This is a genomic window from uncultured Stenotrophomonas sp., from assembly GCF_913778665.1.
Classification (GTDB): domain Bacteria; phylum Pseudomonadota; class Gammaproteobacteria; order Xanthomonadales; family Xanthomonadaceae; genus Stenotrophomonas.
Window position 1 is genome coordinate 162,283 of sequence record NZ_CAJYVQ010000009.1, and the last position, 56,224, is coordinate 218,506.

Here is a 56,224-nt window from a genome sequence, read left to right on the forward strand (position 1 = left end):
TAGCCGGCACTACGTGAAGATGAAGGCACCGCCGGGCACAACTCGCGTCTGGATGTTCCTCATCACCCGTTGGACCTCGCCGGTTGCTACGTTCACCCGTTGGGTGCGTCCGATGTTGGCAGAGGCCACTGAGTCGCAGGGAGCGCCGGGCCCGTGGTCCGCTGGCGGTATGGAGAGCATGGCGTCCTGGTCCATCAACGTCCGCACGGACGGCAAGGTGGGCGGCCTGAGGCTCGCCAGTACAAACGGGGTGTCCGCATTCGACGTGCTGGCTGACGTGTTCCGCGTGTCATCACCGAGCAGCGGGATGCGCACTGAGTACAGCGACGGGAACTGGCGTGTTTACGACCAGAACGGGCGTCTGCGTATGCGATGGGGCGTAGTGCCGTGACAGACCGAGGAGGGGGCTGGAAAACCAGCCCTCCTGAAACAACAGGAGACGGCATGCAGATCGTGATGGAAGTGAACGATGAGAACGGCAATCGATTGTGGGACCTCGCCAGTCGGTTGGGCCTGCTTTGCGGCGTGGCGTGGTCTGACGCAACCCCGGGCAATGGCTTCGCTGCCACCCTGCCACCAGGAGAGTTCTTCTACATTCCCATCATTCCCTCCGACTCGCTGGGCTACGTCCCTGTGATCGGCTACGCGAATGGTCGGGTGTACTGGGCACTGAACAAGAATGGCAGCGGTCAGTTCGTCGGGACAATCAAGCCGGTCAAGTTCTACTACGGGATACGATGATGGCAAAGGCAGCAGTAGAGATTCTGAGCGATGCTGGGACCACACTGATTAGCGAGGACACTCCATCGCTGGTGCTCAAGCAGAAAGTACGCATCGACGTATCGCCGGTGATCTACCCGGGCAACAACCCGGGAGGCAACTGGAAGTATGCGGAGATGATGATTAACGCCGAGGCTCCGATGGTGGCATTCATCGGTGACCCCTATCCGTTCTTCCCGCAGCTTCAGGAGATCGGTGCGAACCAGTTCAGGCTGACTTTGTGGACGAACACGCCCGGGCGCCTGCAAGGCTGGGCCTATGTATTCGATCGTCCGACCAACGAGGATGCGCAGTACCTCGCGCTGTGGGATGCGAACGGTCGGCTGACCTATGCGTTAGGTGCGAAGCCCATGCGGATCATCGGCGTGGGCGGCATCTTCCCCAACGGCGGTATGGAGGAGGACAGGTTCCCCGACTTCACTGGCAAGACGGTCGCCGGGGTGATCTGCGCGCCGGCGACCAGCACGTTCCAGAACAGCTTCACCGTGATGGGGATCGGCAACGGGCAGGGCATCAACGGGAAGCACGGGCTGTTCGGCAACGCCATCACCATTCCGAAGATAGGAACCGGCGGCTCGCCAAACCAAGCCGTGGTTGGCATCGTTATGGCGGTGGACGTGACCAACTACTGATCGGCTGGGTCTGATCGAGGTTCCGTTGGAGTTCGGTTGAGAGGCGTCTATGCGACCTGCTGCAGCAGGTCCTCGCGGTTGTTACGCGGCGTGTTCACCGCGCGGCTGACCCGGTATGCCTCCATCGCCGGCGTCTCGCTGGCCAGCAGCATCGCCATGGCGTCGTCGGGGCCCGCCGCCATCCACTCATCGATCTGGCCGGCCTGCAGCCACACCGGCATACGGTCGTGGATGTCGGCCGATACGCCGCTGCTGTCGCCGGTGATGATGGTGAAGGTGCCAAGGTTGCCGTCGGGCAGCAGGGGGCTGGTGTCCTCCCACAGGCCGGCGGCCAGCAGCGGCCCAGTGGCGTGGATGAACCAGGGGTCTTTCTTCCCGTCCTCCGGGCTGACCGACCACTCGTAGTAACCGGCCATGGGGATGACGCATCGGCGCTTTTTGAACGCCGACCGGAAGGCGGGCTTGGTGGCCACCGTCTCGATGCGGGCGTTGATGGTCGAGCCCTGTAGACCCTTGGCCTTTGCCCAGAAGGGCAGCAGGCCCCAAGCCAAGCGCGTGACCTGCCGCCCTTCGCCCCGGTCCAGGATCACCGATGCGCGCTGCGTCGGCGCGAGGTTGTAGCTGGGCTGGATCTCGGCCAGGCCGGGGGCAAGGTCAGCCAGCCCCGGCTGGCCGAAGTCGATCACGGGGAGCTGGACGAATCGGCCGCACATGGCCGGAGGGTAGCCCTGCCGGCCGTGGCCGGGGCGTGTAGGCCGAGGCCAAGATCAGGTGGGACCTAGATCATCAGGCGTCAACCCAGCTAGCGCCAAGATCCTATCCTTTCTCATTTGCTCGCCCCAGAGGACCCATGCTTGGTCGACGGTCAAGGTCCCCGTCGCATTGCAGGCCGGGCAAGTTAGCTGCACGCCACCTTGGATATCTGAGAGGCCACAGCCGCGGGACATACGCGATTCGTCCCCGCATGCGCCGCACTTCACTTGGAGATTGTCGACTCGCTCGATCGTGCCATTCAGGCGCAGCAAAGGGCGGATCCTAAGGACCCGGAAAGCAGTGGAGGGTGTCATGTGCCGTGCCTGTAAGGGGCTAGACACGGAGGCGAAGGATTTCGCGCCAGAGAGGAGCCAGATGCGTTGACCATACAGCATGACCTGTTAAGAACTTCGCGCTAGACAAATTCTCTATGGAGGAAGCGCTGCGGGCAAGTAGCCCAACTCGGGGCGCGTGAGCAGCGCCGCGCCGGCACCGCAGAGTGACGATCAGGCGTGAGCGTCGCCGATTTGCTCAGTCAGAACCGTCAGTGATTGCTCGAAGGCCGCGGCGAAGAGATCGCTGCTGTCCAGCCTGTGTTTGGCCGCAATGCTTGGCAGAAGCCGATGCCAAGCGTTGGAGAGGTCGTTGGGTGCCGGGTGTGTCAGTACGCAGACTCGCAATGCGTACTCCATCGCTTTGAGGTAGCCGCGGTGCATCTCAAGTCCGGCCTCGCAGGTCTGGAGGCGATCAAGGATTTCCGTGATTTCGGTCGTCATGGCAGTCTCGACAGGTGCGGCGGGGAAGGCGATAGTCTGCGGACCTCCAGACGAGCCCGCTATGAGCATCCTCAACGTTCTGCTGACCCCTGACCACCTGGTCGTCGCGGTGGATACCTTGGCAGAGGATGCCCAAACAGGAGCGCATTCTGCCGGCGCGAAGCTGCTGCTGATCCCTCAGCACAACCTAGTGCTGGCCACTCGCGGTTCCACTCAGTTCTTCCTTCGTATCTACGAATTGGCCCTGCAGGCCAGCTTCCGCGCAGATTTCACGATGGAGCAGCTGTTCGCTGAGCTGGGCTTGGTGGTGGATCAGCTATGGCCTAACTACGAGAAGGCCGCGGCCGACGCCGGCCTGCCGCTCGAACAGCTCGGGACCGAGCTGGTGCTGGGTGGTTGGTCGCCGAAGAACGGAAGGATGATGGCCACGGCGTATGCCAAGAGCGACAGTCAGCGCCCGACCAGGGTTCAACCGATCGGGGGCCAGCTCGCCTCGCCAGGCGAACCGTTACAGGCGGTGACGCCGAGCATGGCTCAGGCTGATCTCATGGCCCACGCGCGTCTGCAGGCCAGCTACCTCAATGAGCAGATGCGCCGGCAGGTCGCCGGTGGCAATCTGCTGGCTGGCTTCCTACAGAAGGCGCAGGCCGTCGTGAAGAACCTCGGGCCGATCTGAGGAAGATCTTGATCATGAGCAGCCGGGCGAATCGGCCGCACATGGCCGGAGGATAGCGCTGCCGGCCGTGGCCGGGGTGTGTAGGCGGAGCCGGGCATGTGCTTTGGTCCGCCTTCAACACTAGATGTTTAGCTAAACCACTGATTTTTGGTCGCCGAGGTGCTTGACCTTTGAGCCGAACCCCAATATCTTGTGTTCACGGCTTCGGAACAGCCGGTGGGCGGCGGGGTATCCCCGCCTTCATTTTGGAAAGGAATTCAACCTCGAGGTTGACATTGTTCATGGAGTGTGTTGAAATGATATCGCTGGATTGTCCAGCGAAGTGGAAGGGTTCCCATGTACATGTTCGAGGCACGTATCGGTTCGCAGGGAGGGGAAAGCCATGTTGACTGAATTCGGCAAGGCGCTCCGGAAGCTGCGGATAGATTTCAGCCTCACGCTTGGTGGGCTCGGGGAGCTGCTCGGGGTGAGTGCTGCGTACCTGTCCGCTGTGGAAACGGGCCGCAAGCCAGTCCCGTCGGCGCTTCTACCGAAGCTGCAGAGTCATCTGCGTCTCGGCGAAGCGGCCATGCGGGATTTGGAAGTCGCGGCAGCTAAGCAGATGAATGAGGTGGTTGTGGGGCTAGGCAACCATCGGAGTGATAGAGCGAAGGAGCTTGCTGTGGCCTTTGCGCGGAGATTCGACACCATGGACGCGGAGGAGGTGGAAAAGATGTTGGCCCAATTGGAAAAGCTCAAATGAAAGGATGAACGCGCATGAGTGGCTATTGCTTCCAAGTGCCGCCGTTGAGTACGGAAAAGATCACTGCCAGGGCAGATTTTCTCCGCAAAACTCTGGCGGTTGAGACTGATCGGTTTCCCTTGATTGAAGTGGTTGAGTACTGGTTCCCAGCTCTGTGGGAAGCCTTTTCGCTTCAGGTACGCGAGAAGTCAGAGATGGGTAGCGCGCATGGCCTCACGTTCCCAGAGACTGCTGAAATCTGGTTGCGTGAGGACGTGTACGAGGGCTTCCTCGCCGATCAGCCCCGGGATCGATTTACCGTCGCCCACGAGGTAGGACACCTGTTGTTGCACAACGGTGTCGGTTTGGCGAGGAGCATGAGGAAGCCGAGTGAACTCAAGGCCTATGAGAACTCGGAGTGGCAGGCCAACACCTTTGCGGGTGCGCTTCTGATCCCGACGGCGACTGCGCAGCGCCTGAGGAATGAATTGGAACTGGCTGACGCATGTAACGTCAGCGTGGATGCCGCGAGGGTTCGACTCGCATCTCTCCGCCAACGGGGGATGCTGAAGTAAAAAAAACGCGAACCAAAGGATGGTCCGCGTGTGTGTTCGGTGGGCTTGGAGCCGCCACCAATTTCTTGCTTGACTCGACTAACCGGGGATTCTAACTACATCCGGGCCGTCTGGCAAGAATCAAATCTGGCTCCAGAAGGAGGTGTGACATGCCCGATGGAAATTCATCCGGCCCCCAAGGGGTTCCGATGGGTCTACTGCCGCTATCGCCGAGTGCGTAACTCGGAGCGCGTGCTGGACGCCCACGACTACGGCTATGAAGCCTGGCGCTTCCTGGTCCGTTGCTAAGGAACCTGAGTAGTTAGGACCCTGGGAGGGGAGGCGGTGTACCGCCTCCCCGATAGCTGCCTGGGTCAGTTGAATTAAGCGTTAATCAACCTGTCGCAGCGCCTGCGACGGCCGGTCGTATGCTTCCGGCCATGCTTCTCTCGCACGGCTACCAAGGTTTCCGCACCGCCCCGATCCCCGCTGGCTGGGTCCAGACCGGTGAGCGCTGGGCGCTCTGGTACAACGGGCGCGAGACGGCCGGCGTCGAACCCGATGGCGGCTTTGGCGTGCGCCTCTGGATGGAGGGTCAGAAGTTCTGGAAAGTGAAGGAAGTGCGCGCCGCCAACGTCCGGCAGGCGAAGCGCTATGCCGAGCGCTGGTGCGCGGCTAGGCTGTATCCAGAGCTGCCGCTGCGTGAGGCCGTTGCTCGGCTGACCGACAGCACGACGATCCAGTTGCCCCCGCCACTGCCCGGTCTGCCGCCGACCCGCGAGCAGCAGCAACAGGCCCGGCGCCTGGCCGAGGCCGGAGCGAAGGAGGTCGAGCGGATCAAGGCGGCGCTGGAGCCGCGTAAGCCGCCGGCAGAGACCAAGCCCCGAGCAAGAGACCTCCGAAGCAAGGCACGGGTGAGTGCAGGGCTGCAACAGATGCGGCGTGGCGTCTGAAAGGCCTGACCGCGCTCCGAAGTGGCTGCGGATACAGCGTTTCGGGGCGCTTGCGGATCCCCGGTCGCCCGTAATCTGGCACAGCATTGGCACAGATCGCGCTTAGAGCATTGGCGGATATAGCTGGATCGCCCCCCTCCTAAGGGGAAGGTCGCCCGTTCGAATCGGGCCGGGGTCACCATGTTTGCGGCGCCACGTCCGCGCGCTGCCCGGGAGGCCACTCGGATAGGCTGGCGCCTCGCTCCGCGATCCGGTCGCCATGGACCCCCGCCTGCAGCCCGTGCAACCCCAGGACTACGCGAGCATCGCCGCGTGGCTGGGGTCGGCCGCAGCCACGCGGCAATGGGCCGGGCCGGGCGTGCCCTATCCACTGCCACCCGATCGGTTCGAGCACGTATTGCGGCTACGCGGACGCCCGGGGTGGCTGCTGCTGGACGCAAGCGGCCAGCGCGTGGGTTTCGGTCAGGCCTGGTCCACGCAGCCGGGCACTGTCCATCTGGGTCGCCTGCTGGTTGCGCCGCAGGCGCGGGGCCGCGGTCTCGGGCGTGGGTTGGTACAGGCGCTGATCGCGCAGGCGTTCCAGGCTGATGCCGTTGAACGGCTGACCTTGCGGGTCTATCGGGACAATGCCGCCGCGGTTGCGTTGTACAGCTCCCTCGGCTTCGAGCCCGTGGAGGCTGCATCCACGCCGGCGCTGCTGTTCATGCAGCGGCCCGGGTGCTGAGCATGGCCACGCAGGCCACTACGCCTTCAGTCCTGCTTGAGCAGTTCAACCAGCTGGCGCAGGCGATAGGGCTTAGGCAGGAACTCCACCTGCTCCGGAAGCGGCGGCAGCTGCGAACGCGCGTAGCCGGAGGACAGGATCATGCGTGCCTGCGGCTGGTCGCGGGCGACGTGCTCGCTGAGTTCGATGCCTGACATGCCATTGGGCATGCTGATATCGCTGAACACCACGTCGAAGCGTGCGTCGCCCTTCAGCAGCGCGGCCGCTTGATGCCCATCGGCAGTGGTGGATACCTCGATGCCGAAATCGCGCAGGGCCAGGCCGATCATTTCACGTAGATCGTTCTGGTCCTCCACCATCAACACGCGGATCGGTTCATCGGTCATGGGCGGGGTCCTCAATTGCGGGTAGCAGCAGGCTGACCATGGTGCCGACACCGGGCGTGGTGGACACATCGACGAAGCCGCCGCTCTGGGTGGTAAATCCGAACACCTGGCTAAGGCCCAGGCCGCTGCCCTTGCCGATGTCCTTGGTGGTGAAGAAGGGTTCGGTCGCGCGCTCGGCGATGTCGGCGGCCATGCCGTGGCCTTCGTCGCAGACACTGAGCGTGACATAGCCGCGTTGCAGGGCCGTGTCCGCATCCGGGTCGAGGCGATGCTGGAGGCTCGTGCCGATCAGGATGCGGCCGCCCTCCAGCGTGGCCTCGGCCGCATTGGCGACCAGGTTGGCCAGCGCGGTCTGCAGCTGCATCGCGTCAGTGCTGACCCGCGGCAGCCCGGGCGCCAGCTCGGCTTCCAGCGTCACATGCGCCGGGCAGGTTCGTTGCAGGTCCGGCAGCCAGCGCTGCAGCAGAGTGTTGATGTCCACCGGTTCGCGGATCAGGGTCTGGCCGGTGCTGAATGCCAGCAACTGCCGGGTGAGCAGCGCGCCGCGGTCGGTGGCGGCCTGCGCGGCATCCAGCAGCTCGGACGTGCGCGCATCATCGCCGCTCACGCGAAGTGAAAGCAGGTCCAGCGCATTGCCGATGGTGGTCAGCAGGTTGTTGAACTCGTGCGACAGGCCGCGGCTGAGGCGGCCGACGGTCTCGAACTGCTGGGTGTTGCGCAGCGCGCGCTGGGCGTCGCGCAGCAGTCGATGTGCCTGCCACTGCTCGGTGATGTCGCGGGTGATCTTGACGAAGCCGAGGAGTTCGCCGGCTTCCATGACCGGCTCGATAACCACACTGGCGCGGAACGACGAACCGTCCCGGCGTACCCGCCAGCCTTCGCTGGCCACATGGCCATGCTGCGCCGCGAGGCGGAGCAGGCGCAGTGGTTCGCCCGCCTCACGGTCGGCAGGCAGGTAGAAACGGCCAAAGTGCGTGCCGATCACTTCATCGGCGGAATAGCCCTTGATGCGCTCGGCGCCGGGATTCCAGCTGCAGACAATGCCTTCTGGATCAAGCAGGTACAGTGCATGGTCGCGCACGCTGTCGATCAGCAACCGCAGTTGTCGGGAAGGATCCGTCAGCACGGACGTCGTAGAGGCAGCTGCGTCCACGTGAAAATAAGTGTTACCCCTGTGAGGCACGTGAAGCTAGGCATTCAAGTGTGAAGGATGCGTGCACACCTGGCACGTGCCATTTGTCCTGTGCGGCTGAATGCGACACGGAGTACCATCACCAACCCTTTGTCTTCTGGAACCGACCTGCATGCGTCCTGGTGCGACTACGCGTGACCGCTGGATCTGGATGGCCTCCGGCGTGCTGCTGGCCGCGACCATCGCCTTGGAAGTCGTGGTTCCGCTTGGCTATGCCGTGTGGCTGGCCTATTTCCTGGCCGTGGGCGTCACGGTGTTCCAGCGCAGTGCACGTGCCCCTTTCATCGTGGCTGTAGTCGCCTGCGTCCTGCTGGTCATCGGATTCAACATCGCGCCGGCCAGTTCCAATTCGGCGTTCTCTTTCGTCAACCGCAGCATCGGCGGCTGTGCGTTCCTGATGATCGCGCTGATCGTCTCGCGGGCCATCCAGGCGCGACGGGACGCGATGCGGGCATTGTGGCTGCAGGAGGCCGAGAACGCGGTGGCGATGAGCCTGCGCGGCGACCTCGGTCCCGAGCAGATCGCCGAGGCGGCAGCGACCTGCCTGGGCGCGCAGCTGGAGGCCGATGTCGGTGCCGTCTACCGGCTGGACGGAGGGCGGTTGCAGCTGACCGGGGGTATGGCCCTGCCGTCCGGCATGCCGGCGTCGCTTGCGTTGCAAGAGGGCGTGGCCGGACAGGTGGCGCGGGACGAGCGCATCCGTCACCTCCCGGGTGGCGACGACGCTGTACTTGAACTGCAGACCAGCCTGGGGCGGTTGCCGGTGCGCGAGCGCATCCTGGCGCCGATCAGCAGCGACGGCAGCGTGGTTGGCATCATCGAGCTGGGACGCGCGCGGATGGGCGGGCAGCAGGATCTGGATCGCGAGCTGCTTGAGCGCTGTGGCGAGACAATCGGCATGGCGCTGCGGGCCTCGCTGCTGCGCGCGCAGCTGGTCGTGCTGCTGGAAGAGTCGCAGCGCCAGGGCGAGGAACTGCAGGCCCAGCAGGAAGAACTGCGGGTGGCCAATGAAGAGCTGGAAGAGCAGAGCCGCAGCCTGCAGCAGTCGCAGAGCCACCTGGAAGAGCAGCAGGCCGAGCTGGAACAGAGCAACGTGCAGCTGGAAGAGCGTACCCACGAGCTGGAAGCGCAGAAGCAGGCGCTGCTGGTCGCGCAGGGCCAGCTGGTGCGCAACAGCAACGAACTGGCGGCGACCTCGCGCTACAAGTCCGAGTTCCTGGCCAACATGTCGCACGAACTGCGCACGCCGCTGAACAGTTCGCTGATCCTGGCCAAGCTGCTGGCTGACAACAAGGACGGCACGCTGACCGAGGAGCAGGTGAAGTACGCGCGTGCGATCCTGGCCTCCAACAACGACCTGCTGGCGCTGATCAACGACATCCTCGACCTGTCACGCATCGAGGCCGGCCACGTCGAGCTGGCCGATGAAGTGGTGGTGGTGGACAGCGTCATGCAGCGGTTGCGCGAGACGTTCGAGCCGATGGCGCGGCAGAAGGGCCTGGCGCTGCACATCGAGGCCGATGCGCTGGCGCCCAGCCAACTGGTGGTCGACAGCCAGCGCCTGCAGCAGATCCTGAAGAACCTGCTGGCCAATGCGCTGAAATTCACCGAACACGGCAAGGTCGGCCTGCAGGTGCGCGCCGGCGGCAACGGACGTATCCGTTTCGAGGTCAGTGACAGCGGCATCGGCATCGCCCGTGAGCAGCTGAAAGTCATCTTCGAGGCGTTCCGCCAAGCCGACGGCAGCACCCGCCGCCGCTACGGTGGCACCGGCCTGGGCCTGTCGATCTCGCGCGACCTGGCCGAGCGCATGGGCGGCAGCATCCAGGTCGACAGTGAACCGGGCCGCGGCAGCTGCTTCATCCTGGACCTGCCGGTGCAGGGCGCACCGGCTGCGATGGAGCCTGCCGCTGCCGCTGCTGCCGCTGCTGCCGCTGCTGACGTTGCACCGGCAGCTGCAACCTGGTCCGCGCCGGCCGCCACCGACCCGCTGCCCGAGCCGGCGCTGGTGACCACGCCCAGCGTGAGCGATGACCGCGGCCGCCGGCAACGCGCCGGCCGGCTGATCCTGGCGGTGGAGGACGACGCAACCTTCGCCGAGGCGCTGGTGGCGCTGGCCCATGAACTGGACTTCGACTGCGTGGTGGCCGGGACAGCGGAAGAAGCCCTGACTCTGGCCAGCGAACTGCGCCCGAACGGCATCCTGCTCGACATCGGCCTGCCCGATGTGTCCGGGCTGAGCGTGCTGGAGCGGCTGAAGCGCAACCCGGATACCCGCCACATTCCGGTGCACGTGGTGTCGGCGACCGATCGCAGCCAGGTCGCGCGCGAGCTCGGCGCGATCGGTTTTGCGATCAAGCCGACCACGCGCGAGCGGCTGGTATCGGCCATCGAGCAGCTGGAGCAGACCAGCCAGCGCGACGTGCGGCGCCTGCTGATCGTCGAGGACGACAGCGAGCTGCGCCACAACCTGGAGCTGCTGCTGGGCCGCGAGCAGTTGCAGATCGTTGCGGTCGGCACCCTGGCCGGTGCACTCGAACAGCTGAGCACCGTCACCTTCGACTGCATGGTGATGGACCTGTCGCTGCCCGACGGCAGTGGCTATGACCTGCTGGACCGCATGGCCGGCAACGACGAAGTCGGCTTCCCGCCGGTGATTGTCTATACAGGCCGCGCGCTGAGCCGCGAGGAAGAGCAGCGCCTGCGCCGCTATTCGAAGAGCATCATCATCAAGGGCGCACGGTCGCCGGAACGGCTGCTGGACGAAGTGACCCTGTTCCTGCACAGCGTCGAGGCCAGCCTGCCGACCGACCAGCAGCGCCTGCTGCGCGAGGCTCGCCGTCGCGACACCGTGCTCGATGGCCGCACCGTGCTGTTGGCCGAGGACGACGTGCGCAACATCTTCGCGTTGTCCAGCGTGCTGGAACCGCTGGGCGTGACTCTGGAAATCGCCCGCAATGGCCAGGAAGCGGTGGATCGCCTGGCCGCGCGCGAGGTCGATCTGGTGCTGATGGACATCATGATGCCGGAGAAGGATGGCCTGACCGCGATGCGCGAGATCCGCGCGCAGCGCCACCTGCGGGACCTGCCGATCATCGCGTTGACGGCCAAGGCTATGCCGGACGACCGCGAGCGCTGCCTGCAGGCCGGTGCCAATGACTACATCGCCAAGCCGATCGATGTCGACAAGCTGGTGTCGCTGTGCCGGGTCTGGTGCTCGCGGCAATGAACGAGCAGGCGCTGTTCGACCTGGAGCTGAAGGTCCTGCTGGAGGCGCTGTACCAGCGCTACCACTACGACTTCCGAAGCTATGCGGTGTCGTCGCTGCGCCGGCGCATGCGCCAGGCCATGCAGCGCTATGAATGCGAACGCTTGGCTGACCTGCAGCATCGCCTGCTGCACGAACCGGAGCTGTTCGCCCAAGCCATGCAGTTCTTCACCGTGCAGGTCTCGGAGATGTTCCGTGACCCCGCCTATTTCCGCGAGCTGCGTGAACAGGTGGTGCCGGTGCTGCGCACCTATCCGTCGGTGAAGCTGTGGGTGGCCGGCTGCAGTACCGGCGAGGAAGTGTGGTCGCTGGCGATCCTGCTGCACGAGGAAGGCCTGCTGGAGCGCAGCATCGTCTACGCCACCGACATCAACCCGGCAGCACTGGCCACGGCCGAGGCCGGTGCCTATGGCATCGACCGCATGGCCCAGTTCAGCCGCAACTACCTGGCCGCGGGTGGCACGGCGTCGCTGTCCGATTACTACGCTGCAGCCTACGACGGTGCGGTGTTCGACCGCCAGCTTCGCCGCAACGTGGTGTTCGCCGACCACAGCCTGGCCACCGATACCGTGTTCTCCGAAGTGCACCTGGTGTCGTGCCGCAATGTGCTGATCTATTTCAACCGCGATCTGCAGGATCGCGCGGTTGGCCTGTTCCGCGAGGCGCTGGTGCATCGCGGCTTCCTCGGCCTGGGCAGCAAGGAGTCGCTGCAGTTCGGGCGCCACCATGACGCCTTCGAGGTCTGCTCGCGCGAACACCGCCTTTACCGGAAGGTGGCCTGATGACCGTGCCGGCGCGTCCTGCGCTGCTGGTGATCGGCGCGTCGGCCGGTGGCGTCGCCGCACTGCAGGCGGTGTTGGGCGCGTTGCCGGCGAGGCTGCCGGCGCCGGTGCTGGCCGTGCTGCATCTGCCGCGTGACCGCAGCAGCCGCATTGCCGAAGTGCTGGCGCCGTACTGCGCGCTGCCGGTGCGCGAGGCCGAGGACAAGCAGCCGCTGCAAGCCGGCACGGTGACGTTCGCACCGCCGGACTACCACCTGCTGGTGGAAGATCCCGGCACGGTGGCGCTGTCGGTCGATGCGCCGGTGCTGTTTTCGCGGCCCGCAATCGATCCCCTGTTCGAATCGGCCGCGGCGGTGTTCGGCGCGCAGGTACTGGCGCTGTTGCTGACCGGTGCCAGCAGCGACGGCAGCGAAGGCGTAGCCGCGGTTCGCGCCGCAGGTGGTCGTGCCTGGCTGCAATGTCCCGAGGAAGCCGAGGCATCGATGATGCCGGCCTCCGCCCTGCAGTACGCTGGCGCCGACGCCGTGCTGCCCCTTGAATTGATGTGTCGTCGCCTGAAGGAGTTGTTTGCATGAACCTGCTGCCACCGGACCCTGCGCAATCGCAGACCCCGGTCAACCTGCTGATCGTCGATGACGTGCCGCAGAACCTGGTAGCCATGCAGGCCCTGCTGCAGCGCGATGGGGTCAACCTGCTGCTGGCCGGTTCCGGCGCGCAGGCGCTGGAGCTGCTGCTGGAGCACGAAGTGGCGCTGGCGCTGCTGGACGTGCACATGCCGGAGATCGATGGCTTCACCCTTGCAGAGCTGATGCGCGGTTCGCATCGCAGCCGCGATGTGCCGATCATCTTCCTGACCGCCTCGCCGGATGATCCGCTGCGCGTGTTCAAGGGCTACGAGACCGGTGCGGTCGATTTCCTGCACAAGCCGGTGGCGCCGCAGGTGATCCTCAGCAAGGTCAATATCTTCATCGAGCTGTACCAGCAGCGGCAGCTGCTGAAGACGCGCAACGAGGCGTTGGAGCGCGCGCTCAAGCTCAACGAGACGATGGCGGCGGTGCTGACCCACGATCTGCGCACGCCGCTGTCGGCGATCCTGCTGTGTGCCGACAAGCTGTCGCTGGAACTTCCTGAAGACAACGCCGCCGCGCAGCAGACCCTGCAGTACCTGGAGGCCAGCACCCTGCGCATGGCACGGATGGTCGAGCAGCTGCTGGACTTCTCGCGCATCCGCAGCGGCGGCCTGCGCCTGCAGGCCAGCCCCTGCGACCTGGGCGAGGTGACCCGTGCGGTCGTTGCCGAAGCGGGCAGCGCGCATGGCCATTCGCGGATCAGCCTCGCCCTGCACGGTGATGCAGGCCTGCAGGGCGATCTTGATCGCCTCGGCCAGGTTGCGGCCAACCTGGTCGGCAACGCACTGACCCACGGCAGCGAAGCCCGGGTGGAGGTGGATGGTCGCGATCCGCGAAGCGTGGTGCTGCGGGTTAGCAATGCCGGTCGCATCGATGACGCGCTGCTTCCGCGCCTGTTCGAGCCGTTCAAGGCCAGCTTCCACCAGAGCAAGGGTCTCGGCCTGGGCTTGTACATTGTCGATCAGTTTGTCCGAGCGCACGGTGGCCGCATCGCTGCCCGCAACGAAGCGGGGCAGGTGGTATTCGAAGCGGTGCTGCCACGCCGGTGCGACACCGCGGGAATGCCCATCTGAACGCTTCGGCTTCCGTTTGCGCGGATCGTCCGCAACGGTTGCCGTGGCGGCACATCGATTCGGCGCACGAGCGCATCCCGCGGGCAGGAAGGCATACCGACATCATCGAACGGGTGGACCTGCCCGACACTGTCGTGCAACGGAGCGTGCACGCGGTCTGAGCGCCACGCCGGCCGTCAACGCTTTGTCGTACCGCCGCAATAAGCCACGTGCAATGCCTGCAGTACGCCCAGCGCCGGTCCTTCGAGTACGCGGTAGTGAATCGCCTGTGCTTCGCGGCGCGTGGCCACCACATCCAGTGCGCGCAATACAGCCAGATGCTGCGACAGCGCCGACCCGCTCAGTCCGGTCAGCGCCTGCAGCTCCGGTACCGGGGCTTCGCCCTCCACCAAGCGACACAACACCCGCAGGCGCGCAGGGTGGGCGAGGCTCTTGAGCAGGTTGGCGGCCTGCGCGGCGTGCTCGGCCATCGCGGCGCTGTCGAGTCGGGAGCGGGCCATGGTTGACCTTTATGTTTAGATGAAGCTAATTTAGAAAAATCTAAATAAAATGGCAATCCGATGAGCGGAATGAGCGAGGGTGGCGCATGAACGTGCCTTGGGCTGCGGTGGCCGGTGGCGGCCTGATGGGTGCGGCCGCTGTGCTGTTGCTGGCGACGAGCGGCCGCGTCGCCGGCATCAGCGGCATCGCCGCGGGCAGCTTGGCTTCGGTGCCGGGCGATCGGAGTTGGCGCTGGGCGTTCCTGTTCGGCCTGCTGCTCGCCGCGGGTGGGGTGCTGTGGTGGCAGGTGGCGCCAGGGACCCCCGCGAACGCGTTGATCCGTGACGCGCTGCCGGCCTGGCAGCTGGTCGGTGCGGGGCTGCTGGTCGGCTTCGGTGCCCGCCTCGGCAATGGCTGCACCAGTGGCCATGGTGTGTGCGGGATGGCGCGCGGCGCGCGGCGATCGTGGGTGGCGGTGCTGGTGTTCATGGCCTGCGCCATGCTGGCCACGTTCGTGATCCGTCACGGCGGAGCCTCAGCATGAGCCGCGCGACCTGGGCCGCAGGCCTGGCCGGCGCGCTGTTCGGCGCGGGGCTGGCACTGGCCGGCATGACCGACCCGCGTCGCGTGCTGGGCTTCCTCGACGTGGCCGGGGACTTTGATCCTACACTGGCTTGGGTGCTGGCTTCGGCCGTACTGGTCAGCGCGCTGGGCCAGCGCTGGGTGCTGCGACGTGCGCATCCGGTGTTCGCGACGCGCTTCCAGTTGCCTGCCGCACGCGCTGTTGACGCACGCCTGCTGCTGGGCGCCGTCCTGTTCGGCAGCGGCTGGGGATGGGCGGGCTACTGCCCGGGTCCGGCCATCGCCGGGCTGGCGGTCGCCTCGCGCGAGGCCCTGTGGTTCGTGCCGGCGATGCTGGCAGGGTTCTGGCTGCAAGACCGCTTCATCCGCTGAGGCTTCACCGCCGTGTCACCGTGTGTGCGGTCATATCTCCGGATAACGGGGAACGGAGCGCAACGACATGGCACGGATGAAGTGGAAGGGAAGGGCGATGGCGGCCGTGGCACTGGCAACGGCGATCGCACCGGCGATCGCGTGCACGCGGGCGGTCTACCTGGGCGACAACGGTGATGTGATCACCGCCCGCTCGATGGACTGGAAGGTCGATGTGGCGACCAACCTGTACGTGCTGCCGCGCGGCATGGCGCGCACCGGCCAGGCCGGGCCGAAGTCGCTGGCCTGGACCGCGCGCTACGGCAGCGTGGTTGCCACCGGCTACGACGTATCGACCACCGACGGCATGAACGAAAAGGGCCTGGTCGCCAACCTGCTGTGGCTGGTCGAATCGGAGTATCCGCAGCAGCGCGGCAACAAGCCGGGCTTGGCGATCTCGCTGTGGGCGCAGTACGTGCTCGACAACTTTGCAACGGTGGACGAGGCTGTGGCCGCATTGAAGCGTGAGCCCTACTCGATCGTCACCGACAAGGTGCCCGGCGAGGACCGGCAGGCCACGCTGCATCTGTCGCTGTCCGACGCAACGGGTGACAGTGCCATCGTCGAATACATCGGCGGTCGCCAGGTGATCCATCATGATCGTCGCTACCAGGTGATGACCAACTCGCCGATCTTCGAGCAGCAGCTGGCGCTCAACACTTACTGGCAGCAGATCGGTGGCACGGTGATGCTGCCCGGGACCAACCGCTCGGCCGATCGCTTCGCGCGCGCCTCTTTCTACATCAACGCCATTCCCAAGGCCGAGGATCCGGTGGTGGCGTTGGCCAGCGTGTTCAGCGTGATCCGCAATACCTCGGTGCCGTATGGCATCACCACCCCGGGCGAACCGAACATATCATCCACGCGCTGGCGTACCGTGGCCGACCACAAGCGGCGGCTGTACTTCTTTGAATCGGCACTGACACCGAACACGTTCTGGGTGGATCTGAACAAGGTTGACTTCGGCGGCAAGGTGCTCAAGCTGGATCTCGGCCCGGACCAGCGCAATACGTTCGCCGGTGACGCGCTGGGCCAGTTCGTGCCCAGCGCGCCGTTCACCTTCCTTGGCGTCGACGGTTAGTTCGACGCCTGGCTGGAGGCCGGGTAGACCGCCTGGATCGTGCAGGCGCCCCGGCTGGTGTAGCGGGGCAGTGGCGCCAGCTCGTCGCTGCGCTCGTCGTAGCTTGCGAAATCGGCGGTGACCACGCGGTCACCCGGGTTACCGCAGATCAGGCCGTTCTGCATGCCGGACCTGAAGCTCAATTCCGGGGCGCGGTCGAGCTGCAGGCAGTGGCTGCCCAGTTCGACACGGTAGAAGCGGTGGCCGCCGCTGCGCTTCGGGTTGGTTTCCACCAGCATGCCCTGCGTGTCGGACGACCAGCCGCGCACGTTGCGGGTGGCGAAGCAGTAGGATGGCGAGCCGCCGAAGCCGCGGCGGACGTCCTTGCGTTCGCGGATGGTCAGCGCTGGCAGGGTGGCCGTGTGCAGGCGATCGCTGTCGCGGGCGACGCTGGCGTAATCGCGGTTCTGCACCGGCGTGACTGCACTGACCGCGCAACTGTGGCCGTCCACTACCACCCGTTCACTGGGACGACCGCAGGCCCAGCCGGCCGGTGCCTCCAGTTTCAGCGTGGTGGCGCCGCGAACACCGGGGCAGTCTTCGTTGAAGTCGATGCGATAGGCCTGGCCGGAGGCGGCGCGTAGCGAAATCGAGCGTGGCGAGGCCTGCTCGACTTCCTGCACGCCAACCGCATCCATGCAGTGTGGGGCCGGTGGCGTGCGCCCCTGTGCGGAGGCCGTCGCGGCGAGGGCCAGGCCAAGGCTGGCGGCGAGCAGCAAAGACGCGTGCTGATGGGTCATGACCTGCACTCCCTGCGTGGGTTGACGGGCCGACTATAGCAGGGGTTTGCACGGCCTGTGCTACACGCGCACACTGCGCCGATGGGCGCTATTTTCCACCTGCGGCACTACGGCCAGGCCACCGGCCTGGACCGCCATGACTACGCCCAGTGGGTGCTGCCGCTGCAGGGCGAACTGCAGTTCGAGATCGACGGGCGCGGTGGTCGGTTGGACCTGCTGCAGGGCGCTTTCGTGGCCGCTGGCGAGGCGCACGACCAGATGGCCGAGGGGCCAAATGGGTTCGTGATCGTGGATTGCGCGCCGGGTGTGCTGGATGACGGCACCCAGGAACACCTGTGCCGGCAGCGCTGGCTGCACCTGCCGCTGGGCCTGCGCCGCTCCCTTGCGGAGGTGCGGGCCGGGCAACCGGTGCCGGCACTGCTGCCGCGCCTGCTGCATGCATTCGCCCCTGCCGGCAGTGGCGCACGCATGCAGGGGCTGTGCGCGGCGGTGCAGGCTGACCCAGGCCAGTCGTGGCCGGTGGCGCGCATGGCGGCCTTCGTGGGGGTCGGCGAAAGCCGCCTGCACGCGCTGTTCCAGCGGGAATTCGGGCTCAGTCCGCAGGCCTGGCTCAGTGCATGCCGGCTGCGCTGGGCCAAGCACGAGCTGCGCGTGAGCACCGCGTCGATCAGCGATATTGCGCTGGCCGCAGGCTATTCCGAGCACAGTGCACTGACCCGCGCGCTGCGCCGCGAATGCGGCCAGACGCCCGCAGCCTGGCGCAGGGGAGGGGCGGGGCAGTAGCCTGGGTCAAGAACGCGCTCGGCGCCGCCGCTTACACTGCGCGGCCTGTGCTTTCCCCCGAACAATTCCAATGCGCAACAACCCGATGGCCCTGGGCATCGCCAATGGCGTCGCCGCCGGCGCGCTGTGGGGCGTGGTCTTCCTCGCGCCCGCCGTGCTGCAGTCGTTCAATGCTCTGCAACTGTCCGCCGGTCGCTACCTGGTCTATGGCCTGATCGCGGTGGCCTTGCTGCTGCCGCGCTGGAAGCGGTTGGCGCCGCAGCTGGGGCGTGCGGAATGGACCGGCCTGTTGTGGCTGAGCCTGGCCGGCAACCTGGTCTACTTCCTGCTGCTGGCCATGGCCGTGCAGTGGGCCGGCGGAGCGGCCGCATCGCTCATCGTTGGCCTGATTCCCGTGGTGGTGACCGTGGTCGGCGTGCGCGAGCAGGGCGCAGTGCCACTGAAACAACTGCTGCCCGCGCTGGGTCTATGCGTGCTGGGTGTGGCGCTGGTCGGCGGGGAAGCATTGATGTCCGAGCATCTGGCAACGCCGTGGCGGCAACGCGTGATCGGCCTGCTGTGCGCCTTCGGAGCGCTGTTCTCCTGGGCGGTGTACTCGATCGGCAACAGCCGCTGGCTGGCACGCCGGCCGGATCTGTCCAGCCACGACTGGTCACTGCTGACCGGCGTCACCACCGGCGGCCTGGCGCTGCTGCTGGTGCCGATGGCGTTCATCGGCCACAGCGGCAGCCATGCCCCGGCACAGTGGAGCACCTTCTGGGCGATCAGCGCGGGCGTGGCGGTGGTGGCCTCGATCCTCGGCAATGCGTTCTGGAATCGCGCCAGCCGGCTGCTGCCGCTGACCCTCACCGGCCAGATGATCGTGTTCGAAACCTTGTTCGCGTTGTTGTACGCGTTCGCATGGCAGGGTCGCTGGCCAACCCTGCTGGAAGCGTTGGCGATCGTGTTCCTGGTCGCCGGGGTGATGCTGTGCGCGCATGCCCATCGTGCGCCGCAGGCGATCGCCGAACATGTGGGCTAGTTGCAGGCGTCAAGCGCGCTGATGCCCGCTTTGTCACAGATGCAACCAAATGCCGGCACGTTGAGCGATGATCGCCGCAGTCGATTTTTGCATTGCAGCACTTGACAGCTGCCGGGCGCGCAGTGTTTTCTGTAGCCCATGGTCCTTGATGCCGCCCACGCCAGCTTGATCGCTCCCGCCACCGCGGGCCGTTCGACTGCGCCGGTCGCCATCACCACCATTACCACCACCACCGTCACCACTGCCCTGGTGCGGCCCGTCGTCTTCGCGTAACTCCCGAAAACCACGGCCCCGCACCATCCAGGTGGCGGGGAAACTCGACACTGGCATGCGACGGGGCCTCCTGCCGAGGTCTGCATGTCTTCCCACGCCCCCGCCCATCCCGTTGTTCCGGCCGATCTGGCCGCGCCGTCCATCGTCGTGCACAAGTTCGGCGGCACGTCGGTGGCCGACGCCGAGCGCTACCGTCATGTCGCCAGCCTGCTGCTGGCGCGTCCCGAATCGCTGCAGGTCACCGTCGTTTCGGCCATGAAGGGCGTCACTGACGCACTGATCGAGATGGCACAGCTGGCGGCCAAGGGGGAGGAGGGTTGGCGCGAGGCCTGGCATGCGCTGCGCGCGCGTCATCGCGGTGCCGCCGTGGCGCTGCTCGGCGAGCAGGTGGGCGATACTGTGGACTGGATCGATGCCCGCTTCGATCAGCTCGCCGAAGTGCTGGCGGCGCTCGCGGTGATCGGCGAGCTGCCCCGCGAGGTGCTCGACCGTGTGCAGGGCCTGGGCGAAGTGTTTTCCGCGCAGCTGCTCGGCACGCATCTGCGCGCGCTGGGCGAAGACTGCGCGGTACTCGATGCGCGCGACGTGCTGGTGGTCGGGCACGGCGAACTCGGCGTGGATGTCGACTGGGAGGCCAGTGCGGACCGGCTCGCCAAGTGGCGCCTGCAGCACCCGCCGTCGCGGCTGGTGGCCACCGGCTTTGTTGCCCGTGACCGCGATGACCGCATCACCACCCTGGGCCGCAATGGCAGTGACTACTCCGGGGCGATCTTTGCTGCGCTGTTCAATGCCGATGAACTGCACATCTGGACCGACGTCGACGGCGTGCTGTCGGCCGACCCGCGGCTGGTGCCCGAAGCGGTGCAGCTGGAATCCCTCAGCTACGACGAGGCCTGCGAACTGGCGTACTTCGGCGCCAAGGTCGTGCACCCGCAGACCATGTCGCCGGCCATCCGCCTCGGCCTGCCGATCTTCATCCGCAACACGTTCCAGCCGGCGCACCCGGGTACGCGCATCAGTGCCGAACGCTCGCTGCGCGGGCCGGTGAAGGGCCTGACCCTGAGCCCCGGGCTTGCCCTGCTGAACCTGGAGGGCACCGGCCTGATTGGCGTGCCCGGTACCGCCGAGCGCGTGTTCGCGGCGCTGCGCCAGGCACAGGTGTCGGTGGTGATGATCTCGCAGGGTTCTTCGGAGCACTCGATCTGCTGCGTGGTGCGGGTCGCTGAGGCCGCGCGCGGTCGCGAGGCGCTGCTGCACACGTTCGCGCATGAGCTGTCGGTAGGCCAGGTGCAGCGCGTGCAGGTCAGCGAGGGCGTCAGCGTCCTGGCCGCGGTCGGCGATGGCATGGCCGGCCAGCCGGGCGTGGCCGCGCGCCTGTTCGAAGCGCTGGGGCGTGCGCAGGTGAACATCCTGGCGATTGCGCAGGGCTCGTCCGAGCGCAACATCTCCGTGGCGGTGGACAGTGCCGATGCCACCCGTGCGCTGCGCGCCGCGCATGCGGGCTTCTGGCTGTCGCCGCAGACGTTTGCGGTGGGCGTGATCGGCCCGGGCAATGTCGGTGCCGCGCTGCTGGACCAGCTGCTGGCCGCTGGGCCGCAGCTGCTGGCCAAGGCCAACGTCGACCTGCGCCTGCGCGCCCTGGCCTCGCGTTCGCGCATGCGGCTGGAGGCGGATGGCCTGCATGCGGACTGGCGTGATGCCCTGCAGCAGGCGGGTGAGCCCAGCGATCTGGATCGCTTCACCGAACACCTGCTGGCCGCGCACCTGCCGCATGCGGTGGTGATCGACTGCAGTGGCAGCGCTGAAGTGGCCGAGCGCTACGAGGGATGGCTGGCGGCCGGTATCCATGTGGTCACCCCGAACAAGCAGGCCGGCGCCGGGCCGCTGCCGCGTTACGAGCGCATCCGTGCCGCAGCGGCCGCCAGCGGTGCGCGCTTCCGTTACGAGGCCACGGTGGGCGCTGGCTTGCCGGTGATCACCACGCTGCGTGATCTGGTTGATACCGGTGACGAGGTGCTGGCCATCGAAGGCATTTTCTCCGGCACGCTGGCCTGGCTGTTCAACCGCTTCGACGGCAGCCAGCCGTTCTCGGCGCTGGTGGCACAGGCGCGCTCGATGGGCTACACCGAGCCGGATCCGCGTGACGATCTGTCCGGCGTGGATGTGGCGCGCAAGCTGGTGATCCTGGCGCGCGAGGCCGGTCACACGCTCAGCCTGGAGCAGGTGCAGGTGGAAAGCCTGGTGCCGGCGCTGCTGCGCGACGGCAGCGTGGATGACTTCATGGCGCGCCTGGGCGAGTCCGATGCCAGCCTGCTGCAGCGGCTGACGGAGGCGCGCGCGCGCGGCGCGGTGCTGCGCTATGTGGCGCGGCTCGGTAGCGATGGCGCTTCGGTCGGCCTGCTGGAACTGCCGGCCGACCATGCCTTCGCCAACCTGCGGCTGACGGACAATGTGGTGCAGTTCCGTACCCGTCGATACTGCGACAATCCGCTGGTGGTGCAGGGCCCCGGTGCCGGACCGGAAGTGACCGCTGCCGGTGTGTTCGCCGACCTGCTGCGGGTGGCCGCCGGTGAAGGAGCACGCCTGTGATCGCACGTGCGTTCGCGCCTGCTTCGGTGGCCAATGTCGCGGTCGGCTTCGACATTCTTGGCCACGCGATTGCGGGCATTGGCGATACCGTGAGCGTGCGCTGCATCGATGAGCCGGTGGTGCGCATCGATGCGATCCGCGGGAGCGCGGTCGAGTTGCCGCTGGACGCGGCTGGCAATACCGCCGGCGCCGCGTTGATTTCGATGCGCGAGCGGCTGGGGCTGGGGTTCGGCTTCGCGATCGAGATCGACAAGGGCATTCCGTTCGGTTCGGGCATGGGGGGGTCGGCAGCCTCTTGCGTGGCAGCGCTGGTCGCCGCCAACGCGCTGCTGGAGAGGCCGCTGTCGCGCGAGGCGTTGTATCCGTTCGCGCTGGATGGCGAGGCGGTCGCCAGTGGCGGCCGCCATGGTGACAACGTGGGCCCGCTGCTGCTGGGTGGACTGGCGTTGTGCACGGCCGACCGGCTGGTGCCGATTCCGGTGCCGGCGCAATGGCACAGCCTGCTGGTGCACCCGCACGCAGTGCTGGAAACGCGGCGCGCACGTCAGGCGTTGCAGGGCAGTTATGCCTTGGGCGAGTTCGTGGCGCAGAGCGCGAACCTGGCGCTGGTGCTCAGCGGCTGCCATCGCGGTGATGCCGGGCTGGTGCGGGCCGGGTTGCGCGATGTGCTGGTGGAGCCGCGGCGAGCTGGCCTGATCGCGGGCTTTGAAGCAGCCCGCGATGCAGCGCTGTCGGCGCTCGCATTGGGTGCAGGCATCTCCGGTGCCGGCCCCAGCGTGTTCGCCTGGTTCGAGGACGCCGGACTGGCCCATGCCGCCGCCGCGCTGGTGCAGTCCGCCTTTGCCGCCGCCGGCCTGGAAAGCGATGCCTGGGTGTCGCCGCTGGACGCACCGGGAGCCCGGCTGTGTTGAATCCTTCCCCTTTTTTGGATACCGAACCCATGCAATTCGTCTCGACCCGTGGCCAATCGCCGGCCGTCGGCCTCAGCGCGGCCATCGCCGCTGGATTGGCGCCCGATGGCGGCCTGTATGTGCCGGAGATGCTGCCGGCCGCACGTGAATTGCGCGAGGGCGCGGCGCTGGCCGATACCGCGGCCGATCTGCTGGCGCCGTTCTTTGCCGGCGATGCGCTGGAATCCGCGCTACCGTCAATCTGCCGTGAGGCCTTCGACTTCCCGGTGCCGCTGCGTCCGCTCGGCAATGGCGATCATGTGCTGGAGTTGTTCCATGGGCCGACCGCAGCGTTCAAGGACATCGGTGCGCGCTTCCTGGCTGGCACGCTGTCGCGGCTGCAGGCCGGCAAGGATCAAGACCTGACGATTGTTGTTGCCACCTCCGGCGATACCGGTGCCGCGGTGGCGGCCGCATTCCATCGCCAGCCGGGCGTGCGCGTGGTGGTGCTGTATCCGGAGGGCCGCGTGTCGCCCCGGCAGGCGCACCAGCTCGGCTGCTTCGGCGACAACATTCTGGCCTTGCGCGTGGCAGGGGCGTTCGACGACTGCCAGGCGATGGTCAAGCAGGCACTGGCCGACCGCGAACTACAGGCCCAGATGCCGCTGAGCTCGGCCAACAGCATCAGCCTGGGCCGCCTGCTGCCGCAGATGAGCTACTACGCGCACGCGGCACTGACCCATCACGCCCACACCCGTCGCCGGCTGAATCTGGTGGTGCCGACCGGCAACCTCGGCAACGCGATGGCCGCGGTGCTGGCGCGCGCGCTGGGCGTGCCGATCGGCCAGATCGCGCTGGCGACCAATGCCAACGCCGTGCTGCCGGCGTACTTCAATGGCAGCGATTACCGGCCGCAGCCAAGCGTGGCGACCGTGGCCAATGCGATGGACGTGGGCGCGCCGAGCAATTTCGAGCGGCTGCGCTGGCTGTATCACGGCGACGATGCCGAACTGCGCGCGGCGTTCCGCGCGTTCGCGGTGGATGACGTGTCCATCCGCGCCACCATTGCCGCTGCACATGCGAGCCGGGGCGAGCTGTTCTGCCCGCACACCGCGACGGCGGTGAAGGTGCTGCAGGACCTGCGCGCGCGCGGCGCCAAGGGCGACTGGGCGGTGGTGGCCACCGCGCATCCGGCAAAGTTCGAAGCGGTGGTGGAACCGTTGATCGGTGAAGCGGTGGCGGTACCGCCGGCATTGGATGCGTTGTTGCGGCGACCTGCGCACGCCGAGCCGATGGCTGCCGATTACGCGGCGTTGCGCGAGGTGTTGTTGCGTTGATCGGCGATGTCCGGGGGGGCCGGCCAGCGGCCGGCACTACCAGAAGCATGCAACGCTGGTTGGGCGCGAGCGGATGGCCGCAGCCCGGTAGTGCCGGCCGCTGGCCGGCAACCCAACCAACCGTATTGCGGTCAGATCAACCCTTCACCGGCCAGTCCGCGCAGCCCATCCTCGTCGAGGATCTCCACCACGTTCAGGTGGGGCAGGGCGATCAGGCCCTGTTGGCGCAGCTTGGTGAAGGTGCGGCTGACCGTTTCCATGGTCAGGCCCAGATGGTCGGCGATGTCGCCACGGCCCATCGGCAGCGACACGCGCAGGCCGTTGCCACCGAGGCGGGCTTCGCGCGCGGCCAGGCGCAGCAGGAAGTCGGCCAGCTTCTCGGCCGGCTGCAGGCGCGCCAGTGCCAGGGCGGCGTCCTGCGCGGCGTCCAGCTCCTGGCAGGCGCGCTGCAGCAGCTTCCGCTCCAGGTGCGGGAATCGGCTGCGCAAGGCCTTCATCTGTGGCAGGGCGACACGGCACACGCGGCTGTCGGCGATGGCCTCGATGTCGTAGCGATGGTGATCGCTGCTGCTCAGGCCCAGATAGTCGCCGGGCAACACGAAGCCGTTGATCTGGCGCCGGCCATCGGCCAGCGTGCGCACCAGGCGCAATGCGCCGCCGGTCAATGTATAGACATGCTGGCGTTCCTCGCCGGTGCGGGCCAGGGTGCTGCCCATCGACACCTGCTGGGAAACCGTCACCTGTTCCAGCGCCTGCACTTCATCGGGCGACAGCGCCGAGCACACCGCAAGGTGGCGAACCGAGCAGTGCAGGCAGTCCAGCGTGGCGCAGGACGGCGAGGCGGGGTCGTGGGTGGCGGGCGGAGCGCCGGAAGGCCGTGACATGTTGCGGGGGGGGGCGTATCGCGGGCGGGGAGGGCCTTATGATACTTCAAGCGGCCGTTCGACCTTGCCGGAGGCGGGGGCGCTAGAATGTCGCCCCCTCCCACGTCCCGTTCCAGCAGGAGTTCCGCCCGTGATCAAGCCCCGTACCCCGCCCGGCACCCTTGAACTGCTGCCGCGCGAGCAGATTGCGTTCCAGCGCATGCTGGACGTCATCCGCCGCAACTACGAGCGCTTCGGGTTCCTGCCGGTGGAGACGCCGGTGTTCGAGCTGTCCGACGTGCTGCTGACCAAGTCGGGTGGCGAGACCGAGCGCCAGGTGTATTTCGTTCAGTCCACCGGTGCGCTGGCCAACGCCGCCGAATCGGGTGATCGTTCGCTGCCGGAAATGGCGCTGCGTTTCGACCTGACCGTGCCGCTGGCCCGCTACGTGGCCGAGCACGAACACGAGCTGACCTTCCCGTTCCGCCGCTACCAGATGCAGCGCGTGTACCGTGGCGAACGTGCCCAGCGCGGTCGTTTTCGCGAGTTCTACCAGTGCGACATCGACGTGATCGGCAAGGACAGCCTGAGCGTGCGCTACGACGCCGAAGTGCTGGCGGTCATTCACGCGGTGTTCTCGGAACTGCGTATCGGCGACTTCAGCATCCAGCTGAACAACCGCAAGCTGATGCGCGGCTTCTTCGAAAGCCTGGGCGTGGCAGAGGGCGAGCGCCAGCTGGCGGTGCTGCGCGAAGTGGACAAGCTGGACAAGCGTGGTGCCGATTACGTGCGCGAAACGCTGGTGGGCGAGGGCTTCGGGATCCCGGCCGCACAGGTCGAGAAGATCCTGGCGTTCGTCGCCGTGCGTTCGCAGGGTCACGACGATGCGCTGTCGCAGCTGGCCGCACTGGAAGCGGGCGCGGCATCGTCGGAGACGCTGCGTGCCGGCGTCGCCGAACTGCGCGAGGTGCTGCAGCTGGTGCAGGCGCTGGGCGTGCCGGAAAGCGCCTATTGCCTGAATTTCTCGATTGCGCGTGGCCTGGATTACTACACCGGTACCGTGTACGAGACCACGCTGACCGACCATCCGCAGATCGGCTCGATCTGCTCGGGCGGCCGTTATGAAGACCTGGCCAGCCACTACAGCAAGTCCAAGCTGCCGGGCGTGGGCATCTCCATCGGCTTGTCGCGCCTGTTCTGGCAGCTGCGCGAGGCCGGCCTGATCGACGGCATTGAAGCCAGCAGCGTGCAGGCGCTGGTGGCGCTGATGGACGAGCAGGGGATGCCGCAGTCGCTGGACATCGCCCGCCGCCTGCGCGCCGGTGGCATCAACACCGAAGTGCAGATGGAGCCGAAGAAGATCGGCAAGCAGTTCCAGTACGCGGCAAAGGCGGGTATCCGCTTCGTGGTGCTGGCGGGTGAGGATGAGCTGGCGCGTGGCGTGGTGGCGGTGAAGGACCTGGTGCGCGAGCAGCAGTTCGAAGTCTCCCGCGACGAGCTGGCCAGCACCTTGCAGGTGGAGCTGGAGCAGTCGAAGGCGATGGCGTGATGCGCACCGCCGCGGGAGTGCCTTTCGTGCTCCTGCTGGCGGGCTGCCAGAGTGATCCGGCGCTGCATGCGGCGCGGATCGGTCCGGCACAGTACCGGTTGCAGGTCGATCGCTGCCACGTGATCGACCGCGGTCAGCTTGAGAGCGACCTGCAGGCCCTGGCCGCGCGGAAGTGCCCGGCGGGCGTGGGCGCGTTGGAGAACATCCAGTCCCTGCCGAGCCGGCAGGGCAGCCTGTTCGGCGAGTGCCTGCGGCGCGGTGCGCTGCAGGCTGAGGTGCGCTGTATGCCCTGAGCCGGGGCAGGTTATTGATCTGAACGAAAAACGCCCACCTTTCGGTGGGCGTTTTTCGTTTCCGGACGACGCGCAGTCGAGCATGACTCGACTCTGCAAAAGCCGTTCCTGATCAGTTCCCAGCGAGATCCAGCAGATCGCGGCCAACTGTCGAAGCCGGGGTGGGGCCGGTTGAGGGGGCGTGAGCCGCATGGATGCGGCGACCGAGCTTACATGGGGGAGGGCGCTTTGCTTGCGAAGCACTGCTTCGCAAGCGCCCGAACGCACGGCGGCCAGCGGCTGGGCCGGGCCCCGGAGGGGTACTTGCAGCGTCCCCCCTCAGCCGGACCACACCTCCAACGCTGGGAACCCAGGATTTGCTGTTGCTGCGGCCTCTGCGGGTGCAGGGCAGCAGCCCTGCCAGTCCCCAGATCCATGATTTGACGCACTGCGCAAGAATGCGCTAATGTACTAGCGCGCTATTACATTGATGCAAGAACTCCACCCCGTGAAAGCCCGTCCCGACATCGCCGCCAAAGACCCCCAGGCTGACCTCGACTCGCTGGCCCAGGCCTTTGCCGCCCTGCGCGAACCCGACCAGGTACTCGCCTTCCTGCGTGACCTGTGCACGCCGGCCGAGCTGGAAGCCATGGCCGACCGTTGGAAGGTGGTGCCGCTGCTGCAACAGGGTGTGCCGTATCGCGAGATCCACGAGCGCACCGGCGTCAGCGTGACCACCACCGGACGGGTGGCACGCACGCTCGAGCATGGCCATCGAGGCTATGCCGCCGCCATCGATCGCCTTGCTTCGCGCTGATCCGCGCCCCGTTCCGAACTTCGAGACCTCCCCCATGAGTGCAACCCAGGCAGCGCCGGCAAGAGACCGGCTGCGTATCGCCATCCAGAAGAGCGGTCGGCTGGCCGAGCCCGCCCGCAATCTGCTCAGCGCCTGTGGCCTGAGCTGGCGCGAAAGCCGCGACAAGCTGTTCTGCTACGGCGAATCGCTGCCGGTGGACCTGCTGCTGGTGCGCGACGACGACATTCCTGGCCTGATCGCCGATGGCGTCTGCGACCTTGGCATCGTCGGCCGCAATGAACTGGATGAGCAGGCCGCGGCACGCCGGCAGATCGGCCTGCCGGATGCGTACCAGGCGCTGCGCGGGCTGGGCTTCGGCCAGTGCCGGCTGATGCTGGCGGTGCCCGAGGAATGGCAGTGGCAGGGCCCGGCGCAGCTGGCCGGCACCCGGATTGCCACCAGCTATCCGGCCATCCTCAAGCAGTGGCTGGCCGAGCAGGGCGTGGACGCACAGGTCGTCGAGCTGTCCGGTTCGGTGGAGATCGCGCCGCGCTTGGGTACTGCCGACCTGATCTGCGACCTGGTCTCCAGCGGCGCCACGCTGCGTGCCAACCAGTTGGCCCCGGTGCACAACCTGCTAGACAGCGAGGCGGTGCTGGCTGGGGCGGTGCGGGTGCCGGATGACGCACGCGCGTCGCTGCGGGCGATGCTGCTGCGCCGTCTCGACGGCGTGGTGCAGCGCCAGGACCGCAAACTCCTGATGTTCCGCGCCAGCGAGGACCGTGTGGATGCGCTGGCACAGCTGCTGGCCGATGCCGAGCCGCTGGTACGACTGCCGGCCGATGGAGGTGCGCTGCGCCTGCAGACCATGTGCCCGGGCCCGTTGAGCTGGCAGCGCATGGAAGAACTGGAGCGCGCTGGCGCGCAGGGCCTGATGGTGTTGAGCGTGGAGCGGTCGCTGGCATGAACCGTCTGATCTGGTCGCAACTTGATGAGGCCGCGCGCAGCGCGGCATTGACCCGCCCGGTGCAGACTGTGGCGCAACAGACCCGCGACGCGGTGGCGGCGCTGATCGCGCAGGTGCGCGCACAGGGGGACGAGGCGCTGCGTGCGATTACTGCACGTTTCGATGGTGTCGAGCTATCGTCCTTTGAGGTGAGCGAAGCCGAGTTCGCGGCCGCCGATGCGGCGGTGCCGGCCGAACTGCGCCAAGCGATGGTGGAAGCTGCCGAGCGCATTACGCGCTTCCACGAGGCTGGCATGGGCAAGGGCTACGCAGTGGAAACTGCGCCGGGCGTCGTCTGCGAGCGCATGCTGCGGCCGATTGGCCGGGTCGGCCTGTATGTGCCGGCGGGCAGCGCGCCGCTGCCCTCCACGGCGCTGATGCTGGGTGTGCCGGCGCAGCTGGCCGGCTGCCCGCAGGTCGTGCTGTGCACGCCGCCTCGCGCCGATGGCAGCGCCGATCCGGCAGTGCTGGTAGCGGCGCGCCTGACCAGCGTGCAGCGCGTTTTCAAGCTGGGTGGCGCGCAGGCGATCGCGGCGATGGCCTATGGCACCGCCACCATTCCGGCCTGCGACAAGCTGTTCGGGCCCGGCAACAGCTTCGTCACCGAAGCCAAGCAGCAGGTCGCGCAGGACGGCGCCGCCGCCATCGACATGCCGGCCGGTCCGTCGGAAGTACTGGTGATTGCCGATGCCGGGGCGAACCCGGCGTTCGTCGCAGCCGATCTTCTGTCGCAGGCCGAGCACGGCCCGGATTCGCAGGTGCTGCTGTTGACCGACGATGGTGCGATGCTGGCGGCGGTCGAGGCCGAAGTGGAGCGACAGGTGGCCTTGCTGCCGCGCCAGCAGATCGCACGCCAGGCGCTGTCGGCCTCGCGCCTGATCCAGGTCGATTCGCTGGACGAAGCCTTCGCGATCAGCAACCGCTATGCGCCCGAGCACCTGATCCTGGCCCTGCGCGACCCGCGCACGTGGCTGGGCCAGGTACAGGCGGCCGGCTCGGTGTTCCTGGGGGATTACACCCCCGAAGCACTGGGCGACTACTGCAGCGGCACCAATCACGTGCTGCCTACCGCCGGTGCCGCGCGTGCCTACAGTGGCGTCAGCGTTGCCAGCTTCCAGAACCTGATCAGCGTGCAGAGCGCCAGCGCCGCCGGCTTGGCCGCGATCGGCGGCTGCGCCCGCATCATCGCCAGTGCCGAGGGCCTCGACGCGCACGAACGTGCGGTTGCCCTGCGCATGGAGGCCACCGCATGAGCGCCGCCATTGATGACGTGCTGGCACTCGTGCGCCCGGATCTGCAGGCCTTTGCCGGCTACAGTTCGGCGCGCAGTGCAGCGGTGCAGGGCGAGATCTGGTTGAACGCCAACGAGTCGGCCTGGGCCAATCCGGCCGATGCCACCGGCAGCAGCCGTCGCTATCCCGAACCGCAGCCGCTGGCGCTGCGCGAAGGCCTGGCCGCACTGTATGGCGTGCAGCCGCAGCAGCTGCTGGTCGGGCGCGGCAGTGACGAGGCGATCGATCTGCTGGTGCGCGCGCTGTGCGTGCCCGGCCGTGATGGCGTGCTGGTCACGCCGCCGGTGTTCGGCATGTACGCCGTCTGTGCACGGCTGCAGGGCGCCCCGCTGATCGAAGTACCGCTGGTGGACGGCGAAGACGGCCTGCGTGCCGATCTGGATGCAGTCATCGAGGCCGCCACTGCGCGCAATGCCAAGCTGGTGTTCCTGTGCGCACCGTCGAACCCGGCCGGCAGCGATATCGGTCTGGACGAGGTCGAGCGCGTGGCCACGGCGTTGCGCGGGCAGGCGCTGGTGGTGGTGGACGAGGCCTATGTCGAATACGCGCAGCGTCCGTCGGCGACCACGCTGCTGGCCGCGCACGCCAACCTCGCGGTACTTCGCACGTTGTCGAAGGCGCACGCGCTGGCCGCCGCCCGCATTGGAACCCTCATCGCCGCCCCGGAACTGATTGCGGTGCTGCGTCGCTGCCAGGCGCCGTACCCAGTGCCGACCCCATGCGCGGAACTGGCCGTGCAGGCACTGCAGCCGGCCGCGCTGTCGCGGACCACCGAGCGGGTGGCCACGGTCATCGCCGAGCGCGAACGCCTGTTGGCGGCGCTGCCTGGCTTGCCCGGTGTGCGCCACGTGTACCGCTCGGCCGGCAACTACCTGCTGGTGCGCTTGGTCGACGCACAGTCCGCATTCGACGCGCTGCTGGCCGCCGGGGTGGTGGTGCGCGACCAGCGCGCCGCGCCGCAGCTGGGCGATGCGCTGCGCATCAGCATCGGCAGCCCCCAAGAAAACGACCGCGTGCTCGCGGTCCTGTCGGCACGGAGGGCCGCCGCATGACCCCGATCCTGTTCATCGACCGCGATGGCACGCTCATCGAGGAGCCGGCCGACTTCCAGATCGACGCCTACGAAAAGCTGCGCTTCGTGCCGCAGGTGATCCCGGCGCTGCTCAAGCTGCGCGACGCCGGCTACCAGTTCGTGATCGTCAGCAACCAGGACGGCCTCGGCAGCGACGGCTATCCACGCGCCAGCTTCGATGGCCCCAACGACCTGATGCTGCAGATCTTCGAGAGCCAGGGCATCACCTTCCGTGACGTGCTGATCGACTGCAGCTGGCCGCAGGACAACGCGCCGACGCGCAAGCCGGGTATTGGCCTGATGACCGCCTACCTGCAGGACCGCAGCATCGACTGGGCACGTTCGGGCATGGTGGGGGACCGCATCACTGACCTGCAGTTCGCCGACAACCTCAACATCCGCGGCTTCCAGCTGCGCACCGAGCAGTTTGGTGGCGAGTGGGACTGGCCGGGCATCGCCCACGCATTGGCCGACGCGCCACGCACCGCAGTGGTCCAGCGCAACACGAAAGAAACGAAGATCCGCGTAGAACTGGACCTCGATCGTGCGGGTGATGCGCGCATCTCCACCGGGCTGCCGTTCTTCGACCACATGCTGGAACAGATCGGCAAGCATGGCGGCTTCGCCTTGGACATCCGGGCTGAGGGCGACCTGCATATCGACGAGCACCACACCATCGAGGACACCGGGCTGGCCCTGGGCCAGGCCCTGCGCGAAGCGCTGGGTGACAAGCGTGGAATCGGCCGCTATGGCTTCACCCTGCCGATGGACGAGACCCTGGCCAGCGCCGCGCTGGATTTCAGCGGCCGGCCGTATTTCGTCTTCGAAGGCGAATTCAAGCGCGAACGCGTAGGCGACATGCCGACCGAGCTGGTGCCGCACTTCTTCCGCTCGCTGTGCGACGCCAGCGGGTTGAACCTCAACCTGCAGGTACGCGGTGATAACGACCACCACAAGGTGGAGGCCTGCTTCAAGGCCCTGGCACGCGCCCTGCGGCCGGCGTTGGCCCGGCAGGGCACGGCGTTGCCGACGACCAAGGGGGCGCTGTGAGTGACGTTGCGCTGATCGACGCGGGCGGTGCCAATCTTGGTTCGGTGCGCTATGCGCTTGAACGCCTCGGCGCCAGCGTTCGGCTGGTGCGCGATGCCGATGGGCTGGTTGGCGCGCAGCGGGTGATCCTGCCCGGCGTCGGCGCGGCGGGTCCCGGCATGCAGCGCCTGCACGCGCAGGGCCTGGTGGAGCCGCTGCAGCGGCTGGAAGTGCCGCTGATGGGTATCTGCCTCGGCATGCAGCTGCTGTTCGAACGGTCCGAGGAAGCGGGCGTGGAGACACTGGGGCTGATTCCCGGCGTGGTGCGCAAGCTGGTGCCGGCCTGCGGCATCCGCGTGCCGCACATGGGCTGGAACCGCCTGTTGCCGCTGCGCGAATCGCTGCTGCTGCGCGGCGTACCGGAGCGCGCCAGCGCCTACTTCGTGCACAGCTATGCGGCGCCGCTCAATACCCACACCGTCGCTGCCTGCGATCACGGCGGCCTGTTCACTGCCGTAGTGGAGCAGGGGCGTTACTACGGCGCACAGTTCCACCCCGAGCGCTCCGGCGAGACCGGCTCGCTGATGCTTCGCAATTTCCTCGAGGGCACCGCTGCATGAGTTTCATCGTCTACCCCGCGCTGGATATCCGCGATGGCCGCGTGGTGCGGCTGCGCCAGGGCGACTACGCGCAGGAAACCTCGTATGGCGACGACCCCCTGCCGCGCGCGCAGGTCTTTGCTGCGCAGGGCGCGCGGTGGATGCACCTGGTGGACCTGGATGCCGCACGTGCCGGCGGCTACACGCTGGCGCCGCTGTTGGCATCCATTCGTGCACAGACCCCGTTGCAGGTGCAGACCGGCGGTGGCGTGCGCGGCCGCGACGACGTGGCGCGCATCCTCGATGCCGGCGCCGGCCGCGTGGTGGTCGGTTCGCTGGCAGTACGCCGCCCCGACGAAGTGGTCGGCTGGCTGGAGGAGTTCGGCGCCGAGCGCATCACCATCGCGCTGGATGCCCGCCAGGATGCGCAGGGCCAATGGCAGCTGCCGGTGCACGGCTGGACCGAGAACGCTGGAGTGACCCTGGACGAGCTGGCCCAGCGCTACGCGCGCGCCGGCATGCGCCACCTGCTGTGCACCGACATTGCCCGTGACGGCATGCTGTCCGGGCCCAACATCAGCCTCTACCAGCACCTGTCGGCGCTGCTGCCGGGCGTGGCGGTGCAGGCGTCCGGCGGCGTCCGTAACGTGGCCGACATCGCAGAGGCGCGCGCGGCCGGGTGCGGTGGCGCGATCCTCGGCAAGGCGTTGCTGGAGCAGCGCATGGACCTGGTGGAGGCGCTGGCATGCTGAGCCGTCGCATCATTCCCTGCCTGGACGTGCGCGATGGCCGCGTTGTCAAGGGCGTGCGCTTCCGCGACCACGTCGACATGGGCGATATCGCTGAACTTGCGCAGCGCTACCGTGACCAGGGCGCTGACGAGCTGGTGTTCTATGACATCGGCGCCAGCCCCGAGGCGCGTTCGGTGGATGTGGCATGGATCGAACGCATCGCCCGCCTGATCGATATCCCGTTCTGCGTGGCCGGTGGCATCGACAGCGTCGAGACCGCGCGCCGCGTGCTGTTCGCCGGCGCCGACAAGGTCTCGATAAACTCGCCCGCACTGGGTCGCCCCCAGCTGATTACCGAACTGGCCGATGAATTCGGCGTGCAGTGCGTGGTGGTAGGCGTCGATTCGGTACGCGAGGCCGATGGGCAATGGCGGGTCCGCCGTTTCAGCGGCGATCCGGGCAAGACCCAGGCGGTGCCGTTGCGCACCCTTGACTGGATTGTCGAGGCGCAGCGCCGTGGCGCCGGTGAGATCGTGCTGAACTGCATGGACAGCGACGGCGTGCGCCGTGGCTACGATGTGGCGCAGCTGCAGCAGGCACGAGCGCTGTGCCAGGTGCCGCTGATTGCCTCCGGTGGTGCCGGTGCGATGGAGCACTTCGCTGCGGCCTTCGACCAGGCCGATGTGGATGGCGCGCTGGCCGCCAGCGTGTTCCACAGCGGCGCCATCGCCATTCCGGAATTGAAGCGCTACCTGCGCGAGCAGCAGATCGAGGTGCGGGATGTCTATTGAAGTGAAGCCGTCCGTGGACGCACTGCAGGCGCTGGACTGGGGCAAGGGCGAAGGTCTCCTGCCGGCGGTGGTGCAGGATGCCGATACCCTGCAGGTGCTGATGCTGGGCTATGTCAGCGCCGAGTCGCTGGCGGCGACGCTGGCGATCGGCCACATGACCTTTTTCAGCCGCAGCAAGCAGCGGCTGTGGACCAAGGGCGAGCAGTCCGGCAATGTGCTGGCGGTGCAGTCGATCAGCGTGGACTGCGATGCCGATACGCTGCTGGTGATGGCGCGCCCGGCCGGGCCGACCTGTCACACCGGGGCCGAGAGCTGTTTCGATGGTGCGCCGAAGGATTTTCTCGGCGGGCTGAACCAGCTGGTGGCGATGCGCGAGGCACAGCGCCCATCGGGCAGCTACACCACCTCGTTGTTCGAAGGCGGCATCCGCCGCATCGCGCAGAAGGTGGGCGAGGAAGGCGTGGAAACCGCGTTGGCGGCAGTGGCGCAGGACGATGAAGCGCTGCTGGGCGAGGCGTCTGACCTGCTGTACCACCTGCTGGTGTTGCTGCGCGCGCGCGGGCTGTCGCTGGAGGATGCGCGGGCGGTGCTGGAAAAGCGCCATCGTTGAGGAAGGCATGCGGACCAACAGTCCGCACCTGCCTTTGCAATGCAGCCGAGCATGGCTCGGCCCTACAATAGGGAGTCTTCATCTCTCCCGGACCGTTCCATGAAACTGCCTGCCGCCTGGCTGTGTTGCCTGTTGCTGACCTCGCCGGCCTGGGCCGCCGATACCGTGGTCAGCGGCAAGGTCTATCTGGAGCGCGATGGCAAGCCGGGCCGCGGCGCCACTGATCCGGGCCTGGCCGGGGTGCAGGTCTCCAACGGCGAGAGCATCGTCAAGACCGCTGCCGATGGCAGTTACAGCCTGCCGGTGCGCGACGGCCAGACCGTGTTCGTGATCAAGCCGGATGCCTATGCCTTCCTCAAGGCGGCCGATGGCCTGCCGTCGTTCTGGCGACACTATCGCCCGAACGGCTCGCCGGCGCTGAAGTACGGTGGCATCGCCGCCACCGGTGATGTCACCCGCAACTGGGATTTCGCCCTGCAGCCGGACCGCCATGACAGCCGCCGCGGCTTCCAGATGCTGGTGTTCACCGATTCGCAGACCGCCAGCCTGAAGGACATCGGCTACTACCAGCAGTCGATCGTGGCGCCGCTGGTCGGCCAGACCAGGGCGCGCCTGGGCACCACGCTGGGCGACATCGTCAACGACGACCTGACCCTGTACCCGGCGATCAACAAGGTCACCACGTCGCTGGGCGTGCCGTGGTTCCATGTGCCAGGCAACCACGACCTCGATTTCGATGCGGCCAGCGACGTTCATTCGCTGGACAGCTGGCGCAACGTCTATGGCCCGGACACCTACGCGGTGGAAGAGGGCGGCGCCAGCTTCGTATTCCTAGACGACGTGGTGTACGACCCCAAGGCCAGGCCGAAGTATGTCGGCGGCCTGCGCGAAGACCAGTTCGCCTTCCTCGCCAGCTACCTGAAGGGCCTGCACAAGGACCGCCTGCTGGTGCTCGGCATGCACATCCCGCTGTTCGATGCGGCACCGGGGCGCGAGACCTTCCGTCATGCCGACCGCCAGCGCCTGTTCGACCTGCTCAAGGACTTCCGCAACGTGCTGGTGCTCAGCGGCCACAGCCACACCCAGCAGCACGTCTACCACGGGAAGGCCGACGGCTGGAACGGTGACAAGCCGCTGCACGAGTACAACGTCGGTGCCAACTGCGGTGCATTCTGGTCCGGGGTGAAGGATGCCGCCGGCGTGCCGGACAGCACCATGAGCGATGGCACGCCAAAGGGCTATGCGCTGCTGGATGTCGCCGGCAATGGCAGCTACAAACTGCAGTACCGCGTGGCCGGTAGGCCAGCCAGCGAACAGATCGGCCTGCATGCACCGAAGGTGCTCCGCCAGGGGGCATACCCGGCATGGGGCATCTATGCCAACGTCTACATGGGCGAGGATGCCAGCGTGGTCGAGTACCGTGTCGACGGCGGCGCCTGGCAGCCGATGAAGCAGGTCAGCCAGCCGGACCCGCGCCTGATGGTGGAGAACGTGACCGACGATATGGCAAACAGCCTGCGTGGCTACGATCGTTCGCCGGAGGCCACCGCATCGCCTCACCTGTGGCGTGGCGCGCTGCCGACCGATCTGGCGGTGGGCAGCCACAAGGTTGAAGTACGCTCCACCCAGCCCGATGGCGCAGTGTTCACTGCCACCACCAGCTACAGCCTGCAGACTGCCCAGCCCTGACACGCCGCAAGGCCTCTCCAGCGAAAGGACCCCGCATGGATATCCGCTTCATGGCCGGCACTACGCCGGTGACCCTCAGCCGCCACTGGTTCACCGGCGCGATGCTGCTGCAGAGCGCCACCGAGAAGGTCTGGGTGCAGCACCCGCTGCATCCGGGCACCCACTTCTCGTTCTCGCTGGTACAGTCGTGGCTGCGCCATATCGCCGGCCACGACGTGCTGGTCGAGCGCACCCGGCCGCTGCTGTTCGCCGGCTTCCGCCCGCAGCGCCTGCGCGTGCTGGTGGACGGCGTGCAGGTGGCCGAACAGGAAGGCATGTAGGCCAACCTGAACCACCGGCGTGCTAGGCAAAGCCGCCCCGATGCCTGAGAATCGGGGCGATTCAATCGATCCAAGCAGGCCAGCGTGACCATCGCAGCAGCGTCCCCGGTTTCCTCCGACTCCGCCCGCGGCGGTCTTCCGCGCCATCTGGTCGTCGCCGATGTCGGCGGCACCTTCGCCCGTTTGGCGTTGGCTGAAACGCAACCCGGCCAGGCGCCGCTGCTGGGCAGCCATCGCACCTACGCCTGTGCCGAGCATCCCAGCCTGGCGGCGATCCTTGCTGATTTCACCGCTGGCCTCAGCCAGCCGGTGCAGACCGCCGTGGTGGCCATCGCCGGCCTGCTCGATGGCGATGTGCTGATCAACTCCAACCTGCCGTGGACCGTATCGCTGTCGGCCACCCGCGCGCAGTCCGGGCTGCGCGAGCTGCAGCTGATCAATGATTTCGAGGCGGTGGCACTGGCCATCCCGTACCTGCAGCGCGAGACGCTGGTGCCACTGAACGGCGACGCCGATCCGGCACAGGCGTTCCCGGCGCTGGTGCTGGGCGCGGGCACCGGACTGGGCGCCGCGCTGCGTTTCGCCGATGGCGAGCGCCCGGTGCTGGCCAGCGAGATCGGCCATGCCGCGCTTGGCGCCGGCAACGCGCTGGAACTGCAGGTGCTGGGCAAGCTGCTGCAGCGCTGGGCGCACGTGGACAACGAACGGGTGCTGTCAGGCAGTGGCTTGATGAACCTGTACCCGTGCCTGTGCGAACTGCGCGGCGTGCTGCCGGTGTGGACCACGACCGAGGCGCTGATCGGCGCCGCGCGCAGTGGCGAGGATGCGCTGGCGGTGGAGACGCTGCAGGTGTTCTGCGCCTGGTTGGGCAGCCTGGCCGGCGACGCGGCGATCGCCGTCGGTGCGCGTTCGGTGTACCTGGCCGGTGGTATTTCCGCGCATGTACAGGATTTCCTGGCCGATGGCCGCTTCCGTGAGCGCTTCCTCAACAAGGGCGTGCTGACCGAGGTGCTGCGCCAGGTGCCGGTGTGGCGGGTGGAGCATGGGCAGCTGGGCGTGCTCGGCGCGGCGGTCTGGCACGCTGCACGACAGCCTGCCCGCGACTGATCGGCATGGCCGGCATCGGGCCGGCCGTGCATTGCAGACTGGGAGGGGAAGATGGTGGATCGCAGGCAGTTCCTGCAGGCCGGTGCACTGGCCGCAGGCATGGCGGCTTTGCCGGGCGTGCAGGCACGCACGCAGGGTGGGGCCAAGGTGGTTTCAACCTGGGATTTCGGCGTGCCGGCCAACCAGGCCGCATGGAAAGTGCTGGCGCAGGGGGGCAGCGCGCTGGACGCGGTCGAGGCCGGCGCACGCTGGGCCGAGAGCGACCTGTGCAACCCCACCGTCGGCCATTGCGGCAACCCGGATCGCGACGGCGTGCTGAGCCTGGACGCCAGCATCATGGATGGCGATGGCCGCTGTGGCGCGGTGGCCGCACTGGTCGACATCCTGCATCCGGTGTCGGTGGCCCGCAAAGTGATGGAGGACAGCCCGCATGTGCTGCTGGTGGGTGAGGGCGCGCAGCAGTTCGCGGTGCAGCAGGGCTTCGAACGCCAGCACCTGCTCACGCCGCAGGCGGAAGCGGCATGGCGCGAGTGGCTGAAGACCGAGAAGTACCAGCCGCAGATCAATGCCGAGCGCCGTGGTATTCCCGGCAACAGCGACAACCACGACACCATCGGCATGCTGGCACTGGATGCCAAGGGCCATCTGGCCGGTGCCTGCACCACCAGTGGCATGGCGTGGAAACTGCACGGCCGCGTTGGCGACAGTCCGATCATCGGTGCCGGCCTCTACGTCGACAACGAGGTGGGCGCGGCCACTGCCTCGGGGGTGGGCGAGGAGATGATCCGCAACGCCGCCTCGTTCCTGGTGGTCGAGCTGATGCGCCAGGGGCGCTCGCCGGCGCAGGCCTGCCGCGAGGCGATCGACCGCGTGGTGCGCAAGCGCCCCGAAGCAAGCAGGACGCTGCAGGTGTGCTTCCTGGCCATGAACAAGCAGGGCGAGGTGGGCGCGTACGCGCTGCATCGCGGCTTCGTCTACGCCGTCTGCGATGCGCAGCGCCAGGATGACCTGCGCGATTCGCCGTCGATCTACACGGGCACGCAGGCGTGAGCACGCGGCTCACGCTGGAGATCGCCAGCAACTCCCTGGCCTCGGCGTTGGCCGCGCAGGCCGGTGGTGCCGACCGCATCGAGCTGTTCGACAACCTGGCCGAGGGCGGCACCACGCCGTCGTTCGCCAGCATCGCGATTGCCCGCGAACGTCTGTCGATTCCTTTGTTTGTTCTGATACGGCCACGCCCGGGCGATTTCCACTACGACGCGCTGGAAACCGAACTGATGCTGCGTGACATCGTGCAGTGCCGCGCGTTGGGTTGCGATGGCGTGGTGATCGGCGCGCTGGATGTCCAGGGCGGCGTTGACGTGGCGCTGTGCCGTGAACTGGTGCAGGCCGCCGGGCCGTTGCAGGTGACCTTCCATCGTGCGTTCGACGCGGCTCGCGATCTGTCGGCGGCGCTGGAGCAGGTGATCGGGCTCGGCTGCCAGCGTGTGCTGACGTCCGGCGGCCAGGTCAGCGCCGAAGCCGGCGCCGATGTCCTGGCGGGGCTGGTTACCCAGGCGGCGGGGCGTATCACGGTGATGGCCGGCGCGGGGCTGGGCCCGGCCAATATCACCGCCGTCGCGCGACGGAGCGGTTGCACCGAACTGCATGCCTCGGCCAAGGGACTGCGGCGCTCGGCCATGCAGTTCCACAACCCGGCCCTGCGCGGGCTGGACCCGGACTGGAGCCAGACCGCTACCGCCACCGTGGCCGCGCTGCGGCAGGCGCTGGACGGCTGAGAGCGGCCCGGGGTCGGGGCCTTCTGCGAAGCGGTCCGACCCCTGCAGCACGCTTTCCGCGGACAAAACCGTTCAGCGCATGATTGTCGCGATCGTGTCATTGACGTGTGCGGCGTTCTCTCAGCGATGATCCGCAACCCTTTGATTGCTCAGGATACTGGCAGCCAATAGCGGCATGTCGCGGCATGTTGCTGCGTCGCCGCATGCCGGGGGTGATTCAGCTGTGCTTTAGTTTGGATCGATCCACAGGGGAGGGTGCTGCGACGGTCTTCAACCGATCCAGGCGCCCGGATCACCGGTAGTGCCGCACCACCACCCGTCCATGCGTCCACACTTTCGAAGAGCAACCACCCATGGCTCAGATCGTCCGCAAGCGCCGTCACCTGCTGTCCCAGGCCCTGGTCCTGGCCCTGCTTCCCTTGGCTGCCAGTGCGCAGGAGGCGGCCAGTTCGTCCACCAAGGATCTCGACGCAGTCACGGTCACCGGCTCGCGCATCAAGCGCGCCAGCGTCGAGGGCCCGGCGCCGGTCAACGTAATCACCGCCGCGCAGATCCAGAAGGAAGGCTTCGTCAGCGTGTACGACGCGCTGAAGACCCTCACCGAGGCCACCGGCACCGTCGAGGCGGCCTCGCAGTGGGGCTCGCACACGCCCAACGCCAGTGGCCTGAACCTGCGCGGCATGGGCCCGAACCGCTCGCTGCTGCTGGTCAATGGTCGTCGCGTGGCTGACTACCCGCTGCCTTACGGCGGCGAAACCAACTTTTCCAACTACGGCAACATTCCGGCCGCGGCGGTGGAGCGCATCGAAGTACTGACCGGTGGTGCCTCAGCCATCTACGGTTCCGATGCGATCGCCGGTGTGGTCAACGTCATCCTGAAAACGAACTACGACGGTGATGAAGTACGCGTACGCGGCGGCACCTCCACCGAAGGCGGCCGTGATACCTGGGACCTCTCTTGGGCCGGTGGCAAGACCGGTGACAACTGGAGCGTGACCTACGCGCTGCAGTACACCAAGCGCGATCCATTGTTCGGTCGCGACCGCCCGCAGATGGACGACGCCGATGATGCACCGTATACGTCCTGGAACATGGAACAACGCAAAGTGGGCTTTCGACCCACCGCCGGCCTGGCGCTGATCGATCCGACCACGGGCCAGCGTCTGGCACCGCCCACCGGCACCTGCGAGAAGTTCGATGGCGAGTACTACACCGCCGATCGATTGGTCTACAACTACGCCGCCAACACCATCACCAACACCGGCCGGCTGTGCGGCATGAGCGCCGACTACGCCAACTGGCTGCTCACCGGCGGCGCCGAGAACGTGTCCGGCAACCTGTATGCCACCTTTGATTTCAGCAACGACCTGCAGGCCTGGACCAACCTGGCGGTATACCGCTCGGAGGCCATCTGGGGCACCAACCCGCCCGGCGTGTCGCTGGTCGATGATGACAACGGCTACTACTGGGATGCCAACCGCAACCGCCCGATCCTGGGCGTGCGCCAGTTCACCCCGAACGAGGTGGGCGGACTGGATACGCTGCGCAACACCAATCGCGAACTGTCCTGGGACTGGAGCGCCGGCCTGCGCGGCCGACTCGCTGACCGCTTCGACTGGAGCGCCACGGTGGGGCGGTCGTATTACCGCGTGGAAGAGCGGCAGAACGTGGTGGACAAGCAGAAGTCGTACGACTACTTCCTCGGCCCGCGCCTCGGCACCACTGCCGATGGCGAAGCGATCTACGCGTTGAACGAATCACGCTGGTGGAATCCGCTGACGCCGGACCAGTACTGGCAGATGGGCACGGTGGCGAAGAACCGTGCGGCGTCGTGGGTCAACCAGGCCTCGGCGGACATCACCGGCGAGCTGTTCCAGGGCTGGGCCGGCCCGATCTCGTTCGCCGCCGTGGCCGAAGTCGCGCAGCAGGGCTACCACCTCCGTCCGGACCCGCGCGCCGGCATCGACTTCGACCTGCAGAACGTCGATCGCGGCGGCGGCGAGCGCACCCGCTATTCGGCCGGCGTCGAGTTCAAGATCCCGCTGCTGGAGAGCGTGACTGCCACCGCGGCCGCGCGCTATGACCGCTATGGCAACTACAAGGCCGACGACAGCAGCGAAGCGCTGGACATCGGCAGCCAGAAGGAAACCACCTGGAACGTCGGCCTGGAATGGCGCCCCGTGGAATCGCTGCTGGTGCGTGGCTCTTACGCCACCAGTTTCCATGCGCCGGACATGCACTACCTGCTGGGCCAGCCGAGCAGCTCGGAAGTACAGACCTATGACCGCCTGCGCTGCATCCAGAGTGGTGCCTACCTGGTCAACAACTGCGGCGTGGGCAACACCGATGTCTGGTACACGTTCGATGTGAACCGCCGTGGCACGCCGCTGCTGCGCTCGGAAACCGGTGATTCGTGGACCGTCGGCTTCGTCTGGGACGTGCTGCCGAACGTGTCGGTCAGCGCGGACTACTGGGCGATCAAAGTGGAAGACATGATCGTCGACGTTGGCGCCGACGAGGTGCTGGCCAGCGAAGCGGGCTGCCTGACCGGCAAGAACATGGACGGTACACCGTGGGCCAATCCGGCCGGTGGCGAGTACTGTGCCGGCATCCTGGCCCGCGTGAACCGCGACAGCAACGGGCGCCTGGTATCGATCGAGCGCGGCCCGTTCAACCTGGCCAGCCGCGAGGTGCGTGGCATCGACCTGACCGCACGCTATCGCCTGGACACTGCGCAGTGGGGCAGCTTCCAGCTGGGCCTGAACTACACCAACCAGATCTCCACCAAGGAACAGCGCTACGCCAACGACCCGAATCCGGAGCGCCGTGACCGCGACCTGCGCAGCAAGCTGCGCGCGAGCCTGGCCTGGCAGCGCGGCAACTGGAACGCCAATGTCTACGCTGACCGCATCGGTTCGGTGCCGGGCGTGCGCTACCACTGGGGCACCGACCGCCTGGACAACCCCGGCGGCTGCCTGCCGTTCGCCGATGGCTACGTGCCCAGTGACAGCCCGTCGCTGAACTGCCTGGAGCCGGCGACGCGTCCGGATGGCTCGCCCAACCCGAACCCGAATGCAGGCCAGCAGACCGCCCGCTATTTCGGCAGGGTCGGGCCGTTCATCACCTGGAACTTCAACGTGGGCTATCAGGTGACCGAACACGCGAAGGTCAACGTCTACGTCAACAACGCGTTCAACTCGGCCAGCTGGAACCACAAGGATCCGTACAAGCTGGACTACGACTTCGCCCCGACCCGCCTGCTGGGTGCGGTGGGCCGCGAGTTCGCGCTGGAGTACGTGTTCACCTTCTGAGGCGGGTTGCAGGCGGTACGCCGGGCATGGCCCGGCGCTACCGGTCGATCCCGGGGCGGCTGGATTTGACCTTCCCACGATGGCAAGGTTTAGCCTGTCCGCATCCAGAAGGAAATCCGGGAATCCGATCATGAGCACGCCCCGAGCCATTGCGGCCCCCGCAAGCTCCGCCACCATCAGCCTGCCCATCGAGGGCATGACCTGCGCCAGCTGTGTGCGCCGGGTCGAGGCAGCACTGTCCAAGGTCGAGGGCGTCGGCAGCGTCTCTGTGAACCTCGCCACCGAGCGCGCGGATATCCGCGCTTCCGGTCCGGTTGATCGCGCCGCGCTGATCCAGGCGGTGGAGCGGGTGGGCTATGACGTGCCGGCCGGCACCACCGAGTTGTCGGTAGAGGGCATGACCTGCGCGTCCTGCGTGGGCCGCGTGGAGCGCGCGCTGTTGGCGGTGCCGGGGGTCAGCCAGGCCAGCGTCAACCTAGCCACCGAGCGTGCCACGGTGCGTGGCGTGGCCGATGCGGCTGCCCTGGTCGCCGCCATCGACAAGGCCGGCTATGACGCACGCGTGATCGAGGCGGGTCTGCAGTCCGATGACGAGGCTACGGAAAAGAAGGATGCCGAGCGCGCTGAACTGAAGCGTGACCTGATCGTGGCGACCGCGCTGGCGCTGCCGGTGTTCGTGCTGGAGATGGGGTCGCATCTGATTCCCGGCATGCACGATTGGGTGATGTCGACGATCGGCATGCAGGCCAGCTGGTACCTGCAGTTCGTGCTGACCGCGCTGGTGCTGGCCATTCCGGGCCGCCGCTTCTACCAGAAGGGGTTCCTGGCGCTGCTGCGACTTGCGCCGGACATGAACTCGCTGGTGGCGGTAGGCACCGCCGCGGCGTTCGGCTATTCGGTGGTGGCAACCTTTGCACCACGGTTGTTGCCGCCGGGCACGGTCAACGTCTACTACGAAGCAGCGGCGGTGATCGTCGCGCTGATCCTGCTGGGCCGCTTCCTTGAAGCGCGTGCCAAGGGCCGCACCTCCGAGGCGATCAAGCGCCTGGTCAACCTGCAGGCCAAGGTCGCGCATGTGATCCGTGACGGTCGCGCGGTCGATATCCCGGTCGATGAAGTGCTGAGCGGCGACGTGGTGGAAGTGCGCCCCGGCGAGCGCGTGCCGGTGGATGGCGAGGTGATCGAAGGCCGCAGCTACATCGACGAGTCGATGATCAGCGGCGAGCCGGTTCCGGTCGAGAAGCAGCCGGGCAGCAGCGTTGTCGGTGGCACGGTCAACCAGAAGGGCGCACTGACGGTACGTGCGACCGCAGTGGGTGCGCAGACCATGCTGGCGCAGATCATCCGCATGGTCGAACAGGCGCAGGGCTCGAAGCTGCCGATCCAGGCCGTGGTCGACAAGGTCACGTTGTGGTTCGTGCCGGCGGTAATGCTGGCGGCGCTGGCGACGTTCGCAGTCTGGTTGATCTTCGGCCCGTCGCCGGCGCTGAGCTTCGCACTGGTCAATGCGGTGGCGGTGCTGATCATTGCCTGCCCGTGTGCGATGGGGCTGGCTACGCCGACCTCGATCATGGTCGGCACCGGTCGTGGCGCCGAACTGGGCGTGCTGTTCCGCAAGGGCGAGGCGCTGCAGCTGCTGAAGGACGCGCAGGTGGTGGCGGTGGACAAGACCGGTACGCTGACCGAGGGCCGCCCGCGCCTGACCGACTTCGAGATCACCGGCGGTTTCGATCGCAGCACGGTGCTGGCGGCGGTGGCGGCGGTGGAATCGCGCTCGGAGCATCCGATTGCCCGCGCCATCGTTGACGCGGCCACCGAGCAGGGCATCGCGTTGCCGGCGATGGCCGATTTCGAATCGGTCACCGGCATGGGCGTACGTGCCAGCGTGGATGGCGCGCGGGTAGCGGTGGGTGCCGATCGCTTCATGCGCGACCTCGGCGTGGACATCACTGTGTTTGCGACGCTGGCGGCGGCGCTGGGCAGCCAGGGCAAGTCGCCGCTGTATGCCGCCATCGACGGCCGCCTGGCCGCGATCATCGCGGTGTCCGATCCGATCAAGCCGAGTACGCCGGCCGCGATCGCGGCACTGCATCAGCTCGGCCTGAAGGTGGCGATGATCACCGGTGACAACGCCGGTACCGCGCAGGCGATCGCGCGCCAGCTCGACATCGACGAGGTCGTGGCCGAGGTGCTGCCGGAAGGCAAGGTCGAGGCGGTGCGCCGCTTGAAGGCCACCTACGGTCATGTGGCGTTTGTTGGCGACGGCATCAATGATGCACCCGCACTGGCCGAGGCTGATGTTGGCCTTGCTATCGGCACCGGCACCGATATCGCGGTGGAATCGGCCGACGTGGTGCTGATGTCGGGCAACCTGCAGGGCGTGCCGAACGCGATCGCACTGTCCAAGGCGACACTGGGCAACATCCGGCAGAACCTGTTCTGGGCGTTCGCCTACAACACTGCGTTGATTCCGGTGGCGGCCGGTGTGCTGTACCCGATCTGGGGCGTGCTGCTGTCGCCGGTGTTCGCCGCCGGTGCGATGGCGTTGTCCAGTGTATTCGTGCTCGGCAACGCGCTGCGTCTGCGCCGTTTCCAGCCACCGATGGCGGATGTTCCCGCCGCGAGCCGTTGAAGGAGATCCGCATGAACATCGGTGAAGCCGCCAAGGCGTCGAATGTTTCGGCGAAGATGATCCGCTACTACGAACAGATCGGCCTGATTCCTGCGGCCGATCGCACCGAGTCGGGCTACCGCGCTTACTCGCAGGCGGACATCCACCGCCTGCGCTTCATCCGCCGTGCACGTGATCTCGGCTTCCAGGTGGCCGAAATCACCGACCTGCTGGGCCTGTGGAATGACACCTCGCGGCACAGCGCCGACGTGAAGCGCCTGGCCGAGCAGCACATTGCCGACCTGGAGCAGCGCATCGAGAGCATGCGGCAGATGGCCGATACGCTGAAGTCGCTGATCAGCTGTTGTGCCGGCGACGAACGCCCGGACTGCCCGATCCTGGAGCGGCTGGGTGAGGATGAGGACATGCAGCTGCCGGTTGACGCACCCAAGACCGGCGCGGTGCGACGGCGTGCGCGCAAGCACTGAGACGTTGTCGCGTACCTGAAAAAGCCCGCCGGGTGTGATTTCACCGGGCGGGCTTCGTCGTGGACGCGAGGCTGCAGATCAGGCAGTGCGCGGCGGGAAACCTGCATCGTTCACCGCGGCGAAGACATCGTCCTGCGATGCAGTGGTCTGCACCTTGACCAGGCCGCTCGGCGGGTCAGCGACCACGCGGGCGTTCGGATCGATCTGCTGGATCGCGCGGGTCACGCTACGCGCGCAGCCGCTGCAGGTCATGCCGTCGACATGGAATTCCATCTGTAGCTCCTTCGGTGCTCGTGAGGTGGAATCAGTGTGCACCTTCCAACGATGGCAGGGTCAAGCGCTGGACTGAATGACGACGCACCAATGGAAACGGCAGCCACCTGTACCAGCGTGGCTGCCGTGGAGGAAGGTCCCCACCGGGGCGGGGCGAGGGTTGCGCCGGGGAGGGCCCAGGCAACCCCTAGTGCCTTAGAACTTCCAGGTGGCGCCGAAGTACAGCTGGCGGCCTGCGTAGGTGTTGGAGATCAGGCGTGCCTTGGTGTCGCTTCCCAGGTGTACGCGCTGCTCGGACTTGGTGGCATTGATCACCGAGGCGGTCAGGGTCCAGTCCGGGGTCAGGTTATAGGCAACGTTCAGGTCCAGCTGGTCGTACGGCTCGGTGTAGACGGTGAGGCCATTGTTGAGCCCACCGACCACCTGGCCGCGACGGTTGAACGAGGCGCGGGCGAGGAACTTCTCGTTCTCATAGAAGACCGTCACGTTGGCCTGGTTCTTGGCGCTGCCGACCAGCGGCGAGGAGCCGATTTCCTGGCCGTCCAGAACAATCGAAGCCAGGTTGGTGTCGTTGTAGGTGTAGTTGGCCTGCACGCCGAAGCCGAAATCGAAGGTGTACTGGCCGTACAGCTCGACGCCCTGCGACACGCCATCGCGACCATTGGCCTGGGTTTCGTAGCGCTGCACGTTCACCGCTTCACCGTTGATGACCATGGGCGTGTCGCGCACCACCGGCAGCGTGAAGTTGTCCACGTTCTTGCGGAACAGGCTGACGCCGGCGACCGCGCCCGGCTGGAAGTACCACTCCAGGCCCAGGTCGAACTGGGTGGCCTTGAACGGTTCCAGCTGCTTGTTGCTGCCCTGGCCAACCCAGCCGGCCGTTGATGCGCCACCGGCAACGCGGCGGTCATTGACATACTCTTCGCTGTAATAGCTCAGTGCGCCGGGCGCGGCGATGTCGGTGTAGCCGGGGCGGGCGATCACCTTCGATGCGGCACCACGCAGCACCAGCGTGTCGGTGATGTCCCAGGCGATGTTGAAGCTCGGCAGCACGTCGGTGTAGGTGCGGTCCACGCCGATCAGGCTGTAGGTCTTGCTCTGCGCCAGGTCATGCGGCAGGCGAACGAAGCCACTCTCGCAGCTGTAGGTCGGGTAGGCCGCAGCGGCCGGGTCGGTGCACGCCATCGGCGCGCCAGACGCGTTGTCCAGGAAGTAGTCGTTGAACTTCTCGATCGAGTCGGAAGACTGCGCGAACTGCTTGGTGCGCACCACGCGCACGCCGACATTGCCGCGCACGCGCTCGGTGCGGAAGTTGGCCTGGAAGTAGCCGGAGTAGATCTTCTCGTTGACGTTGTAGACGAAGTCTTCCTCGGTACGGTTGTGCGAACCACCATAGGTCTTGTTCAGATAGTCGATGTACGCCGGGTAGTTGATGCCCGGGAACACGTTGGCATTGAAGCCACCGGCAATGTTGCTGATTGGATTGGACAGGAAGAAGCCGGGCTGCGCATCGCCGGCAGTCGGATCGCAGCCACTCTGGTAGCGGCTGTTGTCATAGTCGGCCGGGTCACGGCCGGGGCACACCCAGTAGGTATTGCCCGTGTTGCGGTGGACCTTGCCATCACGGTACTTGGCACCGAACTGGATCGAATCCAGCCAGCCCGACTCAAAGAGCTTGGTCACGTCGGCCTGGAAGTAGTTCTGCTTGACCTCGGTGCGCTTCCACGACGAATCGGTCGAGCCGGTGTCGACTTCGGCGATGCCGTTCATCAGCTGCTGCTGCAGGTCGGGCGAGAAGGTGGCAGACGGCGTGCCAGTCAGGTCCCATGCGCTGTACTGGTTACCGGACAGGTAATCGTTGCCGACCTTGCGGCGCGGCTTGGCCGACATGCGGAAGTTCATCGACGGACCACCTTCAGACCAGGTGCGGCCACCGGTGAACGAGGCCTTCCACAGCGGGCTGATGTCCCAGTCGATGGTCAGGTCGGCAGTCTGCGACAGTGCCTTTTCCTTGCTGTAGCCACCGGTCAGCTGCGGCGTCGGAATCGTGCAGTCATCCGGGCCCCAGCCGCCGGGCTTGAGGCCGGCGGCCTTGGCCTGGTCTTCGCTGCAGTAGTAGGTCTTTCCAGCCAGCTTTTCGAACTGGGCGCCGGTGACGGTGTTGCCGCTGGCATCGAAGTCCAGGCCATTGAGCAGGCGCCCACCAGCCCAGTTGCCGTCCTGGTTGTAGCGCGCCATGCTCCATTCCGGAATCTTCAGCATGTTCTGGGTGTAGTCACCCTGCAGCTCGAAGCGGAAGTAGTTGGCCGTCATCGTGACGTTGTCGACCGGCTTGAACTGGAAGGTCAGCTGGCCGCCCTTGCGCTCGCGCTTTTCTTCCTTCACCGCGAAGTTCACCGAGGTCGGCATGAAGAAGTCGCTGTAGTTGCCGCCGGTCTGGTTGTTGAAACCGGACTTGCCCCACCAGTAATGGATGCCATCCTGCTGCTGCACGTTGCCATAGGCGTCGCGTGCCTTGCCGGCGCCGTACCACTGGTAGTCCTCGGTGCTGGCTTCCATGGTACGGGTGGTGCGCTTCTGCTGGGTCACGCCGACCAGCACGCCGAAACGCTCATCCTTGCTGTGCCACGAATACAGGGCCGAGGCCTGCGGGTCGATATCGTGGTGGGTATCGGAGGAGGTGCCCTCGAGCGTGACGAAGCCCGAGTTGGACTCCATGTCCAGCGGACGACGGGTGTGCAGGATGACCGTGCCGCCGATGCCGCCTTCGTCGATGCGTGCTTCCGGCGACTTGAACAGCTCGGCGCTGGACAGCATGTTCGACGGCAGCAGGGTGTAGTTGAACGAACGGGTGGCTTCGTCGTTGGTTTCCGACGTGGCCACGTAGTTGCCATTCAACTGGGTCAGGGTCAGGTCCGGCGCAAGGCCGCGCACGCTGACACTCTTGCCTTCGCCGCCGCTGCGGGTGATGACCACGCCGGGTACGCGCTGCAGTGCGTCGGCCACGTTCTTGTCGGGGAACTTGCCGACGTCCTCAGCGGTGATCACTTCGACAACGGCGTTGGCGTCGCGCTTCTGCTCAAGGCTCTTTTCGATGGCGTAGCGGTAGCCGGTGACCTGGACGCTGTCCAGGTTGGTGGCGTCCTGCGAGCCGCTGGTGGTTGCCTGCTGCGCGGCGGCGCCGGCCGGAACGACGGCGGCGGCCAAGGCCAGCGCGACGGCCAGCGACAATGCGTCCTGGCCATGCGTACGTGTTGAATGCTTCATTCCCATCTCTCCCTCTCTCCTGGATTGATCCGGTGACGTGGCACGGACAACTTGAATCGATCTAATTTGAAGTGATTATGCGGTCGTCGCCATGCAGTGGCAGTGGCACCGCGCGTGTGGCCTGGTACGTCCTGTTGCTGCTTCCCCAACTCCCGGCCATCGCAGTGTCGCTCTTGGATCGATCTAAGCGATGGGCGGGCGTTTTTTAGCACGGGTCGCCTTTGGGTGCATGCTGCTGCGCAATATGGTACTGGCGTGGCGAAGGGATGACGGTTTGCTGAAAACAGTGAAATCGTTTTCGTGCGCAGAGGGCGAGGGCGGGGCGGCAGGGCTGCGCCCTGCACCTGCTTGAAGCTAGGGCAACGGCCAGAGCCAAAGCCAAAGCCAAAGCCAAAGCCAAAGCCAAAGCCAAAGCCAAAGCCAAAGCCAAAGCCAAAGCCAAAGCCAAAGCGGCCCTGGGTTGTCTGTGGTTTGGCGGGGCGGTGTCGGATGGCGGGGACGCCGTAAACCCATCCTTGGGGGCTTGGCCGCGGCATCCATGCCGCGGACACCCCGCAATCCGACACCGCCCCGCCTTCGACAGTTTCCCGGTGACGGTTGGATGGGTTCTGGGTACGGCATGGGGTAACGGCATGGGGTCAGATCCGTTTCCCTTTGGAAAACGGATCTGACCCGCGATTGATTGCGTTATCTGTCACAGATTCATCCACGCATGGCGTGGATCCGTTGCAGATCGCGAGAATCTGTCGAAGGCGGGGTGGGTCCGGTTGCGGGGGTGTCCGCGGCATGGATGCCGCGGCCAAGCCCCCAGGACGGGTTTACGGCGTCCCCCGCAACCGGACCCACCCCGACTCCCCATAGCAACCGGCTTCTGCTGTTGCTGTTGCTCCAGCTCGTAGCAGGTGCAGGGCGCAGCCCTGCCGAACCCCCCATCTCATGCTGCGCCGCAGAATGCATTCGGCTGAACCTGCATGCTCTACTTGAATCGATCTAAATTCACGACCGCACGGGTCGGGCGTCATTCCAGGGGGAGCTCCCTGCCGGTCACGGCGGGACTCAGCGGAACGGTGCCGAACGATCCCGGCCGTCTGCCTCCGCGTCATCGACTACAGGAACCCGACATGCGTCCAGTGCCGTCCGCTCCCGCCGTCCCATCGACCTCGCGTCCGCTGGCGCGCCTGGCCTTTCTGCTGGCGCTTTCGGCCACACCGATGCTGCTGCAGGCAGCACCGGCTGCCCTGGAGCGCGAGGTCAACACCTTCATCGGCAGCAAGGACGACGGCAACACCTTCCCGGGCGCGTCGGCACCGTTCGGCCTGATCCAGGTCAGCCCGATCGGCAGCCACTATTCCGGCTGGCGCTACGACGACGAGAAGATCCGCGGTTTCGGCCACTCGTTCATCTCCGGCGCCGGTTGCTGGGAGCAGGGCGGTCAGGTTTCGGTGCTGCCGGTGACCGGCTCGATCGGCCCGGGCGGCGATTTCGACACCGGCAACGCCAAGCAGTTCGATCACAAGGCCTACGCATCGAACTACACCCATGACGGCGAGATTGGCCAGGCCGGCTATTACAAGGTGCGCCTGACCAGCTACGGCGGCATCGACGCCGAGGCGACCGCGCGCACCCGTGCCGCCGCCGAGCGCTACACCTTCAGCCAGCGCAGTGGCGAGGGCCACGTGCTGGTCAATGTCGGCCAGGCCAACGAGCGCCATTCGGTGATCGGCAGTGTGGTCGACGTGGTCGGTGACCGCGTGGTCGAAGGCAAGCTGGTCACCAAGAGTTTCTGCGGTGGGCATCAGTACACCACCTGGTTCCGCATCGAATTCGACCGCCCGTTCAAGGCGCACGGCACCTGGGGCGAGGGCGGTGGCCTGCCGGGTGCGCGCCACAGCATGGAAGGCGAGCAGAAGCCGAACGGTGCCTGGCTCAGCTTCGACCTGGCCAAGGGCCAGTCGGTGACGGCGGTCAGCGCGATCTCGCACGTGGACGCTGAAGGCGCGCGCACCAACCTGCGTGCCGAGGGCATGCAGGGCGGCGCGCTGCTCGGTTTCGACCGCATGCGCACGTTGTCCCAGCAGTCCTGGCGCGAGCAGTTGGGCCGGGTCCGCGTGCAGGGTGGCAACGCCGATGACCGCGCCGTGTTCTACAGCGCGGTCTACCACGCGCTGCTGCAACCGATGACCGGCAACGATGCCGACGGCCGCTACCGCGGCTACGACGATGGCATCCATCGCGCCGACGGCTGGACCTACTACGAGTACTTCTCGCTGTGGGATACCTACCGCGCGCAGAACCAGTGGCTGGCACTGACCCGTCCGGACGTGGCGCGCGATATCGGCCGCACACTGCTGGCGATCGACGAGCAGGGCGGTTGGCTGCCGCGCTGGGGCTATGCCAACTTTGAGACCAACATCATGACCGGCGACCCGGTCACCCCGTTCATGGTCGACCTGTGGCGCTTCGGCGCGCTCAAGGGCCGTGAATCGCAGGCCTGGGACGCGCTGCGCCGCAATGCCTTCGGCACGCCGCCGCTGAACTCGCGGATGGCCGGCCGCTCCGGCAACCCGACCTACCTGGACAAGGGCTACGTGGTCTACGACCGCGCGTTCCCGTCCAAGGGCATGGATGTCGACCCGCACCATGGTGGCTCGGCGACGCTGGAATACGCACTGGCCGACTGCGCGCTCTCGCAGATGGCCGATGGCCTTGGCCATGCGCAGGATGCGGCGACGCTGCGTGAGCGCGGCCGCAACTGGCGCAAGGTGTGGGACCCGCAGGTGCGCGATGCCGAGACCGGCTTCACCGGTTTCCCGCGCCCGCGCACCGAGGACGGCCAGTGGTACACCCCGGCCGATGGGCACTACAGCCCGCGTTCGCACCATGGCTTCCACGAAGGTACCGCCTGGCAGTACCAGTGGCTGGCGCAGCAGGATGTGCCGGGCCTGGTCGAAGCAATGGATGGTCGCGTGCAGGCCGGCCGCCGCCTCGATGCCTTCTTTGCAATGGATGTGCTGCAGGCCGACCCGCTCAACGCCGCCCGCAAGGAGTGGGTGGTCGGGCCGTACAGCTACTACAACCAGTTCCGCTACAACCCCAACAACGAGCCGGACCTGCACTCGCCGTGGCTGTACACGCTGATCGGCCAGCCGTGGAAGACCGCCGCCGTGGTGCGTGCCGCGCAGCAGCTGTTCACCAATGCCCCCAACGGCGTGACCGGCAACGATGACCTCGGCACGATGTCGGCCTGGTACCTGTTCAGTGCGATCGGCATGTACCCGGCGGTGCCGGGCAGCGGCCAGCTCCTGCTGCACACGCCGCGCTTTGCCAAGGTAGAAGTGGACATGGGCAACGGTCGCACCCTGCGCATTGACGCGCCGGGCGCCGACGGTCGCCGCCTGCAGTACGTGCAGGGCGTACAGGTCGATGGCCAGGCGCACGCGCCGGTGTGGATGGATTGGGACCGCCTGCAGCAGGGTCCGCGCCTGCACTTCGCGCTTGACGACACGGCGCCGGAGCAGGGCTGGGGTACGGCGGTGAAGGACCTGCCAGTATCCTGGTGCGCGGCGCCGGGCAGCCAGCTGCGCTGAGCCGGACTGTGCCGTTCGCGGTGACCCAGCGAACGGCACGGCACGACACGGCCGTGATCCATTAGGCTTGAGCCTTCAGCGGAGTCGGGGAAAACGATGAACGACAACGGCAGCAGTTCCAGCAAGCGCGCTGGCAAGGCGGTGACGGTGACCGACATCGCGCGTGCCATCGGTGTGTCACGGGCGACCGTGTCGCTGGTGCTGCGTGGCAGCCCACTGGTCAATGTCGATACCCGGGCCAAGGTCGAGGCCGAGCTGCGTCGCCAGCGCTATGTCTACAACCGTGCGGCCGCCAACCTGCGCCGGCGCACCTCGTCGAGCATCGCGCTGGTGATCAATGATCTGTCCAACCCGTTCTTCGCCGAATTTGCGTCCGGCGTGGACGAGGCGTTGGGCGGGCGCGGCTACGTAACATTGCTGGGCAGCACCGGCGAATCTCCCGAGCGGCAGCAGGCGGTGCTGTCAACGCTGATGGAGCACACCCCCGCCGGCTTGATCCTGTCACCGGCCGAGGGCAGCGACACCGCGCAGCTGCGCCAGGTACTGGGTGCCAACGCCAACGTGCTGCTGTTCAATCGCGAACTGGACGGCGCCGACTGGGACTTCCTGACCCTGGACAACCAGCACGGCGCCTATCTGGCCACGCGCCACCTGATCGAGCGTGGCCATCGCCAGATTGCCTTCTTCGGCGGCCACGCGGCATCGAGCTCCTGCCATCAGCGCCGCGCAGGTTTCCAGCAGGCGCTGGCCGAGGCCGGCCTGTCGCTGCCGCCGGGCTGGATGATCGAGTCGGCACCGAACCGGCTGGAAGCCGCCGCGCGCACCGATGAGCTGTTTGCCGATGGCCATCGCCCAAGTGCAGCGGTCTGCTACAACGACACCGTCGCGCTGGGCCTGATGCTGGGCTTGAATTCACGCGGCATCCGCCCTGGCGGTGATTTTGCCGTTACCGGTTTCGATGACATTTCCGAAGCTGCGGTGGCGGTGCCACCGTTGACCACGCTCACTGCCGATCCGCGCGAGCGGGGCCGGCAGGCTGCCGCGCTGTTGCTGCAACGATTGGACGAACCGGACGCGCCAGCACGGCGCACGGTGGCGCCGGTGCAGTTGCGCATCCGCGAAAGCAGTGCCGCACGACCGAACTGATTCCTTCCACGTACCCCTTCCACGCAACAACGACCTTCCGCGCATCGAGGCGCGTACCGCATGCCGATCTCCGCAACGCCCCGTCCATCGGGTTCTTCGGGCAACGCACCTGCCGTCACCAACGGCAAGGCGCTGGCCGTGGTCACCACGATCTTCTTCATGTGGGGCTTCCTGACCTGCCTCAATGACATCCTGATCCCGCATTTGAAAGCGGTGTTCGAGCTGAACTACGCCAAGGCGATGCTGGTGCAGTTCACCTTCTTCGGCACCTATTTCCTGATGTCGCTGCCGGCCGGTCGGCTGGTGGCGGCGCTGGGTTACAAGAAGGGCATCGTGGCCGGCCTGGTGATCGCCGGCATCGGCGCGCTGGGCTTCTGGCCGGCGGCGGAACTGCGCGTGTATGGCGCCTTCCTCGGCGCACTGTTCGTGCTGGCCACCGGCATTACCGTGCTGCAGGTCGCTGCCAATCCTTACGTCGCGTTGCTGGGCCCGGAGCAGACCAGCTCCAGCCGCCTGACCCTGGCGCAGGCGCTGAACTCGCTGGGCACGGCCATCGCCCCGATCTTCGGCGGCATGCTGATCCTGTCCAACACGGTCAAGAGCGCTGACGACATCGCGGCGCTGCCGGCCGCCGAGCAGCTGGCCTACCGTGCCGCCGAGGCGCAGGCCGTGCAGGGTCCGTACGTGGGCCTGGCCGTGGCGCTGGTGCTGCTGGCGCTGTTCGTGTTCCTGTTCCGCCTGCCGGCACTGAGCGACGCCACTGAACAGGCCGACCAGGGTCACCACCACAGCTACCTGGATGCGCTGCGCAAGCGCCACCTGCTGCTGGGCGTGCTGGGCATCTTCTTCTACGTCGGTGCCGAAGTATCGATCGGCAGCTTCCTGGTCAACTACCTGTCGATGCCCAACATCGGTGGCTTCAGCGAACAGGAGGCCACCCACTACGTGTCGGCCTACTGGACGATGGCAATGATCGGCCGCTTCGCCGGCTCGGCGCTGCTGGCGCGCTTCTCGCCCAGCCGCCTGCTGGCGATCTTCGCGCTGGTCAACGTGGCACTGCTGGTCACGACGATGCTGACCTCCGGCAACATCGCGCTGTACTCGGTGGTGGCGATCGGCCTGTTCAATTCGATCATGTTCCCGACCATCTTCGCGCTGAGCATCGAGCGCCTGGGCCCGCTGACCAACAAGGGCTCCAGCCTGCTGATCATGGCCATCGTCGGCGGTGCCGTGGTGCCGTACCTGCAGGGCGTGCTGGCCGACCACATCGGTGTGCAGGCCAGCTTCATCCTGCCGCTGCTGTGCTACGGCTACATCATTTTCTACGGACTGGTCGGCGCACGTACGCCGGCTTCCGCAACGCAGGGAGGCTGAGTCCGGAATGGGTCCCATCGTTTGCTTCGGCGAAATTTTGATCGATCTACTAGCGCAGCCGCCGGCCTCGGCCGACACGCCGCGCGCGTTCCTGCAGTACGCCGGCGGGGCGCCGGCCAACGTTGCGGTGGCGGCAGCGCGGCTGGGTGCGAAGACCCAGTTCGTCGGCATGCTCGGCCACGACATGTTCGGTGACTTCCTGGCCGAGAGCCTGGTCGAACACGGCGTAGGCACGGATTACATCGTGCGTACCGATGCGGCCAAGACCGCACTGGCCTTCGTCGCGCTGGATGCCAGCGGCGAGCGCAGCTTCAGTTTCTACCGGCCGCCGGCCGCCGACCTGCTGTTCCGTGACAGCGACTTCCAGGCCGGGTGCTTCGACAGCGCGCAGTGCTTCCACGTGTGCTCCAACAGCCTGACCGAGCCGTCCATCGCCGAGGCGACCTTCGCCGGCATGGAGCGCGCCCGTGCCGCCGGTGCGGTGGTCAGCCTGGACCTCAACCTGCGCCCGGCACTGTGGCCGGCCAACGAAGATCCG

At 66.8% G+C, this 56,224-nt stretch carries 52 protein-coding genes and 1 pseudogene (2 of these 53 running past the window's edge); 43 read left to right on the forward strand and 10 right to left on the reverse strand.

Annotated elements, in window-relative coordinates; genetic code table 11:
- The 3 genes in view from QZ853_RS13100 to QZ853_RS13110 are tightly spaced (at most 53 nt apart) and all read left to right on the forward strand, a layout consistent with a single transcriptional unit that may run on beyond the window.
- Positions 1-391: the 3' end of a hypothetical protein gene (locus QZ853_RS13100; protein WP_295573924.1), read on the forward strand. 2,933 nt of this gene lie to the left of the window's left edge; only the last 391 of its 3,324 coding nucleotides appear in the window; its start codon lies beyond the left edge, outside the window; it ends in the stop codon at positions 389-391.
- Positions 392-444: 53 nt separating this feature from the next.
- Positions 445-741 (forward strand): hypothetical protein, encoded by a 297-nt coding sequence (locus QZ853_RS13105; protein ID WP_295573927.1) that lies wholly within the window; start codon positions 445-447, stop codon positions 739-741.
- Positions 741-1,412 (forward strand): hypothetical protein, encoded by a 672-nt coding sequence (locus tag QZ853_RS13110; protein ID WP_295573930.1) that lies wholly within the window; start codon positions 741-743, stop codon positions 1,410-1,412. Before QZ853_RS13105 ends, QZ853_RS13110 begins: the two co-directional genes overlap by 1 nt.
- A gap of 47 nt (positions 1,413-1,459) precedes the next feature.
- On the opposite strand, the gene QZ853_RS13115 is transcribed toward QZ853_RS13110, so the two are convergent.
- Positions 1,460-2,125 carry an SOS response-associated peptidase gene (locus tag QZ853_RS13115; RefSeq protein ID WP_295573933.1) on the reverse strand — a complete coding sequence of 222 codons (666 nt, stop codon included), beginning with the start codon at positions 2,123-2,125 and terminating at the stop codon, positions 1,460-1,462.
- 546 nt (positions 2,126-2,671) lie between these two features.
- The gene (locus tag QZ853_RS13120; protein WP_295573936.1) at positions 2,672-2,941 is read right to left on the reverse strand and encodes a hypothetical protein; all 270 of its coding nucleotides are present in this window, start codon (positions 2,939-2,941) and stop codon (positions 2,672-2,674) included.
- Between the two features lie 61 nt (positions 2,942-3,002).
- On the opposite strand from QZ853_RS13120, the gene QZ853_RS13125 reads away from it, so the two are divergent.
- From QZ853_RS13125 to QZ853_RS13145, 5 genes are all read left to right on the forward strand, one after another.
- Positions 3,003-3,617 carry a hypothetical protein gene (locus QZ853_RS13125; RefSeq protein ID WP_295573939.1) on the forward strand — a complete coding sequence of 205 codons (615 nt, stop codon included), beginning with the start codon at positions 3,003-3,005 and terminating at the stop codon, positions 3,615-3,617.
- A gap of 382 nt (positions 3,618-3,999) precedes the next feature.
- Positions 4,000-4,359 carry a helix-turn-helix domain-containing protein gene (locus QZ853_RS13130; RefSeq protein WP_053497232.1) on the forward strand — a complete coding sequence of 120 codons (360 nt, stop codon included), beginning with the start codon at positions 4,000-4,002 and terminating at the stop codon, positions 4,357-4,359.
- Between the two features lie 14 nt (positions 4,360-4,373).
- Positions 4,374-4,913, forward strand: coding sequence for an ImmA/IrrE family metallo-endopeptidase (locus QZ853_RS13135; protein WP_295573941.1), 540 nt, complete (start codon positions 4,374-4,376; stop codon positions 4,911-4,913).
- Between the two features lie 419 nt (positions 4,914-5,332).
- Positions 5,333-5,845, forward strand: a complete 513-nt coding sequence (locus QZ853_RS13140; RefSeq protein ID WP_295573943.1) for a hypothetical protein — start codon at positions 5,333-5,335, stop codon at positions 5,843-5,845.
- A 259-nt stretch (positions 5,846-6,104) separates the two neighbouring features.
- A complete protein-coding gene (locus QZ853_RS13145) occupies positions 6,105-6,569 on the forward strand; it encodes a GNAT family N-acetyltransferase (protein ID WP_295573945.1) in 465 nt (154 codons plus the stop codon).
- A gap of 26 nt (positions 6,570-6,595) precedes the next feature.
- Here the strand turns inward: QZ853_RS13145 and QZ853_RS13150 are convergent, their stop codons facing one another.
- A complete protein-coding gene (locus tag QZ853_RS13150; RefSeq protein ID WP_295573947.1) occupies positions 6,596-6,955 on the reverse strand; it encodes a response regulator in 360 nt (119 codons plus the stop codon).
- Positions 6,945-8,081, reverse strand: coding sequence for a PAS domain-containing sensor histidine kinase (locus QZ853_RS13155; RefSeq protein ID WP_295573949.1), 1,137 nt, complete (start codon positions 8,079-8,081; stop codon positions 6,945-6,947). Before QZ853_RS13155 ends, QZ853_RS13150 begins: the two co-directional genes overlap by 11 nt.
- A gap of 178 nt (positions 8,082-8,259) precedes the next feature.
- On the opposite strand from QZ853_RS13155, the gene QZ853_RS13160 reads away from it, so the two are divergent.
- Genes QZ853_RS13160 through QZ853_RS13175 form a run of 4 tightly spaced genes read left to right on the forward strand, consistent with a single transcriptional unit; the run spans position 8,260 to position 13,899 of the window.
- Positions 8,260-11,376, forward strand: coding sequence for a response regulator (locus QZ853_RS13160; RefSeq protein ID WP_295573951.1), 3,117 nt, complete (start codon positions 8,260-8,262; stop codon positions 11,374-11,376).
- Complete coding sequence (locus QZ853_RS13165; RefSeq protein ID WP_295573953.1) at positions 11,373-12,197, forward strand: CheR family methyltransferase; 825 nt, start codon at positions 11,373-11,375, stop codon at positions 12,195-12,197. Before QZ853_RS13160 ends, QZ853_RS13165 begins: the two co-directional genes overlap by 4 nt.
- Positions 12,197-12,772, forward strand: coding sequence for a chemotaxis protein CheB (locus tag QZ853_RS13170; protein ID WP_295573954.1), 576 nt, complete (start codon positions 12,197-12,199; stop codon positions 12,770-12,772). Before QZ853_RS13165 ends, QZ853_RS13170 begins: the two co-directional genes overlap by 1 nt.
- Positions 12,769-13,899: a hybrid sensor histidine kinase/response regulator gene (locus tag QZ853_RS13175; RefSeq protein ID WP_295573955.1), complete on the forward strand. Its 1,131-nt coding sequence runs from the start codon at positions 12,769-12,771 to the stop codon at positions 13,897-13,899. The genes QZ853_RS13170 and QZ853_RS13175 overlap by 4 nt, the downstream gene beginning before the upstream one ends.
- A 176-nt stretch (positions 13,900-14,075) precedes the next feature.
- Here the strand turns inward: QZ853_RS13175 and QZ853_RS13180 are convergent, their stop codons facing one another.
- Positions 14,076-14,399, reverse strand: coding sequence for a metalloregulator ArsR/SmtB family transcription factor (locus tag QZ853_RS13180; protein ID WP_295573956.1), 324 nt, complete (start codon positions 14,397-14,399; stop codon positions 14,076-14,078).
- A gap of 86 nt (positions 14,400-14,485) precedes the next feature.
- On the opposite strand from QZ853_RS13180, the gene QZ853_RS13185 reads away from it, so the two are divergent.
- The 3 genes from QZ853_RS13185 (at position 14,486) to QZ853_RS13195 (ending at position 16,453) form a co-directional block, all read left to right on the forward strand.
- On the forward strand, positions 14,486-14,923 hold the full coding sequence (locus tag QZ853_RS13185) for a YeeE/YedE family protein (RefSeq protein WP_295573957.1): 438 nt from the start codon (positions 14,486-14,488) through the stop codon (positions 14,921-14,923).
- Entirely contained in the window at positions 14,920-15,333 is a 414-nt protein-coding gene (locus tag QZ853_RS13190; RefSeq protein ID WP_295573958.1) for a DUF6691 family protein, read from the forward strand. Before QZ853_RS13185 ends, QZ853_RS13190 begins: the two co-directional genes overlap by 4 nt.
- A gap of 67 nt (positions 15,334-15,400) precedes the next feature.
- Positions 15,401-16,453: a linear amide C-N hydrolase gene (locus QZ853_RS13195; RefSeq protein ID WP_295573959.1), complete on the forward strand. Its 1,053-nt coding sequence runs from the start codon at positions 15,401-15,403 to the stop codon at positions 16,451-16,453.
- Here the strand turns inward: QZ853_RS13195 and QZ853_RS13200 are convergent.
- Positions 16,450-17,232 (reverse strand): DUF6491 family protein, encoded by a 783-nt coding sequence (locus tag QZ853_RS13200; RefSeq protein ID WP_295573961.1) that lies wholly within the window; start codon positions 17,230-17,232, stop codon positions 16,450-16,452. The genes QZ853_RS13195 and QZ853_RS13200 overlap by 4 nt on opposite strands.
- Positions 17,233-17,313: 81 nt before the next feature.
- On the opposite strand from QZ853_RS13200, the gene QZ853_RS13205 reads away from it, so the two are divergent.
- Entirely contained in the window at positions 17,314-18,015 is a 702-nt protein-coding gene (locus tag QZ853_RS13205; RefSeq protein WP_295573962.1) for an AraC family transcriptional regulator, read from the forward strand.
- 70 nt (positions 18,016-18,085) lie between these two features.
- Entirely contained in the window at positions 18,086-19,036 is a 951-nt protein-coding gene (locus QZ853_RS13210; RefSeq protein ID WP_295573963.1) for a DMT family transporter, read from the forward strand.
- 33 nt (positions 19,037-19,069) lie between these two features.
- Here QZ853_RS13210 and QZ853_RS13215 read toward each other — a convergent pair whose 3' ends face one another.
- On the reverse strand, positions 19,070-19,366 hold the full coding sequence (locus QZ853_RS13215; protein ID WP_295573965.1) for a hypothetical protein: 297 nt from the start codon (positions 19,364-19,366) through the stop codon (positions 19,070-19,072).
- 27 nt (positions 19,367-19,393) lie between these two features.
- Between QZ853_RS13215 and thrA the strand changes: the two genes are divergently transcribed.
- The 3 genes from thrA to thrC are packed head-to-tail and all read left to right on the forward strand — an operon-like array spanning position 19,394 to position 24,125.
- A complete protein-coding gene (gene thrA / locus QZ853_RS13220) occupies positions 19,394-21,898 on the forward strand; it encodes a bifunctional aspartate kinase/homoserine dehydrogenase I (protein ID WP_295573967.1) in 2,505 nt (834 codons plus the stop codon).
- Entirely contained in the window at positions 21,895-22,809 is a 915-nt protein-coding gene (locus QZ853_RS13225; protein WP_295573969.1) for a homoserine kinase, read from the forward strand. Before thrA ends, QZ853_RS13225 begins: the two co-directional genes overlap by 4 nt.
- Positions 22,810-22,838: 29 nt before the next feature.
- Complete coding sequence (gene thrC, locus QZ853_RS13230) at positions 22,839-24,125, forward strand: threonine synthase (protein WP_295573972.1); 1,287 nt, start codon at positions 22,839-22,841, stop codon at positions 24,123-24,125.
- A gap of 131 nt (positions 24,126-24,256) precedes the next feature.
- On the opposite strand, the gene QZ853_RS13235 is transcribed toward thrC, so the two are convergent.
- On the reverse strand, positions 24,257-25,009 hold the full coding sequence (locus QZ853_RS13235) for a helix-turn-helix domain-containing protein (RefSeq protein WP_295573975.1): 753 nt from the start codon (positions 25,007-25,009) through the stop codon (positions 24,257-24,259).
- Between the two features lie 130 nt (positions 25,010-25,139).
- Between QZ853_RS13235 and hisS the strand changes: the two genes are divergently transcribed.
- The 19 genes from hisS (at position 25,140) to cueR (ending at position 46,039) form a co-directional block, all read left to right on the forward strand.
- Positions 25,140-26,537 (forward strand): histidine--tRNA ligase, encoded by a 1,398-nt coding sequence (gene hisS / locus QZ853_RS13240; RefSeq protein WP_295573978.1) that lies wholly within the window; start codon positions 25,140-25,142, stop codon positions 26,535-26,537.
- Positions 26,537-26,830, forward strand: a complete 294-nt coding sequence (locus QZ853_RS13245) for a hypothetical protein (RefSeq protein WP_295573981.1) — start codon at positions 26,537-26,539, stop codon at positions 26,828-26,830. The genes hisS and QZ853_RS13245 overlap by 1 nt, the downstream gene beginning before the upstream one ends.
- Positions 26,831-27,317: 487 nt before the next feature.
- The gene (locus QZ853_RS13250) at positions 27,318-27,626 is read left to right on the forward strand and encodes a YerC/YecD family TrpR-related protein (protein ID WP_108749458.1); all 309 of its coding nucleotides are present in this window, start codon (positions 27,318-27,320) and stop codon (positions 27,624-27,626) included.
- 34 nt (positions 27,627-27,660) lie between these two features.
- Entirely contained in the window at positions 27,661-28,572 is a 912-nt protein-coding gene (gene hisG / locus QZ853_RS13255; protein ID WP_295573985.1) for an ATP phosphoribosyltransferase, read from the forward strand.
- A complete protein-coding gene (gene hisD, locus QZ853_RS13260; protein ID WP_295573987.1) occupies positions 28,569-29,864 on the forward strand; it encodes a histidinol dehydrogenase in 1,296 nt (431 codons plus the stop codon). The genes hisG and hisD overlap by 4 nt, the downstream gene beginning before the upstream one ends.
- Complete coding sequence (gene hisC / locus QZ853_RS13265) at positions 29,861-30,955, forward strand: histidinol-phosphate transaminase (RefSeq protein ID WP_295573989.1); 1,095 nt, start codon at positions 29,861-29,863, stop codon at positions 30,953-30,955. The genes hisD and hisC overlap by 4 nt, the downstream gene beginning before the upstream one ends.
- Positions 30,952-32,025, forward strand: a complete 1,074-nt coding sequence (hisB, locus tag QZ853_RS13270; protein WP_295573990.1) for a bifunctional histidinol-phosphatase/imidazoleglycerol-phosphate dehydratase HisB — start codon at positions 30,952-30,954, stop codon at positions 32,023-32,025. Before hisC ends, hisB begins: the two co-directional genes overlap by 4 nt.
- Positions 32,022-32,624, forward strand: a complete 603-nt coding sequence (hisH, locus tag QZ853_RS13275; protein WP_295573992.1) for an imidazole glycerol phosphate synthase subunit HisH — start codon at positions 32,022-32,024, stop codon at positions 32,622-32,624. The genes hisB and hisH overlap by 4 nt, the downstream gene beginning before the upstream one ends.
- On the forward strand, positions 32,621-33,355 hold the full coding sequence (gene hisA / locus QZ853_RS13280) for a 1-(5-phosphoribosyl)-5-[(5-phosphoribosylamino)methylideneamino]imidazole-4-carboxamide isomerase (RefSeq protein WP_295573994.1): 735 nt from the start codon (positions 32,621-32,623) through the stop codon (positions 33,353-33,355). Before hisH ends, hisA begins: the two co-directional genes overlap by 4 nt.
- Complete coding sequence (gene hisF / locus QZ853_RS13285) at positions 33,349-34,125, forward strand: imidazole glycerol phosphate synthase subunit HisF (protein WP_295573996.1); 777 nt, start codon at positions 33,349-33,351, stop codon at positions 34,123-34,125. The genes hisA and hisF overlap by 7 nt, the downstream gene beginning before the upstream one ends.
- Positions 34,115-34,735 carry a bifunctional phosphoribosyl-AMP cyclohydrolase/phosphoribosyl-ATP diphosphatase HisIE gene (gene hisIE / locus QZ853_RS13290; RefSeq protein WP_295573999.1) on the forward strand — a complete coding sequence of 207 codons (621 nt, stop codon included), beginning with the start codon at positions 34,115-34,117 and terminating at the stop codon, positions 34,733-34,735. The genes hisF and hisIE overlap by 11 nt, the downstream gene beginning before the upstream one ends.
- 99 nt (positions 34,736-34,834) lie before the next feature.
- Positions 34,835-36,424: a calcineurin-like phosphoesterase family protein gene (locus QZ853_RS13295; protein ID WP_295574001.1), complete on the forward strand. Its 1,590-nt coding sequence runs from the start codon at positions 34,835-34,837 to the stop codon at positions 36,422-36,424.
- Between the two features lie 35 nt (positions 36,425-36,459).
- Positions 36,460-36,744 carry a hypothetical protein gene (locus QZ853_RS13300; protein WP_295574004.1) on the forward strand — a complete coding sequence of 95 codons (285 nt, stop codon included), beginning with the start codon at positions 36,460-36,462 and terminating at the stop codon, positions 36,742-36,744.
- 84 nt (positions 36,745-36,828) lie between these two features.
- Complete coding sequence (locus tag QZ853_RS13305) at positions 36,829-37,851, forward strand: glucokinase (RefSeq protein ID WP_295574006.1); 1,023 nt, start codon at positions 36,829-36,831, stop codon at positions 37,849-37,851.
- Positions 37,852-37,902: 51 nt separating this feature from the next.
- A complete protein-coding gene (locus QZ853_RS13310; RefSeq protein ID WP_295574009.1) occupies positions 37,903-38,901 on the forward strand; it encodes a N(4)-(beta-N-acetylglucosaminyl)-L-asparaginase in 999 nt (332 codons plus the stop codon).
- A complete protein-coding gene (locus QZ853_RS13315) occupies positions 38,898-39,629 on the forward strand; it encodes a copper homeostasis protein CutC (RefSeq protein ID WP_295574012.1) in 732 nt (243 codons plus the stop codon). The genes QZ853_RS13310 and QZ853_RS13315 overlap by 4 nt, the downstream gene beginning before the upstream one ends.
- A gap of 353 nt (positions 39,630-39,982) precedes the next feature.
- Positions 39,983-42,940, forward strand: coding sequence for a TonB-dependent receptor (locus tag QZ853_RS13320; RefSeq protein WP_295574015.1), 2,958 nt, complete (start codon positions 39,983-39,985; stop codon positions 42,938-42,940).
- A 130-nt stretch (positions 42,941-43,070) separates the two neighbouring features.
- The gene (locus QZ853_RS13325; RefSeq protein ID WP_295574018.1) at positions 43,071-45,572 is read left to right on the forward strand and encodes a heavy metal translocating P-type ATPase; all 2,502 of its coding nucleotides are present in this window, start codon (positions 43,071-43,073) and stop codon (positions 45,570-45,572) included.
- A gap of 11 nt (positions 45,573-45,583) precedes the next feature.
- Positions 45,584-46,039 (forward strand): Cu(I)-responsive transcriptional regulator, encoded by a 456-nt coding sequence (gene cueR, locus QZ853_RS13330; protein WP_295574020.1) that lies wholly within the window; start codon positions 45,584-45,586, stop codon positions 46,037-46,039.
- Positions 46,040-46,117: 78 nt separating this feature from the next.
- Here cueR and QZ853_RS13335 read toward each other — a convergent pair whose 3' ends face one another.
- Complete coding sequence (locus QZ853_RS13335; RefSeq protein WP_295574022.1) at positions 46,118-46,312, reverse strand: heavy-metal-associated domain-containing protein; 195 nt, start codon at positions 46,310-46,312, stop codon at positions 46,118-46,120.
- Positions 46,313-46,507: 195 nt separating this feature from the next.
- Positions 46,508-49,585, reverse strand: coding sequence for a TonB-dependent receptor (locus QZ853_RS13340; protein WP_295574025.1), 3,078 nt, complete (start codon positions 49,583-49,585; stop codon positions 46,508-46,510).
- 1,241 nt (positions 49,586-50,826) lie between these two features.
- Between QZ853_RS13340 and QZ853_RS13345 the strand changes: the two are divergent.
- The 4 genes and pseudogenes from QZ853_RS13345 to QZ853_RS13360 all read left to right on the forward strand — a co-directional run.
- Positions 50,827-53,166: pseudogene (locus QZ853_RS13345) on the forward strand (GH92 family glycosyl hydrolase); the annotation flags it as partial.
- 96 nt (positions 53,167-53,262) lie between these two features.
- A complete protein-coding gene (locus tag QZ853_RS13350) occupies positions 53,263-54,312 on the forward strand; it encodes a LacI family DNA-binding transcriptional regulator (protein WP_295574028.1) in 1,050 nt (349 codons plus the stop codon).
- A gap of 60 nt (positions 54,313-54,372) precedes the next feature.
- The gene (gene fucP, locus QZ853_RS13355; protein WP_049464304.1) at positions 54,373-55,686 is read left to right on the forward strand and encodes an L-fucose:H+ symporter permease; all 1,314 of its coding nucleotides are present in this window, start codon (positions 54,373-54,375) and stop codon (positions 55,684-55,686) included.
- Positions 55,687-55,693: 7 nt separating this feature from the next.
- Positions 55,694-56,224 carry the 5' portion of a carbohydrate kinase gene (locus QZ853_RS13360; protein WP_295574031.1) on the forward strand. The gene runs 465 nt beyond the window's last position, so the window shows 531 of its 996 coding nt (coding positions 1-531); its start codon is at positions 55,694-55,696; its stop codon lies beyond the right edge, outside the window.

Bases quoted from the DNA above. Each gene is read 5' to 3' on its own strand.
- QZ853_RS13105 (WP_295573927.1), top strand. From the start codon at position 445: ATGCAGATCGTGATGGAAGTGAACGATGAGAACGGCAATCGATTGTGG.
- QZ853_RS13110 (WP_295573930.1), top strand. From the start codon at position 741: ATGGCAAAGGCAGCAGTAGAGATTCTGAGCGATGCTGGGACCACACTG.
- QZ853_RS13115 (WP_295573933.1), bottom strand. From the start codon at position 2,125: ATGTGCGGCCGATTCGTCCAGCTCCCCGTGATCGACTTCGGCCAGCCG.
- QZ853_RS13120 (WP_295573936.1), bottom strand. From the start codon at position 2,941: ATGACGACCGAAATCACGGAAATCCTTGATCGCCTCCAGACCTGCGAG.
- QZ853_RS13125 (WP_295573939.1), top strand. From the start codon at position 3,003: ATGAGCATCCTCAACGTTCTGCTGACCCCTGACCACCTGGTCGTCGCG.
- QZ853_RS13130 (WP_053497232.1), top strand. From the start codon at position 4,000: ATGTTGACTGAATTCGGCAAGGCGCTCCGGAAGCTGCGGATAGATTTC.
- QZ853_RS13135 (WP_295573941.1), top strand. From the start codon at position 4,374: ATGAGTGGCTATTGCTTCCAAGTGCCGCCGTTGAGTACGGAAAAGATC.
- QZ853_RS13140 (WP_295573943.1), top strand. From the start codon at position 5,333: ATGCTTCTCTCGCACGGCTACCAAGGTTTCCGCACCGCCCCGATCCCC.
- QZ853_RS13145 (WP_295573945.1), top strand. From the start codon at position 6,105: ATGGACCCCCGCCTGCAGCCCGTGCAACCCCAGGACTACGCGAGCATC.
- QZ853_RS13150 (WP_295573947.1), bottom strand. From the start codon at position 6,955: ATGACCGATGAACCGATCCGCGTGTTGATGGTGGAGGACCAGAACGAT.
- QZ853_RS13160 (WP_295573951.1), top strand. From the start codon at position 8,260: ATGCGTCCTGGTGCGACTACGCGTGACCGCTGGATCTGGATGGCCTCC.
- QZ853_RS13165 (WP_295573953.1), top strand. From the start codon at position 11,373: ATGAACGAGCAGGCGCTGTTCGACCTGGAGCTGAAGGTCCTGCTGGAG.
- QZ853_RS13170 (WP_295573954.1), top strand. From the start codon at position 12,197: ATGACCGTGCCGGCGCGTCCTGCGCTGCTGGTGATCGGCGCGTCGGCC.
- QZ853_RS13175 (WP_295573955.1), top strand. From the start codon at position 12,769: ATGAACCTGCTGCCACCGGACCCTGCGCAATCGCAGACCCCGGTCAAC.
- QZ853_RS13180 (WP_295573956.1), bottom strand. From the start codon at position 14,399: ATGGCCCGCTCCCGACTCGACAGCGCCGCGATGGCCGAGCACGCCGCG.
- QZ853_RS13185 (WP_295573957.1), top strand. From the start codon at position 14,486: ATGAACGTGCCTTGGGCTGCGGTGGCCGGTGGCGGCCTGATGGGTGCG.
- QZ853_RS13190 (WP_295573958.1), top strand. From the start codon at position 14,920: ATGAGCCGCGCGACCTGGGCCGCAGGCCTGGCCGGCGCGCTGTTCGGC.
- QZ853_RS13195 (WP_295573959.1), top strand. From the start codon at position 15,401: ATGGCACGGATGAAGTGGAAGGGAAGGGCGATGGCGGCCGTGGCACTG.
- QZ853_RS13200 (WP_295573961.1), bottom strand. From the start codon at position 17,232: ATGACCCATCAGCACGCGTCTTTGCTGCTCGCCGCCAGCCTTGGCCTG.
- QZ853_RS13205 (WP_295573962.1), top strand. From the start codon at position 17,314: ATGGGCGCTATTTTCCACCTGCGGCACTACGGCCAGGCCACCGGCCTG.
- QZ853_RS13210 (WP_295573963.1), top strand. From the start codon at position 18,086: ATGCGCAACAACCCGATGGCCCTGGGCATCGCCAATGGCGTCGCCGCC.
- QZ853_RS13215 (WP_295573965.1), bottom strand. From the start codon at position 19,366: ATGCCAGTGTCGAGTTTCCCCGCCACCTGGATGGTGCGGGGCCGTGGT.
- thrA (WP_295573967.1), top strand. From the start codon at position 19,394: ATGTCTTCCCACGCCCCCGCCCATCCCGTTGTTCCGGCCGATCTGGCC.
- thrC (WP_295573972.1), top strand. From the start codon at position 22,839: ATGCAATTCGTCTCGACCCGTGGCCAATCGCCGGCCGTCGGCCTCAGC.
- QZ853_RS13235 (WP_295573975.1), bottom strand. From the start codon at position 25,009: ATGTCACGGCCTTCCGGCGCTCCGCCCGCCACCCACGACCCCGCCTCG.
- QZ853_RS13245 (WP_295573981.1), top strand. From the start codon at position 26,537: ATGCGCACCGCCGCGGGAGTGCCTTTCGTGCTCCTGCTGGCGGGCTGC.
- hisG (WP_295573985.1), top strand. From the start codon at position 27,661: ATGAGTGCAACCCAGGCAGCGCCGGCAAGAGACCGGCTGCGTATCGCC.
- hisD (WP_295573987.1), top strand. From the start codon at position 28,569: ATGAACCGTCTGATCTGGTCGCAACTTGATGAGGCCGCGCGCAGCGCG.
- hisC (WP_295573989.1), top strand. From the start codon at position 29,861: ATGAGCGCCGCCATTGATGACGTGCTGGCACTCGTGCGCCCGGATCTG.
- hisB (WP_295573990.1), top strand. From the start codon at position 30,952: ATGACCCCGATCCTGTTCATCGACCGCGATGGCACGCTCATCGAGGAG.
- hisA (WP_295573994.1), top strand. From the start codon at position 32,621: ATGAGTTTCATCGTCTACCCCGCGCTGGATATCCGCGATGGCCGCGTG.
- hisF (WP_295573996.1), top strand. From the start codon at position 33,349: ATGCTGAGCCGTCGCATCATTCCCTGCCTGGACGTGCGCGATGGCCGC.
- hisIE (WP_295573999.1), top strand. From the start codon at position 34,115: ATGTCTATTGAAGTGAAGCCGTCCGTGGACGCACTGCAGGCGCTGGAC.
- QZ853_RS13295 (WP_295574001.1), top strand. From the start codon at position 34,835: ATGAAACTGCCTGCCGCCTGGCTGTGTTGCCTGTTGCTGACCTCGCCG.
- QZ853_RS13300 (WP_295574004.1), top strand. From the start codon at position 36,460: ATGGATATCCGCTTCATGGCCGGCACTACGCCGGTGACCCTCAGCCGC.
- QZ853_RS13310 (WP_295574009.1), top strand. From the start codon at position 37,903: ATGGTGGATCGCAGGCAGTTCCTGCAGGCCGGTGCACTGGCCGCAGGC.
- QZ853_RS13320 (WP_295574015.1), top strand. From the start codon at position 39,983: ATGGCTCAGATCGTCCGCAAGCGCCGTCACCTGCTGTCCCAGGCCCTG.
- QZ853_RS13325 (WP_295574018.1), top strand. From the start codon at position 43,071: ATGAGCACGCCCCGAGCCATTGCGGCCCCCGCAAGCTCCGCCACCATC.
- cueR (WP_295574020.1), top strand. From the start codon at position 45,584: ATGAACATCGGTGAAGCCGCCAAGGCGTCGAATGTTTCGGCGAAGATG.
- QZ853_RS13335 (WP_295574022.1), bottom strand. From the start codon at position 46,312: ATGGAATTCCATGTCGACGGCATGACCTGCAGCGGCTGCGCGCGTAGC.
- QZ853_RS13340 (WP_295574025.1), bottom strand. From the start codon at position 49,585: ATGGGAATGAAGCATTCAACACGTACGCATGGCCAGGACGCATTGTCG.
- QZ853_RS13350 (WP_295574028.1), top strand. From the start codon at position 53,263: ATGAACGACAACGGCAGCAGTTCCAGCAAGCGCGCTGGCAAGGCGGTG.
- fucP (WP_049464304.1), top strand. From the start codon at position 54,373: ATGCCGATCTCCGCAACGCCCCGTCCATCGGGTTCTTCGGGCAACGCA.